Source organism: Nocardioides panacis, from assembly GCF_019039255.1.
Classification (GTDB): Bacteria; Actinomycetota; Actinomycetes; order Propionibacteriales; family Nocardioidaceae; genus Nocardioides_B; species Nocardioides_B panacis.
On sequence record NZ_CP077062.1, the window covers coordinates 2825045 to 2878920 of the forward strand.

General features: G+C 72.3%; 61 protein-coding genes, 4 tRNA genes and 3 pseudogenes (2 of these 68 running past the window's edge). 31 read left to right on the forward strand and 37 right to left on the reverse strand.

The annotated features are described in order from the left end of the window. From KRR39_RS13730 to KRR39_RS25645, 6 genes and pseudogenes are all read right to left on the reverse strand, one after another. On the reverse strand, positions 1–548 hold the 5' end (the start) of the coding sequence (locus KRR39_RS13730; RefSeq protein ID WP_216937657.1) for a dipeptide ABC transporter ATP-binding protein. The gene continues 1081 nt to the left of window position 1, outside the view; only the first 548 of its 1629 coding nucleotides appear in the window; the start codon lies at positions 546–548; its stop codon lies beyond the left edge, outside the window. After that, complete coding sequence (locus KRR39_RS13735; RefSeq protein ID WP_216937660.1) at positions 545–2206, reverse strand: ABC transporter substrate-binding protein; 1662 nt, start codon at positions 2204–2206, stop codon at positions 545–547. The genes KRR39_RS13730 and KRR39_RS13735 overlap by 4 nt, the downstream gene beginning before the upstream one ends. Before the next feature lie 39 nt (positions 2207–2245). Beyond that, the gene (locus KRR39_RS13740; protein ID WP_216937662.1) at positions 2246–3244 is read right to left on the reverse strand and encodes an ABC transporter permease; all 999 of its coding nucleotides are present in this window, start codon (positions 3242–3244) and stop codon (positions 2246–2248) included. Then, positions 3241–4158: an ABC transporter permease gene (locus tag KRR39_RS13745; protein ID WP_254185134.1), complete on the reverse strand. Its 918-nt coding sequence runs from the start codon at positions 4156–4158 to the stop codon at positions 3241–3243. The genes KRR39_RS13740 and KRR39_RS13745 overlap by 4 nt, the downstream gene beginning before the upstream one ends. Before the next feature lie 89 nt (positions 4159–4247). Then, positions 4248–4988 (reverse strand): GAF and ANTAR domain-containing protein, encoded by a 741-nt coding sequence (locus KRR39_RS13750; RefSeq protein WP_367303669.1) that lies wholly within the window; start codon positions 4986–4988, stop codon positions 4248–4250. 301 nt (positions 4989–5289) lie between these two features. Next, positions 5290–6330, reverse strand: a pseudogene (locus tag KRR39_RS25645) (glycosyltransferase 87 family protein); the annotation flags it as partial. Between the two features lie 48 nt (positions 6331–6378). Here KRR39_RS25645 and KRR39_RS13755 point away from each other — a divergent pair. Further along, positions 6379–6452, forward strand: a tRNA-Arg gene (locus KRR39_RS13755). A 2-nt stretch (positions 6453–6454) separates the two neighbouring features. Here the strand turns inward: KRR39_RS13755 and KRR39_RS13760 are convergent. The 3 genes from KRR39_RS13760 to KRR39_RS13770 form a co-directional block, all read right to left on the reverse strand. Beyond that, positions 6455–7507, reverse strand: a complete 1053-nt coding sequence (locus KRR39_RS13760; protein ID WP_216937666.1) for an adenosine deaminase — start codon at positions 7505–7507, stop codon at positions 6455–6457. Between the two features lie 453 nt (positions 7508–7960). After that, the gene (locus KRR39_RS13765) at positions 7961–8728 is read right to left on the reverse strand and encodes a DsbA family protein (protein ID WP_216937669.1); all 768 of its coding nucleotides are present in this window, start codon (positions 8726–8728) and stop codon (positions 7961–7963) included. 32 nt (positions 8729–8760) lie between these two features. Then, positions 8761–9444, reverse strand: coding sequence for a MauE/DoxX family redox-associated membrane protein (locus KRR39_RS13770; RefSeq protein WP_216937671.1), 684 nt, complete (start codon positions 9442–9444; stop codon positions 8761–8763). A gap of 50 nt (positions 9445–9494) precedes the next feature. On the opposite strand from KRR39_RS13770, the gene orn reads away from it, so the two are divergent. The 4 genes from orn to KRR39_RS13790 all read left to right on the forward strand — a co-directional run bounded on the left by orn (position 9495) and on the right by KRR39_RS13790 (position 11990). Further along, positions 9495–10127, forward strand: coding sequence for an oligoribonuclease (orn, locus tag KRR39_RS13775; RefSeq protein WP_216937672.1), 633 nt, complete (start codon positions 9495–9497; stop codon positions 10125–10127). A gap of 74 nt (positions 10128–10201) precedes the next feature. Next, positions 10202–10277 (forward strand) — tRNA-His (locus tag KRR39_RS13780). Between the two features lie 163 nt (positions 10278–10440). Further along, complete coding sequence (locus KRR39_RS13785) at positions 10441–10695, forward strand: hypothetical protein (RefSeq protein ID WP_216937674.1); 255 nt, start codon at positions 10441–10443, stop codon at positions 10693–10695. A gap of 56 nt (positions 10696–10751) precedes the next feature. After that, entirely contained in the window at positions 10752–11990 is a 1239-nt protein-coding gene (locus tag KRR39_RS13790) for an aminopeptidase (protein WP_216937677.1), read from the forward strand. Positions 11991–12011: 21 nt separating this feature from the next. On the opposite strand, the gene KRR39_RS13795 is transcribed toward KRR39_RS13790, so the two are convergent. Beyond that, positions 12012–12992, reverse strand: a complete 981-nt coding sequence (locus KRR39_RS13795) for a pirin family protein (RefSeq protein ID WP_216937678.1) — start codon at positions 12990–12992, stop codon at positions 12012–12014. A gap of 105 nt (positions 12993–13097) precedes the next feature. On the opposite strand from KRR39_RS13795, the gene KRR39_RS13800 reads away from it, so the two are divergent. Continuing rightward, entirely contained in the window at positions 13098–14678 is a 1581-nt protein-coding gene (locus KRR39_RS13800) for a phytoene desaturase family protein (RefSeq protein WP_216937680.1), read from the forward strand. 49 nt (positions 14679–14727) lie between these two features. Here the strand turns inward: KRR39_RS13800 and KRR39_RS13805 are convergent, their stop codons facing one another. Together KRR39_RS13805 and sigK are read right to left on the reverse strand one after the other, a co-directional pair. Further along, positions 14728–15429: an anti-sigma factor gene (locus KRR39_RS13805; protein WP_216942649.1), complete on the reverse strand. Its 702-nt coding sequence runs from the start codon at positions 15427–15429 to the stop codon at positions 14728–14730. Continuing rightward, on the reverse strand, positions 15426–16004 hold the full coding sequence (sigK, locus tag KRR39_RS13810) for an ECF RNA polymerase sigma factor SigK (RefSeq protein WP_216937682.1): 579 nt from the start codon (positions 16002–16004) through the stop codon (positions 15426–15428). The genes KRR39_RS13805 and sigK overlap by 4 nt, the downstream gene beginning before the upstream one ends. Positions 16005–16230: 226 nt before the next feature. On the opposite strand from sigK, the gene KRR39_RS13815 reads away from it, so the two are divergent. The 5 genes from KRR39_RS13815 to KRR39_RS13835 all read left to right on the forward strand — a co-directional run bounded on the left by KRR39_RS13815 (position 16231) and on the right by KRR39_RS13835 (position 19930). After that, positions 16231–16306, forward strand: a tRNA-Lys gene (locus KRR39_RS13815). Positions 16307–16391: 85 nt separating this feature from the next. Next, a complete protein-coding gene (locus tag KRR39_RS13820; RefSeq protein WP_216937684.1) occupies positions 16392–17279 on the forward strand; it encodes a DMT family transporter in 888 nt (295 codons plus the stop codon). A gap of 44 nt (positions 17280–17323) precedes the next feature. Beyond that, entirely contained in the window at positions 17324–18313 is a 990-nt protein-coding gene (locus KRR39_RS13825) for an aldo/keto reductase (protein ID WP_216937686.1), read from the forward strand. Positions 18314–18471: 158 nt separating this feature from the next. Beyond that, positions 18472–19296, forward strand: a complete 825-nt coding sequence (locus KRR39_RS13830; RefSeq protein ID WP_216937688.1) for a sigma-70 family RNA polymerase sigma factor — start codon at positions 18472–18474, stop codon at positions 19294–19296. A gap of 64 nt (positions 19297–19360) precedes the next feature. Continuing rightward, positions 19361–19930, forward strand: a complete 570-nt coding sequence (locus KRR39_RS13835) for a hypothetical protein (protein WP_216937690.1) — start codon at positions 19361–19363, stop codon at positions 19928–19930. 66 nt (positions 19931–19996) lie between these two features. Here the strand turns inward: KRR39_RS13835 and KRR39_RS13840 are convergent, their stop codons facing one another. From KRR39_RS13840 to KRR39_RS13865, 6 genes are all read right to left on the reverse strand, one after another. Next, positions 19997–20293, reverse strand: coding sequence for a GroES family chaperonin (locus KRR39_RS13840; RefSeq protein ID WP_216942651.1), 297 nt, complete (start codon positions 20291–20293; stop codon positions 19997–19999). Positions 20294–20319: 26 nt separating this feature from the next. Beyond that, complete coding sequence (locus KRR39_RS13845; protein WP_216937692.1) at positions 20320–20574, reverse strand: DUF3618 domain-containing protein; 255 nt, start codon at positions 20572–20574, stop codon at positions 20320–20322. 55 nt (positions 20575–20629) lie between these two features. Continuing rightward, positions 20630–21280, reverse strand: coding sequence for an energy-coupling factor ABC transporter ATP-binding protein (locus KRR39_RS13850; protein WP_367303744.1), 651 nt, complete (start codon positions 21278–21280; stop codon positions 20630–20632). A 105-nt stretch (positions 21281–21385) separates the two neighbouring features. Then, positions 21386–22084: a cobalt ECF transporter T component CbiQ gene (cbiQ, locus tag KRR39_RS13855; RefSeq protein ID WP_216937694.1), complete on the reverse strand. Its 699-nt coding sequence runs from the start codon at positions 22082–22084 to the stop codon at positions 21386–21388. A gap of 1 nt (position 22085) precedes the next feature. Beyond that, positions 22086–22430, reverse strand: coding sequence for a PDGLE domain-containing protein (locus KRR39_RS13860; protein ID WP_216937696.1), 345 nt, complete (start codon positions 22428–22430; stop codon positions 22086–22088). Then, on the reverse strand, positions 22427–23122 hold the full coding sequence (locus tag KRR39_RS13865; protein WP_216937699.1) for an energy-coupling factor ABC transporter permease: 696 nt from the start codon (positions 23120–23122) through the stop codon (positions 22427–22429). Before KRR39_RS13865 ends, KRR39_RS13860 begins: the two co-directional genes overlap by 4 nt. Positions 23123–23246: 124 nt before the next feature. On the opposite strand from KRR39_RS13865, the pseudogene bcp reads away from it, so the two are divergent. The 3 genes and pseudogenes from bcp to KRR39_RS13880 all read left to right on the forward strand — a co-directional run bounded on the left by bcp (position 23247) and on the right by KRR39_RS13880 (position 24226). Further along, positions 23247–23724: pseudogene (gene bcp / locus KRR39_RS13870) on the forward strand (thioredoxin-dependent thiol peroxidase). Positions 23725–23736: 12 nt separating this feature from the next. Continuing rightward, a tRNA-Leu gene (locus tag KRR39_RS13875) sits at positions 23737–23809 on the forward strand. A gap of 24 nt (positions 23810–23833) precedes the next feature. Further along, positions 23834–24226 (forward strand): GNAT family N-acetyltransferase, encoded by a 393-nt coding sequence (locus KRR39_RS13880; RefSeq protein WP_216937700.1) that lies wholly within the window; start codon positions 23834–23836, stop codon positions 24224–24226. Between the two features lies 1 nt (position 24227). Here the strand turns inward: KRR39_RS13880 and rdgB are convergent, their stop codons facing one another. The 12 genes from rdgB to KRR39_RS13940 all read right to left on the reverse strand — a co-directional run bounded on the left by rdgB (position 24228) and on the right by KRR39_RS13940 (position 32728). Further along, entirely contained in the window at positions 24228–24848 is a 621-nt protein-coding gene (rdgB, locus tag KRR39_RS13885; RefSeq protein WP_216937702.1) for an RdgB/HAM1 family non-canonical purine NTP pyrophosphatase, read from the reverse strand. Then, the gene (rph, locus tag KRR39_RS13890; protein ID WP_216937704.1) at positions 24845–25564 is read right to left on the reverse strand and encodes a ribonuclease PH; all 720 of its coding nucleotides are present in this window, start codon (positions 25562–25564) and stop codon (positions 24845–24847) included. The genes rdgB and rph overlap by 4 nt, the downstream gene beginning before the upstream one ends. Before the next feature lie 10 nt (positions 25565–25574). Continuing rightward, the gene (locus KRR39_RS13895) at positions 25575–26552 is read right to left on the reverse strand and encodes a hypothetical protein (RefSeq protein WP_216937707.1); all 978 of its coding nucleotides are present in this window, start codon (positions 26550–26552) and stop codon (positions 25575–25577) included. A 1-nt stretch (position 26553) separates the two neighbouring features. Beyond that, the gene (locus KRR39_RS13900) at positions 26554–27201 is read right to left on the reverse strand and encodes a cytochrome b N-terminal domain-containing protein (protein WP_216937710.1); all 648 of its coding nucleotides are present in this window, start codon (positions 27199–27201) and stop codon (positions 26554–26556) included. Then, the gene (locus tag KRR39_RS13905; RefSeq protein WP_216937712.1) at positions 27198–27359 is read right to left on the reverse strand and encodes a hypothetical protein; all 162 of its coding nucleotides are present in this window, start codon (positions 27357–27359) and stop codon (positions 27198–27200) included. Before KRR39_RS13905 ends, KRR39_RS13900 begins: the two co-directional genes overlap by 4 nt. Positions 27360–27447: 88 nt before the next feature. Further along, positions 27448–28209, reverse strand: a complete 762-nt coding sequence (locus KRR39_RS13910; RefSeq protein WP_216937714.1) for an MBL fold metallo-hydrolase — start codon at positions 28207–28209, stop codon at positions 27448–27450. Continuing rightward, entirely contained in the window at positions 28206–29024 is an 819-nt protein-coding gene (murI, locus tag KRR39_RS13915) for a glutamate racemase (RefSeq protein ID WP_216937717.1), read from the reverse strand. The genes KRR39_RS13910 and murI overlap by 4 nt, the downstream gene beginning before the upstream one ends. 90 nt (positions 29025–29114) lie before the next feature. Beyond that, positions 29115–29783 (reverse strand): lysophospholipid acyltransferase family protein, encoded by a 669-nt coding sequence (locus tag KRR39_RS13920; protein WP_254185136.1) that lies wholly within the window; start codon positions 29781–29783, stop codon positions 29115–29117. An 82-nt stretch (positions 29784–29865) separates the two neighbouring features. Beyond that, positions 29866–30849, reverse strand: coding sequence for a ribose-phosphate diphosphokinase (locus KRR39_RS13925; protein ID WP_216937719.1), 984 nt, complete (start codon positions 30847–30849; stop codon positions 29866–29868). Between the two features lie 204 nt (positions 30850–31053). Further along, entirely contained in the window at positions 31054–32001 is a 948-nt protein-coding gene (locus KRR39_RS13930; RefSeq protein WP_216937721.1) for a PLP-dependent cysteine synthase family protein, read from the reverse strand. 2 nt (positions 32002–32003) lie between these two features. Beyond that, positions 32004–32282, reverse strand: a complete 279-nt coding sequence (locus tag KRR39_RS13935) for a MoaD family protein (protein WP_216937723.1) — start codon at positions 32280–32282, stop codon at positions 32004–32006. Beyond that, entirely contained in the window at positions 32282–32728 is a 447-nt protein-coding gene (locus KRR39_RS13940; protein WP_216937726.1) for a M67 family metallopeptidase, read from the reverse strand. The genes KRR39_RS13935 and KRR39_RS13940 overlap by 1 nt, the downstream gene beginning before the upstream one ends. Before the next feature lie 124 nt (positions 32729–32852). Between KRR39_RS13940 and KRR39_RS13945 the strand changes: the two genes are divergently transcribed. Both KRR39_RS13945 and KRR39_RS13950 read left to right on the forward strand, forming a co-directional pair. Beyond that, positions 32853–33182, forward strand: coding sequence for an ArsR/SmtB family transcription factor (locus KRR39_RS13945; RefSeq protein ID WP_216937728.1), 330 nt, complete (start codon positions 32853–32855; stop codon positions 33180–33182). After that, a complete protein-coding gene (locus KRR39_RS13950) occupies positions 33179–34867 on the forward strand; it encodes a SulP family inorganic anion transporter (protein ID WP_254185137.1) in 1689 nt (562 codons plus the stop codon). Before KRR39_RS13945 ends, KRR39_RS13950 begins: the two co-directional genes overlap by 4 nt. Here KRR39_RS13950 and KRR39_RS13955 read toward each other — a convergent pair. Continuing rightward, positions 34857–35441: a DUF2017 domain-containing protein gene (locus tag KRR39_RS13955; protein WP_216937731.1), complete on the reverse strand. Its 585-nt coding sequence runs from the start codon at positions 35439–35441 to the stop codon at positions 34857–34859. The two genes, KRR39_RS13950 and KRR39_RS13955, sit on opposite strands and share 11 nt — an antisense overlap. Beyond that, the gene (gene clpS / locus KRR39_RS13960; RefSeq protein ID WP_216937734.1) at positions 35438–35743 is read right to left on the reverse strand and encodes an ATP-dependent Clp protease adapter ClpS; all 306 of its coding nucleotides are present in this window, start codon (positions 35741–35743) and stop codon (positions 35438–35440) included. Before clpS ends, KRR39_RS13955 begins: the two co-directional genes overlap by 4 nt. A gap of 14 nt (positions 35744–35757) precedes the next feature. On the opposite strand from clpS, the gene KRR39_RS13965 reads away from it, so the two are divergent. The 4 genes from KRR39_RS13965 to KRR39_RS13980 are packed head-to-tail and all read left to right on the forward strand — an operon-like array spanning position 35758 to position 39988. Continuing rightward, positions 35758–37089 (forward strand): nicotinate phosphoribosyltransferase, encoded by a 1332-nt coding sequence (locus tag KRR39_RS13965; RefSeq protein ID WP_302053501.1) that lies wholly within the window; start codon positions 35758–35760, stop codon positions 37087–37089. 1 nt (position 37090) lies between these two features. Further along, complete coding sequence (locus KRR39_RS13970) at positions 37091–37858, forward strand: alpha/beta hydrolase (RefSeq protein WP_216937736.1); 768 nt, start codon at positions 37091–37093, stop codon at positions 37856–37858. Between the two features lie 10 nt (positions 37859–37868). Continuing rightward, the gene (locus tag KRR39_RS13975; RefSeq protein ID WP_216937737.1) at positions 37869–38444 is read left to right on the forward strand and encodes an isochorismatase family protein; all 576 of its coding nucleotides are present in this window, start codon (positions 37869–37871) and stop codon (positions 38442–38444) included. Then, a complete protein-coding gene (locus tag KRR39_RS13980; protein ID WP_216937740.1) occupies positions 38441–39988 on the forward strand; it encodes a long-chain-fatty-acid--CoA ligase in 1548 nt (515 codons plus the stop codon). The genes KRR39_RS13975 and KRR39_RS13980 overlap by 4 nt, the downstream gene beginning before the upstream one ends. Before the next feature lie 51 nt (positions 39989–40039). Here the strand turns inward: KRR39_RS13980 and KRR39_RS24885 are convergent, their stop codons facing one another. Together KRR39_RS24885 and KRR39_RS24890 are read right to left on the reverse strand one after the other, a co-directional pair. Further along, positions 40040–40480, reverse strand: a complete 441-nt coding sequence (locus KRR39_RS24885) for an enoyl-CoA hydratase-related protein (protein WP_254185138.1) — start codon at positions 40478–40480, stop codon at positions 40040–40042. A gap of 64 nt (positions 40481–40544) precedes the next feature. Next, a pseudogene (locus KRR39_RS24890) lies at positions 40545–40820 on the reverse strand (enoyl-CoA hydratase-related protein); the annotation flags it as partial. 143 nt (positions 40821–40963) lie between these two features. Here KRR39_RS24890 and KRR39_RS13990 point away from each other — a divergent pair. From KRR39_RS13990 to KRR39_RS14000, 3 genes are all read left to right on the forward strand, one after another. Next, positions 40964–41446, forward strand: a complete 483-nt coding sequence (locus KRR39_RS13990; RefSeq protein WP_216937742.1) for a signal peptidase I — start codon at positions 40964–40966, stop codon at positions 41444–41446. Positions 41447–41555: 109 nt separating this feature from the next. Beyond that, positions 41556–42092 carry an ArsR/SmtB family transcription factor gene (locus KRR39_RS13995; protein ID WP_216937745.1) on the forward strand — a complete coding sequence of 179 codons (537 nt, stop codon included), beginning with the start codon at positions 41556–41558 and terminating at the stop codon, positions 42090–42092. After that, positions 42089–43348 carry an MFS transporter gene (locus tag KRR39_RS14000; RefSeq protein ID WP_216937748.1) on the forward strand — a complete coding sequence of 420 codons (1260 nt, stop codon included), beginning with the start codon at positions 42089–42091 and terminating at the stop codon, positions 43346–43348. The genes KRR39_RS13995 and KRR39_RS14000 overlap by 4 nt, the downstream gene beginning before the upstream one ends. Here the strand turns inward: KRR39_RS14000 and KRR39_RS14005 are convergent. From KRR39_RS14005 to KRR39_RS14015, 3 genes are all read right to left on the reverse strand, one after another. Beyond that, positions 43237–45168, reverse strand: a complete 1932-nt coding sequence (locus KRR39_RS14005) for a putative bifunctional diguanylate cyclase/phosphodiesterase (RefSeq protein WP_216937751.1) — start codon at positions 45166–45168, stop codon at positions 43237–43239. The genes KRR39_RS14000 and KRR39_RS14005 overlap by 112 nt on opposite strands. A 120-nt stretch (positions 45169–45288) precedes the next feature. Next, on the reverse strand, positions 45289–45834 hold the full coding sequence (locus KRR39_RS14010; RefSeq protein WP_216937754.1) for a DUF1697 domain-containing protein: 546 nt from the start codon (positions 45832–45834) through the stop codon (positions 45289–45291). Between the two features lie 77 nt (positions 45835–45911). After that, on the reverse strand, positions 45912–47129 hold the full coding sequence (locus KRR39_RS14015) for a homogentisate 1,2-dioxygenase (RefSeq protein WP_216937756.1): 1218 nt from the start codon (positions 47127–47129) through the stop codon (positions 45912–45914). A gap of 63 nt (positions 47130–47192) precedes the next feature. Between KRR39_RS14015 and KRR39_RS14020 the strand changes: the two genes are divergently transcribed. From KRR39_RS14020 to KRR39_RS14055, 8 genes are all read left to right on the forward strand, one after another. Beyond that, positions 47193–48098, forward strand: a complete 906-nt coding sequence (locus tag KRR39_RS14020; protein WP_216937759.1) for a hypothetical protein — start codon at positions 47193–47195, stop codon at positions 48096–48098. Then, positions 48095–49312 (forward strand): fumarylacetoacetase, encoded by a 1218-nt coding sequence (gene fahA, locus KRR39_RS14025; RefSeq protein WP_216937761.1) that lies wholly within the window; start codon positions 48095–48097, stop codon positions 49310–49312. Before KRR39_RS14020 ends, fahA begins: the two co-directional genes overlap by 4 nt. A 79-nt stretch (positions 49313–49391) precedes the next feature. Then, positions 49392–49571 (forward strand): hypothetical protein, encoded by a 180-nt coding sequence (locus KRR39_RS14030; protein ID WP_216937764.1) that lies wholly within the window; start codon positions 49392–49394, stop codon positions 49569–49571. A 237-nt stretch (positions 49572–49808) separates the two neighbouring features. Continuing rightward, complete coding sequence (locus KRR39_RS14035) at positions 49809–50297, forward strand: MarR family winged helix-turn-helix transcriptional regulator (RefSeq protein ID WP_216937767.1); 489 nt, start codon at positions 49809–49811, stop codon at positions 50295–50297. Next, a complete protein-coding gene (locus tag KRR39_RS14040; protein ID WP_254185139.1) occupies positions 50294–51565 on the forward strand; it encodes an MFS transporter in 1272 nt (423 codons plus the stop codon). The genes KRR39_RS14035 and KRR39_RS14040 overlap by 4 nt, the downstream gene beginning before the upstream one ends. A 45-nt stretch (positions 51566–51610) precedes the next feature. Next, positions 51611–52411 carry a basic amino acid ABC transporter substrate-binding protein gene (locus tag KRR39_RS14045; RefSeq protein WP_216937768.1) on the forward strand — a complete coding sequence of 267 codons (801 nt, stop codon included), beginning with the start codon at positions 51611–51613 and terminating at the stop codon, positions 52409–52411. A gap of 43 nt (positions 52412–52454) precedes the next feature. Continuing rightward, positions 52455–53243, forward strand: a complete 789-nt coding sequence (locus tag KRR39_RS14050) for an amino acid ABC transporter permease (protein ID WP_216937771.1) — start codon at positions 52455–52457, stop codon at positions 53241–53243. Beyond that, positions 53243–53876: the 5' portion of an amino acid ABC transporter ATP-binding protein gene (locus KRR39_RS14055; protein ID WP_216937774.1), read on the forward strand. It continues 122 nt past the right edge of the window; only the first 634 of its 756 coding nucleotides appear in the window; it begins with the start codon at positions 53243–53245; the stop codon falls past the right edge of the window. Before KRR39_RS14050 ends, KRR39_RS14055 begins: the two co-directional genes overlap by 1 nt.

Below are 53876 nucleotides of genomic sequence, written 5' to 3' on the forward strand. Positions count from 1 at the left end.
GTGGTCGGCTCGTCCGCGATCAGCAGCTCGGGCTCGCACCCGGTCGCCATCGCGATCATCGCCCGTTGCAGCTGGCCACCCGAGAGCTCGTGCGGGTACGACGCGGCGACCCGCTCGGGCGCGTCGAGGCCGACCGAGGCGAGCAGCTCCCGCACGGTGCCCGCGCTGCCGCCCCGGGCCCGGCCGTGCGCCTGCAGGGCCTCCTCGATCTGCCGCCCGATCCGGTGCACGGGGTTCCAGGCCGACATCGGCTCCTGGAACACCGTGCCGACCCGAGCCCCGCGCACCGCCCGGAGCGCGGCGTCGTCCACGGTGAGCAGGTCGTCGTCCCCCAGCAGCACCCGGCCGCCGACCCGCACGTCCGGCGGGTGCAGCCGCAGCACCGACTGGGCCGTGACCGACTTGCCGGAGCCGGACTCCCCCACGAGTGCGAGGACACGCCCGCGTCGTACGTCGAGGTCGATGCCGTGCACGACCTCCCGCGGGCCGGCCCGGTCCGGGAAGGCGACCGTCAGCCCACGGATCCGCAGGAGAGCCGGTGCGGTCACTTCGAGATCGAGACGCGCAGGTAGTTCGGGTAGTTGGGGAACCCGGACACGTCGAAGTTCTGCACGCCGGAGCCCCGCAGGAACGCGTTGCGCGCGTAGAGCAGGGGCACGACGGGCGCGTCCTGCATGATCCGCCGGTCGGCCTGCGCCCAGGTGCGCTGCGCCACCGACGGGTCCACCTCGCCGGTCGCCCTGGCGATCAGGGCGTCGACCTGCGGGACGGAGTAGCGCGAGAGGTTGAAGTTCCCGCCACCGATCTGGTTGGAGGCGAACAGCGGGGAGATGTTGCCGTTCGCACTGGGGAAGTCGGGCTGCCAGCTGCCGACGGTGAGGTCGTAGTCGCCCTTGTCGTCGGTGATCGCGTCGTAGTAGACGTTGACGTCCTTGGGCTCGATCTTCACGGTGATGCCGGCGCGCTGGAGGCCCTGCTGGATCGCCTCGGCCTTGGCGACCGACCCGGTGTCGTTGGCGGTCACCAGGGTGAGCTGCAGGTTCTCGGCCCCCGCTGCCGCGAGCAGCGACTTGGCCTTCGCGACGTCACCGGTCTCGTCGGCCGGGTAGAGGTCGTAGTCCTGACGGCCGGGGATACCGGGCGTGATCAGGGTGCTGGCGATCTCGCCGCCCTGCGAGCCGCCGGTCGCGAGCTGGAACGCCCGCTTGTCCACGGCGTACTCGATGGCCCGGCGGACCCGGACGTCCTTGAGTCCCGGGCGCCGGTTGTTGAGCGCGAGGTACTGCAGCGCGCCGGGCTTCGACAGCGCGAGCCGGGCCTTGGCGCCGGGGTTGCTGGTGATCTGCTTGAGCTGCGCGGGCGGCACGAACCCGGCCCCGAACGCGTTCTTGGCGTCCCCGGAGTCGGCGATCAGCTGCTGGGCCGCGACGGTGTCCTCCTGGCTGAGCTTGAACACGACCGTGTCGGGCCCACCGGTGCGGATCTCGTCGGTCTCCCTGCTCCACTCCGGGTTGCGGACCAGGGTGACCGCGGTGCCGGGCTTGCTGCTCTTGACCTCGTAGGGCCCCGAGGCGACCGGGTCGTTGCCGTAGGTGGCCGGCTTGGTGTCGGCCGACTTCGGGACCGGCGCGAACGCGGGCATCGACGCGATCCAGGGCCAGTCGCCGTACGCCGTGCCGAGCTTGAACACGATCGTGCGGTCGTCGGGCGTCTCGACGGAGGAGAGCTCCTTGCCGTCGTACGGGCCGGTGTACTTGTCGCCGCCGACCAGCAGCGTCTTGTGGTAGCCGAGGCCGCCGGAGAGCTCGGGCGCGAAGGACCGCTCGAGGCCGTACTTGATGTCGGCCGAGGTGATCGGCGAGCCGTCGGAGAACTTCAGGCCGGGCTTCAGGGTGTAGGTCCAGGTGCGGCCGCCGTCGCTGGCCCGGCCGGTGTCGGTCGCGAGGTCCGGGACGACCCGCGGCTCCTGGCCGGGCCGGATGTCCCAGGTGGTGAGCCGCCGGTGGACCAGGCCCTGCGAGGTGATGGCCAGGCTCTGGCTCTTCGCGGGGTCGAAGCTCTGCTCGTCGGCCGAGCTGTAGATGGTGAGAGTCCCGCCCTTGTGGAAGCCGGACGACGACGACTCCTGGGGGGAGTTGGCGTTGCAGGCCGTCGTGGTCAGGGCGAGGGCAGCCGTGGCCACGAGGGCACGGAGGGTGCGGTTCACGAGGTTCCTCTCTGGTGGTGCTTCGGATGGTGGGCGGCGTCAGCCGCTGCGGGAGACCCGCGGGTCGAGACGGGAGTAGGCGAGGTCGACGACCAGGTTGGCCAGCACGATCAGGAAGGCGGAGAAGAGAGTCACGCCGAGCACGACCGGGAGGTCGAGGTTGCCGACGGAGTCGACCAGCAGCGCACCGACGCCCTGCATGCTGAAGATCTTCTCGGTGATGACGGCGCCGCCGAGTAGGCCGCCGAGGTCGAGGCCGAACAGCGTGACCACCGGCAGCAGCGCGTTGCGCAGCGCGTGCCGGAGCACGACCTGGCGCTCGGAGAGCCCCTTGGCCCGGGCCGTCCGGACGTAGTTCTCCTCGAGCACGTCGAGCATCTGGCTGCGCGTCATCCGGGTGTAGACCGCGGCGCTGGCCACCGCGAGCACCACCCAGGGCAGCACGAGGTGCCACGCCCAGCCGACCGGGTCCTCGCGGAACGGCACGAACGTCCCGACCGGCAGCACGTTGAGCTTGAACCCGAAGACGTAGATGCCGACCAGGCCGACCAGGTACGTCGGGGTCGAGACGCCGACGACCGTCGACCCCATCGCCACCCGGTCGACCCAGGTCCCCCGACGGAGCGCGGCCAGCACCCCGGTGCCGACCCCGACGACCGACCAGATCACCGCGGCACCGAGCGCGATCGAGGCGGTGATCCCGAACCGCTCCCCGATCAGCGACGTGACCGGCTCGTTCAGCCGGAAGGAGTAGCCGAAGCACGGTGCCGAGCAGTGCACCGTGGCGGCCGCGGTGCCGTAGCTGCGACCGGCCACGATCCCGCGCAGGAACTCACCGAGCTGGACGAGCACCGGCTGGTCGTAGCCGAGGAAGTGCCGCACCACCTCGCGCCGTTCCGCGGTGCACGGCTTGCCGCAGGACGCCTGGGACACGTCGTTGGGCAGCAGGTGGAAGACGAGGAAGGTCAGGGCCGCGATCGTGAGCAGCACCAGCACCGCCGCGACCAGGCGCTTGACGACGTACGACGCGCCGGTCATCGCTTGCCCACCAGCCGCGGGTCGACCGCGTCGCGCAGCCCGTCGCCGACGAGGTTGAACGCGAAGGTCACCACGAACAGCGCGGCGGCCGGGGCGAGGAGGTACCACGGGTCGGTGGCGATCCACGCGACGGCGGTGCCGATCGTGCGACCCCAGGCCGGGGTCGGCGGCGGGACCCCGACGCCCAGGAAGGACAGCGCGGCCTCGGCCCCGATGTTGCCGGGGACGGCCATCGTTGTGAACACGATGACGGTGCCGGTGAGGTTGGGCAGCAGCTGCTCGCGCAGCACGTGCCACGGCCCCGCGCCCATCGCCCGGCTGGCCGCCACGAAGTTGCGCTGCATCAGGGTGAGCGACTGGGCCCGGACCACGCGGGCGATCGACGGCCACCCGAACAGCCCGATCACGCCGACGACCAGCAGCCACTTGGGGATCGACGACGGCGCGAACGCGCCGAGCGCGATCATGAAGATGAGGCTGGGGAAGCCCAGCAGGACGTCGGTCAGCCGGCTGACCACCCGGTCGTACCACCCGCCGAACAGCGCGGCCGTGGTGCCGAGCAGCACCCCGATCGACACCGAGATCACGGTCGCCGCCACGCCGACCAGGATCGACGTGCGCGCGCCGTACACGACGATCGCGAACAGGTCGCGCCCGGTCAGCGGCTCGACCCCGAACCAGTGGTCCGCGCTGACCCCGCCCAGCGCCCCGAGCGGCGACCCGTCGTCGCCGAGCGCCTGCGCGTCGTAGGTGAAGGGGTCGTGGCCGCCCAGCCGGGCCACCCACGGCGCCGCGAGCGCCACGAGGACCGCGAGTCCCACCACCGCCAGACCGACCATCGCAGCGCGGTCGCGGCGGAAGCCGGACCACGCCGACGGGTCGGCGTCGGGCCGGCGGTGCAGCAGGGAGGACACGAAAGGCTCCTGTCGGACGGCGGTGGGCAACGGGTCATTTAGCCCACCAAAGCAATGTACTTTCGCCCAAATCTATTTCGTGACCCGTCTCACGACCCGACGGCAAGGCCGACGCAGCCTGGCCGGGGTGTGCCGGCTACGCCTTCGGGACCGTCCGGGTCTCCACGATCTGCTCCGCAAGCTGGCGCAGCTTCCACGTTCTTGTGCTTGGACAGCCGGATGAGGACGCTGAAGGCGCGGTCGGCGGTCAGCTCGAACCGCTCCATCAAGATGCCGGTGGCCTGACCGATGACCGTCCGGCCGCCGAGCGCCTTCTCGAGGTTCTCGACCTCCTGCGCCGCGGCGAGGGCGACGCCGATGTGGGCGGCCAGCGCGACGCCGTCATGGATGTCGTCGCTGCTGAAGGCCGCTCGGCTCCTGCCGTAGAGGTTCAACGCACCGAGGTTGTCACCGGTGGAGAACAACCGGTAGCTGACGATGCTGAACAGCCCGAGCCGACGGGCGACCTCGGGACCCCACCGGGGCCACCGCTCATCGGTGGACAGGTCGTCGCTGTGCACGGTGTCGTGGTGCTGGAGCGCGTCGAGGCAGGGTCCCTCCCCCAGCTCGTGCTGCAGCGCGTCGACCTGGCGCAGCTCGTCGTTGCTCGTGGCATGGGTGTCGATGCGATCGCCACGATGGACGACGCACGCCCCTGCTGCGTCGCACCCGGGCAGGATCTCCGTCGCGACCGCCACCGCCCGCTCCATCGCCTGCCTGGCGCCGTCCTCGTCCTGCATGCCTCGGGCCGCGGCCGCCAGCTCGACGTTGAACTCGGTGCTGTTCGGCATGCCTCAGCATGACCGATGACCGACGCGGCCCCGACGGCCGCCCACGACCGCGACCGTCGAGGAGGGCCGTCGCCGCCCAGAGGGAGAAGGCGAGGGCGGCCAGGAGGTAGGCGTTGCCGACCACGTGGTCGAGAGGGGTCCACCCGTACTCGCGGTGCTGGCCGTAGGGCGGCCAGACGATGGGACGGGCCACGAACACCGCGGCCCACCCGACGCTCGCCCCCTGGCTGCGCTCCCACAGCGCCAGCGCGACCGGGACCGCCCACACCCAGTGGTGCGACCACGAGACCGGCGAGGCGAGCAGCATCGCCACCGCACCCAGGCACGTGCCGAGCACCCGGTCGCCGCGACGCCACCACCCGGCGCCGACGACCAGGACCGCCAGCGCGAGGGGACCGGCGACGGCGAGCCACGGCAGGGTCGGCGGCGGGCCGTCGAGGAGACGGGTGAGCGCGCCGTACACCGACTGGTTGTGGGCCAGTGCCGGAGGGCCCACCCGGCTCGCGTCGACGAGCCCGCGGGTCCAGTACGTCGCCGACCAGCCGGGCATCGCCACGAACCCGATCGCGACGGTGCCGGCGAACGCCAGCGCCGCCCGTCCGGCGGCCGCCCGACGTCCGACCATCACGAGCAGCACCACGAACACGAGCGGGGTCAGCTTCACACCGGCGGCGATGCCGACCAGCACGCCGGACCAGCGCCGTTCGGGGCGGACCAGGTCGACCAGCACCGCCACCACGAGGAAGAGGTTGACCTGTCCGAACGTGAGGTTCTGCCACACCGGCTCCAGGGCAGCCGCGCCGCCGGTCACGAGCGCGACCCACCACCCGGGTGCGGGCCGGCCGGACGCGCGGCGTACCACCACGACAGCGGCGGCGAGCGCACCCACCGACAGGCCGGTCCACAGCGCGGCCGCGAGCCACGCCGGCAGCAGGGCCAGGGGAACCATCGCGACCGCGGCGAACGGCGGGTAGGTGAACGGCAGCCCCGTCACCGGGTCGCCGGACCCGAGGGACGGCAGCCCGTCGAGCACCGCCCGGCCGCCGTACCGGTAGACGAGGAGATCCTTCGGGCCGCCGCGGAGCGCGGCCGCCACTGCCACGGCGACGGACAGGACCAGCACCGGCGCAGCACCGCCGACCAGCCGGCCCGGCCCCCGGGCGCGGCCGGCGGGCGACGCTTCAGTTCTCACCTGCACGAGGTCTCCCGGGACCGGTCCACTCCGCCGCACCGAGAAGTCGAGCCACACCGATTCTCCCGCCGGACGGCGCCGACCGCCACCGACGTCCCGGGGTCCCCCGGACCGCGTGCGCTGCCCGGCCGCGGCCCACGCCTCCGGCATACTGGGCCTCGGATCGGACCGCGCGATGTCCAAGAGTCCCGGTCCCCCGCCCCCGTAGCTCAGCTGGATAGAGCGTCGGACTTCTAATCCGGTGGTCGCAGGTTCGAGTCCTGCCGGGGGCGCTTCACCCAGCCAAGGGCCCGGTGCCGGCCGTGTAGGCGTCGATCTCGGCGGCCAGCGCGGCCTGCTCCTGCGCGGGCAGGAACGACGCGTGCACCGTGTTCTTCGCGAGGTCGGCGATGCCCTGCTCGTCGAGGCCGAGCAGGTCGGCGGCGATCTCGTACTCCCGGTTCAGCGTGGTGCCGAACATCGGCGGGTCGTCGCTGTTGATCGTCACGGTCACCCCGGCGTCGTACATCTGCTTGAGCGGGTGGTTCTCCAGCACGTCGACCGCACGGGTGGCGATGTTCGAGGTCGGGCAGACCTCGAGGGGGATGCCGTGCTCGACGAGGTAGGCGAGGAGCTCCGGGTCCTGCACCGAGGAGGTGCCGTGCCCGATCCGCTCGGCGCCGAGCACGTGGATCGCGTCCCACACGGTCTGCGGACCGGTGGTCTCCCCGGCGTGCGGGACGCTGTGCAGCCCGGCCGCCCGGGCCTGGTCGAACACGTCCTTGAACTGGGGCCGGTCGACGCCGACCTCGGGTCCGCCGAGACCGAAGCCGATCAGTGTCTCGGGCGCGTGGTCGAGCGCGAAGCCGAGGGTGTCGACGGCCGACGGCAGGCCGGACTCGCCCGGGATGTCGTAGACCCAGCGCAGCCGGATGCCGTGGTCCCGCTCGGCCGCCACCCGACCGTCCTCGACCGCCTCGACGTAGGCCTCGATCGGGACGCCGGCCTGCACCGAGGTCCAGGGCGTCAGGGTCATCTCGGCGTACCGGATGTTCTGCGCGGCCATCTCGGTGGCGACCTCGTAGGTGAGCAGCCGGATGTCCTCGGGCTCGCGGAGCAGGTCGACCACGGCGAGGTAGACCTCGATGAAGTGGCCGAAGTCGCGGAACGTGTAGAAGTCGCGCAGCGCGTCGAGGTCGGCGGGCACGGTGCCGGGGTGCCGCGCGGCCAGCTCGGAGACGATCCGCGGCGAGGCGGACCCGACGTGGTGGACGTGGATCTCGGCCTTGGGCAGGCCCGCGACGAACGCGGCGTGCGGAGAGGTCGGGGTGGGGGTGGCGTCGGACATGCCGCACAGTCTGCCGTGCCCGTCGGTCTAGCCCGAGGGTGGCTGCGCGGCCGCGGATTGTTTGGACCGGCGGCCGGTGGCCACAGACAGGTCAGGCGTCCGGAAGCCCCGGCGTGTCGCGGCGGGCCGTCCCGGACGGTCGCGGTACAAAAGGTGAGGCCCCGCAAAGTATGAGTTTGCGGGGCCTCTGCTTTGAGTCGTCCGTGACGCTCCGACTCTCACGGTCGGGCCGGTGATCCCTGGCCCCGTCACGGGCCGTCCGGCAGATCGCTCCGCCGGCCTGGATCTCGGTTTCCGTCCGATCCCGCCTCCGGGTCTCCCCGTCGGCGTGAGGTAGTTCTATCCCCGGAAACCCCTCTGCCGCAAGGGATTCACCGCGACTTTCTCGGGCAGTTCCCGGGCCCTCGGCGTGTCGGTCCTGACACGCCGCGATGCCGGTTCCCACCCGAGGGCTCAGCCGGCCGCGACCGCCTTCTCGACCTTGCTGACGAGCTCGTCGGTCGTGGTGAACTTCACGACCGTGCCGTCGATCTTGACCGTGGGGGTGCTGTTCACGCCGTCCTTGGAGGCCTGGTCGTTGACGTTCTTGACCCACTGCGCGAACGTCCGGTCGTCGATCCCCTTCTGCACCGCCGACGCCTCGGCCCCGGCCTGGACCGCGAGCGAGACCAGCTTGGCGTCGCTGAGACCGGCGCTGCCCTCGGCCGGCTGGTTCTCGAAGAGCAGGTCGTGGAACTTCTTGGCGACCTCGGGGCCGGAGGTGTCGAGCACCACGGCGAGCGCGTTGGCGGCCCGGCTGGAGTACTCGGTGCTGGTGCTGCCGTCCAGGAAGCTGAGCACGTGGTACTGCAGCTGCACCTTGCCGGCCTCCACCTGCTTCTCCAGCGCGTCCCGGCTGGCCGCCTCGAACTGGCCGCAGAACGGGCACAGGAAGTCCTCGTAGACCGCGACCTTCACCGGGGCCGAGTCCGGGCCGGCGGGCACGGCGTACCCCACCGCACCCGTCGGCGGGGTGCCGGCCGCCGTCGAGGTGTCGCGGCGGGACTGGACGGCGTACCCGATGCCGAGGACCAGCGCGAGCACGACGACCACGACCGCGGACACCACCGCCGTACGCCGCCGCCGCTCCTTGCGCTCCTGCTCTGCCCGGATCGCGGCGGCGCGCGACCGAGCCGCCTCCGACTCGGCGCGGCGGGTGGCGGTGGACTTCCTCTTGGCCATCGGTGTCTCGTCTCTCGGTCGATGGTGCGGTCTCAGGCGGGCAGCAGCCGGTTGTCGAGCGCCAGCGGGGTGCGCGGCCGCCAGACCAGCCAGGCGCTGAGCGCCAGCAGGCCCACGTCCCGGGCGACCTCCCAGGGGTACTTCGCGGCGGCGTTCTGGGCCGGGCCCGCTCCCCCGCCGAAGCAGCCGCACTCGATCGACAGGCCGCGGGCCCACGCCGAGCCGATGCCGACGACGAACGCCACCAGCAGCACGGCGGACAGCGCGGCCGCGCCCCGCGTCAGCAGCCCGGCCAGCAGGCAGAGCCCGACGAGGATCTCCAGCACCGGCAGCGCGTGCCCGACGACGGGAACGAGGCTCTCCGGGAGGAGCTGGTAGGCCCGGACCGCCCGAACGTTCTCGCTCGGGTCCGGCAGCTTCAGGACGCCCGCGACCACCCACACCCCACCGACGACGAGCCTGGCCAGCAGCACGGCGGACAGCGCGGCCGCGCCCCGCGTCAGCAGCCCGGCCAGCAGGCAGAGCCCGACGAGGATCTCCAGCACCGGCAGCGCGTGCCCGACGACGGGAACGAGGCTCTCCGGGAGGAGCTGGTAGGCCCGGACCGCCCGAACGTTCTCGCTCGGGTCCGGCAGCTTCAGGACGCCCGCGACCACCCACACCCCACCGACGACGAGCCTGGCCAGCAGCCCTGCCCAGGCACCCGTACGACGCATGGCCCCACTCTAGGAAGGCTCTCTGAGAGCACACTGAGTAGGGTGACGACGTGAACGACCGACTTGTGTGGATCGACTGTGAGATGACCGGGCTCGACCTCGGCGCCGACGCGCTCATCGAGGTCGCCGCCCTGGTGACCGACTTCGAGCTCAACGTGCTCGGCGACGGCGTGGACGTGATCGTCAAGCCGCCGCCGGAGGCGCTCGCGCAGATGGACGACTTCGTGCGCAACATGCACGTGTCCTCCGGGCTCCTCGACGAGCTCGACGGTGGGATGACGATGGCCGAGGCCGAGGAGAGGGTGCTCGCCTACATCAAGGAGCACTGCCCCGACGGCAGCCGGCCGCCGCTGGCCGGCAACACCGTCGCCACGGACCGGTCCTTCCTGGCCCGCGACATGCCGGCGCTCGAGTCGTTCCTGCACTACCGGATCGTGGACGTCTCCTCGATCAAGGAGCTGGCCCGCCGGTGGTACCCCCGTGCCTACTTCAACGCGCCCGCCAAGTCCGGCAACCACCGGGCGCTCGCGGACATCCAGGAGAGCATCGAGGAGCTCCGCTACTACCGCGCCGCGGTGTTCGTCCCGGCCCCCGGGCCGGACTCCGACACGGCCAAGGGGCTGGCCGCCGAGCACGGCGGCTCGCTCACCGGCGCGGGCGGCCCGGGTCCGACCACCGGCTGACATCGCGTACACTTTTCCCTGCTTCGGCTTCTCCTGATCGTCTCGCCACGGTCCCGGAGGGGCCGACAGCCATGGTGGGCGTAGCTCAGCTGGTAGAGCGCCGCGTTGTGGTCGCGGATGTCGCGGGTTCAAGTCCCGTCGTTCACCCCACGCAGAAGAGCCGCAGGCCGGACCTCGTCCGACCTGCGGCTCTCGTCGTTCTCGCCCGTTCTGGGCGTGTTTGGTAAAGGTTTCGCCAGAGGCTCAAGAAGTCCCCGGCCCCGGTCGATACACCAGTTACCAAGACGTCCAGGGAGGGCCAGTCATGAGCGTTATGCAGAGTGCACGTAGCCAGCGTGACCACCTCAGCCCGGTGTCCCCCGCGCCGTTCAAGCACGGCGAGCGCGTCCGCCTCTCCGGCCCCGACGGCGAGCAGTACGTCGTCCGCGTCGAGTCGATCACGCCCCGCGCCAGCGACCTCTTCGCCCTCGTCGCCGCGGTCGTCGAGCCCCGCAACCTGCGCAACCGGCTGATCTCCACCACCGTGGACTCCTTCGGCTCCACGCTGCGCGTCCCCGCCACCGCCTGAGCCTCCCCCGGTTCGCCCTGACCGCTCGGGCCGCTCCCGACCGGTAGGTTTCGCGCATGAGCGCCGATACCGACCGCATCGACTCCTACGCCGCCCTCGTCGTGCACGTGGGCGCCCACGTGCAGCCCGGCCAGGAGGTCCTGGTCTCGGCCGACGTGTCGCACGCCCCGATCGCCCGTGCCGTGGCCGAGCAGGCCTACGCGGCCGGCGCCGCGCGGGTCCTCGTGGAGTACCACGACCCCTACGTACGGCGGTCCGCCCTCCGGCACGCCCCCGAGGCGGCGCTGACGTCGTCGTCGCGCTGGGAGCTCGACCGCATCGACGAGTGGACCACCCAGGGACTCGCCTACATCCGGCTCACCGGCAACCCCGACCCGCACGTGTTCGACGGGATCGACCCGGCCCGCACGGTGCTGGTGAGCCGTGAGCTGGCGAACCGGAGCCGCGAGATGATGATGAGCGGCCAGGTGCAGTGGACGATCGTCGCGGCCCCCAACGAGGGCTGGGCGACCCAGGTGTTCGGCGAGCCGGACCTGGAGCGGCTGTGGGAGGCCGTGTCGGTGGCGATGCGGCTCGACGCGGGCGGTCCGGAGGACGTCGTCGAGGAGTGGCGCCGGCACCGGGACCGGCTCGGCGCCCGCGCCCGGGTGCTGACCGACCTCGGGCTGGACGCCGTGCGCTACCACGGCGAGGGCACCGACCTGACCGTCGGCCTGATCGACGACTGCGTCTGGACCGGCGGCGGCCTGGCCACGTCGGCGGGCGTGGCCTACATGCCCAACCTGCCGACCGAGGAGGTCTTCACCAGCCCGGACCGCCAGCGGGCCGACGGGGTGATCCGGACCACCCGGCCGCTCGTCCTGCCCGGGGCCGGCGTCCTGGTCGAGGACCTCGTGGTGACGTTCGCCAACGGCCGGATCGTGGACGCGACCGCGTCGACCGGGGTCGAGGCGGTCCGGGCCCAGCTCGACAGCGACGAGGGCGCCCGCAGCCTCGGCGAGGTGTCGCTGGTGGAGGGCTCCTCGCGGGTCCGGGCCGCCGGTGTCACGTTCCACGACACCCTGTTCGACGAGAACACCGGCTGCCACGTCGCCTGGGGCCAGGGCTTCCCGTTCTGCGTGCCCGACGGCCTGTCCCGCAGCGCCGACGAGCTGCGCGCCCTCGGCCTGAACTTCTCCGCGGCGCACACCGACGTGGTGATCGGTGGTCCGGGCGTCGACGTGGACGGCCTCACCGCCGACGGGACCGTCGTACCCCTGGTCCGCGAGGACGCCTGGGCGCTGCCCGAGGCCTGAGCAGCGCCGGCGGGCTGTGCGTCAGCCCTCGGTGACGTCGTTGGAGAGGCCGTGCACGACGGGCACCTGGCCCATCCGGCCCTTCTGGAAGTCCTCGAACGCCTGCAGCACCTCGGCCTTGGTGTTCATCACGAACGGGCCGCCCCAGGCGACCGGCTCCCGGATCGGGCGGCCGCCGAGCACCAGCACCTCCATCGTGGGGGTGCGGCCGTCCTGCCGGTCCGCGGCGCTCACCGAGACGAAGTCGCCGGCGCCGAGCACGGCGAGCTGGCCCGCCTGCACCGGGGTGCGCTCGAGCCCGACGGTGCCGGTGCCGGCCAGCACGTAGACCAGGGCGTTGAACTCCGGGTTCCAGGGCAGGTCGAGCCGGGCACCGGGCGCCAGCGATCCGTGCACCATCGCCATCGGGGTGTGCGTGGAGCCCGGGCCGGTGTGCCCGGCCACGTCGCCGGCGATGATCCGGGCGAGCGCGCCGGCGTCCGCGGTGGTCACGAGACCGAGCTGGCTGGAGCGGAGGTCCTGGTAGCGCGGGGTCGCCCACTTCTGGTCGCGCGGCAGGTTCACCCACAGCTGCACGCCATGGAACAGGCCGCCGGAGGCGACCAGCCACTCCGGGGGCGTCTCGATGTGCAGCATCCCCGAGCCGGCGGTCATCCACTGGGTGTCGCCGTTGGTGATCGAGCCGCCGCCACCCTGGCTGTCCTGGTGGTCCATGACGCCGTCGATCATGTAGGTGACGGTCTCGAAGCCGCGGTGCGGGTGCCACGGGGTGCCCTTGGGCTCGCCCGGGGCGTACTCCACCTCGCCCATCTGGTCCATGTGCACGAACGGGTCGAGCAGGCTGAGGTCGACGCCGGCGAAGGCCCGGCGGACCGGGAAGCCCTCCCCCTCGAAGCCGCGCGGGGCGGTCGTCACGCCCTGCACGGGCCGGACGGTGTCGCCGAGCCCGGGTGCGTGCAGGCGGGGCAGGACGGTCAGATCTTCGACGGTGACGGCGGGCATGGTGCCTCCTCGGGTGGCAACGGACCTCGGGGCAACAGTAGTTGAATCCTAAACATTCCACCAGGGTCGTCCGGACCAGGTAGGCCGACCGGTAGCGTTCCGACGATGAGCACCGACACCCTGCAGTCCTACGACGTCGTGATCGTCGGCGGCGGCCACAACGGCCTCGTCGCCGCGACGTACCTCGCCCAGGCGGACCTGTCGGTGCTCGTCCTCGAGCGGCTCGACACCACCGGCGGGGCCGCCGTCAGCGCCAGCCCGTTCGCCGGCCTGCCGGCGCGGCTCTCGCGCTACTCCTACCTCGTCAGCGTGATGCCGGACCGGATCATCTCCGACCTGGGGCTCGACCTCGACCTGCGCTCGCGGACGGTGGCCTCCTACACCCCGGTGCACCGCGACGGCACCCACTCGGGACTGTTCGTCGAGCGCACCGAGGGCACCGCCACCGCCGAGTCCTTCCGGAAGCTGACCGGCTCCGACCAGGAGTACGACGCCTGGCGGGCGTTCTACGGCGAGGTCCGCGAGTTCACCGAGGCGCTCGCGCCCACGCTGCTGGAGCCGCTGCGCACCGCGCGGGAGGCCCGGGCGCTCGTGGACGGACGGACGTGGGACCACCTGGTCGAGGAGCCGCTGGGCCGGGTCATCGAGGACCGCTTCGCCGACGACACCGTGCGCGGGGTGGTCGCCACCGACGCGCTCATCGGCACCTTCGCCGACATGAACGCCGAGTCCCTGGTGCAGAACCGCTGCTTCCTCTACCACCTGATCGGCAACGGCTCGGGCGAGTGGCGGGTGCCGGTCGGCGGCATGGGCGCGGTCACCGACTCGCTCGCGGCGGCCGCCCGCAAGGCCGGGGCGACGATCGTCACCGGCGCCGGCGTGAGCGGCATCGAGTCGGACGGCACCCGCGCGAGCGTGACCTGGCACGACGGCGAGTCGTCGCGGACCACCTCCTGCGAGTGGGTGCTGTCCAACGTGGCCCCGTGGGTGCTGCAGCTGCTGCTCGGCCAGGACGCCGGCGAGCGGCCCGAGGGCTCGCAGCTCAAGATCAACCTGCTGCTCGACCGGCTGCCCCGGCTGAAGTCCGGCGAGACGCCGTCGAACGCGTTCGCCGGGACGTTCCACGTCGCCGAGGACTACAGCGAGCTGCAGCAGGCCTACGCGGAGGCCGAGGCGGGCGGACTGCCCACCCGGCAGCCCGGCGAGCTCTACTGCCACTCCCTGACCGACCCCTCGATCCTCGGGCCGCTGGCCGCCCGGGGGATGCACACGCTGACCTACTTCGGGGTGCACACGCCCGCGCGGGCGTTCGCCGGCGACGTCGCCGGCCGCCGCGACGTGGCCGTGCAGCGGGCCCTCGACGCCATCGACGAGGTCCTCGAGGAGCCGCTGGAGTCACTGCTCGCGGTGGACCGCGACGGACGGCCGTGCCTCGAGGCGAAGGCGCCCCAGGACATCGACGAGGCGCTCGCGATGCCGGGCGGGCACATCTTCCACGGCGACCTGGCGTGGCCGTGGGCCCCGAACCGGGCCCGCCTGGACTCCCCCGCCCAGCGGTGGGGCGTGGCCACCGACCTGCCGAACGTGCTGCTCTGCGGCTCCGGCGCACGCCGGGGTGGTGCGGTCAGCGGGCTCGGCGGTCACAACGCGGCACAGGCCGTGCTGGACTCGCTCCGGGACCGCTGACCGCGCCCGCGTTCCAGCAGCACCCCCCGGGGCTGGAACGCGCGCCGGGTCAGACCTGCTCGGGGTCGACCGTGACGATGGGCTTGCTCGTGGGCTCGGTCGACCCGCCGGCCGGCTCGACCGTGATCGCGACCGTCGTACCGGCGCTCGGCATGGACATCACCTTGCCGGCCTTGAGGTTCTCGATCAGGCCGGCCGAGGTCGCCGTGCCGGCGTGGATGGTCCACATCTGGTAGGCCCGGCTCGTGGGCAGCTTCTGCAGGCCGTCGGTCTGCACCGCCATCCGGCCCAGGCTGGGTGACGTGGCGACCGTGAGCGAGCCGCGGTCGGTCTTCACCGTCTTGGTGTGGGCATCCTGCGCCGCGAAGACCGTGGCGGTCGAGGCGGTGATGCTCGGCTGGTCCGGACGGTTCTGGCTGACCGCGAAGCCCGCGGCGACGACCAGGACGACCGCGGCGGCCGCGGACAGCACCCGCGCCGTCCACCGACGGCTGGGCGCGGCGTCGAGGGAGGTCACCTTCGGCGGCAGCTGCGGGAGCTGGTCGGCGGCGGCGAGCACCCGGGCCTTGAGAGCCGGCGGGGCGGCACGCGCCTCGCTGGCGCCCATCATGGCCGCGGCCTCCTGCAGCTCGCGGACCTCGTCGCGGCAGGCCTGGCACTCCTCCAGGTGGGTGTCGAATGCCTGGGCCTCCTCGGCGCTCAGCGCGTCGACGGCGTAGGCACCCGAGAGCGTGTGCAGATCGGTGCTCATCGTTGCCCCTCCAGGCAGTCTCGGAGACGGATCAGTCCGTCCCTCATTCTCGTCTTGATGGTGGGCAGCGGCTTGTCCAGGAGACTCGCCACCTCGCTGTAGGTGTAGCCGTTGAAGTAGGCCAGCCGCACCGACTCGAGCTGCAGGTCGGTGAGGGTCTCCATGCACTCCCGCACCGCGCCGTGCTCCTCGGCCGCGATCAGCGTGTCCGCCGGCTCGTCGTGGCTGACCTCGTCGGGCATCGACCTCACGTCCTGGCGCTTCTGCGACTCGTTGCGCCGTACGGCGTCCACGGCGCGCCGGTGGGCGATGGTCATCACCCAGGTCTTCGCCTTGCCCAGCCCGCTGTCGAACCGGGCCGCCTTGCGCCAGACCTCGAGGAAGACCTCCTGCGTCACGTCCTCGGCCCGGGCGGGATCGCGCACCACGCGGCGGGCGAGCCCGAACACGGCCGAGGACAGCTCGTCGTACAGGGCCTCGAAGGCACGGGAGTCGCCCAGTGCGACGCGACCCACCAGCGCCTCCACGTCGGCGCCGCCGTGAGCAGGCACCAGTCTCAGACCCGGCTCGGACATGCGTGCGCCTCCTTCGACATCCCCAGATCGACCGTCGTTCTGAGGGTGGTTCGCGGCCCCATGCCGTGCGGATGGGTCGAGATCCGAGATCGTGCCGCGAAATCCCCGCGCTGCTCCCACTCTGCAGGATTCCCGTCCCCCGCGGGGCGCGAAACGTCACGAAGCGCCCAGGGGGGCTCCGATTTCATGCCGGGCCGGTCCGCTGCTAATGTTTGCCTCGCTTCGCGCGCCATTAGCTCAATTGGCAGAGCAGCTGACTCTTAATCAGCGGGTTCGGGGTTCAAGTCCCTGATGGCGCACCAGCAGACGATCAGCCCCGGTCCTCGGACCGGGGCTCTTCGCTTGTCGTCGCAGGAAGCGGACCAGCGAGTCTCTAGAGTGGCACCCGTGAACGCGCTCGCGGTGACCCTCGCCCTGCTGAGCGCTGCGACGTTCGCGATCTCCTCCTCGGTGCAGCACCAGGCCGCCGAGAAGGCGCCCGCCTCGGCGGCCAGCGTGTTCGCGCTGCTCGGCTACCTGGTCCGCCGTCCGCCGTGGCTGGTCGGCCAGGTGCTCGCCACCTGCGCATTCGCGCTGCACGCGAGCGCGCTGCACGCCGGCCCGATCGCCGTGGTCCAGCCGATCGTGGTCAGCGGCATCGTCTGGGCGGTGCCCGCGCGGGCGGCGATCAGCCGCCGGCTGCCCTCGCTGAGCGAGCTGCGGGCCGTGCTGGTCACCGCCCTCGGTCTCGCGGTGTTCCTGGTCGCCTCCGACCCCACGGAGGGCGAGCCCGCGGGTCTCGGTGCGGGAACCGTCGCGCTCGCCGCTGTCGGCGTGGTGGTCGCGCTCGCCGCGAACGTGGCCGCCGGGCGGGTGGGCGACGACCCGCGTCGCAAGGCCTTCTTCCTCGGCTGCGTGGGCGGCGTGCTGTTCGGGCTGGTGGCCGGCTTCATGAAGCTCGCCCTCCAGGAGCTCAACGACGGCGGCGTGGACGCGATGCTGACCGCCTGGCCGACGTACGCGCTGCTGCTGGTCGGCGCCGGAGGCGTGCTCACCAACCAGCGGGCCTACCGCACCGCCGGTCTCTCGGCGTCGATGCCGGCGCTGAACATCGTCAACGGGCTCACCTCGCTGGTCTTCGGGTTCACGGTGTTCTCCGAGGTCCCGCGCCACTCGCCGCTGTTCCTGGTCATCGAGGTCGGGGCGCTGGCCTGCATGGCCGTCGGGCTGTGGATGCTGATGCGGTTCGAGGAGGCGCACCAGCGCGTCACCCAGCCGGAGCTCGCCCACGACTGAGCCGGGCCGGAACCCGGGAACCGGCCGGGTGGTTGGGTGGGGACATGAGCGACATGACCTACCGCCCTCTCGGCCCCAGCGGCCTGATGGTCTCCACCATCGGCCTCGGCACCAACGCCTTCGGCTCCCGCATCGACGAGCAGCAGTCCCGGACCGTCGTCGACGCCGCGATCGACGCCGGCGTGACGCTGTTCGACACCTCGGACACCTACGGCACCGGCGCGAGCGAGGAGGTGCTCGGCCGCGCCCTGGGCAGCCGCCGCGACGACGTGGTGCTGGCCACCAAGTTCGGCATGGACATGGGCGGCGCGAACGGGCCGGACTGGGGAGCGCGGGCGTCGCGGCGCTACGTGCGCCGGGCGGTCGAGGCCAGCCTGCGCCGGCTCGGCACCGACCACATCGACCTCTACCAGCTGCACCAGCCCGACCTGGTCACGCCCGTCGAGGAGACCCTCGAGGCGCTGACCGAGCTCGTCACCGAGGGCAAGGTGCGGTACGTCGGCTGCTCGAACTTCGCGGCCTGGGAGGTCGTCGACGCCCACTGGACGGCGACGACGGCCGGCCTGCGCCCGTTCGTGTCCGCGCAGAACGAGTACTCGCTCTACAACCGGGCCGCCGAGGAGGAGCTGCTGCCGGCCCTGTCGCACCTGGGGATGAGCCTGATCGCCTACTTCCCGCTGGCCTACGGCCTGCTCACCGGGAAGTACCGCCGCGGCGAGGACGCCCCCGCCGGCAGCCGCCTCGGCGCGGACAACCAGGCGCACCGGCTCGCGGGCGCCGACTGGGACCGCATCGAGGCGCTGCAGGCCTACGCCGACGAACGCGGCGTGGGCCTCCTCGACGTCGCCCTGGGCGGCCTCGCCGGCCAGCCGTCGGTGGGCAGCGTGATCGCCGGTGCCACCCGGCCCGAGCAGGTCGTGGCCAACGTCCGCGCCGGGCTGTGGGAGCCCACGGCCGAGGATCTGGTCGCCCTGGCCGAGGTCAATGCGGGCCGCGGAGCGGGCATGACGCACGCCTCGTTCACCCGCGGCTGAGCCGTCCCGCGCGGCCGGCGCTCGCCTAGACCAGCGGGGCCGACGCCCGTCCTGGTGTTTTGCGGCCACCACCCCGGGTAGACGACTGCACAACTCGGGGGCTGCAACAAGGATCGGTTCCCCCGGCCGGTCCCTCGCTCAGACAAGAGGCGGAGACCATGGTGGCCAGCCCGGTAGAGCTCGTCGACGTACGACCAGCACCCCTGGACGAGCTCGACTCCTTCGACATCGAGATCCCAGGAAGCCGGACCGCGGTCAGCGCCCGGCTCCTCCAGCGCGCGGCCCGCGAGAGCGACCCGGTGGAGCGCAAGCGGCTCCAGGACGAGGTGGTGGTGCTGCACATGGGCCTCGCCCGGGCGATCGCCAGCCGCTACCGCGGGCGCGGCATCGCCGACGAGGACCTCACCCAGGCCGCCTCGATGGCGCTGCTGAAGGCGGCCCGCAACTTCGACGCGGACCGTGGCGTGGAGTTCCTCTCCTACGCCGTGGTCACCATGAAGGGCGAGGTCAAGCGGCAGTTCCGCGACTTCGGCTGGATGGTCCGCCCGCCCCGCCCGATCCAGAAGCTGCAGGCCGACGTGAGCCGCGCCGACAGCGAGCTCACCCACCAGCTGGGCCGCTCCCCCAAGGTCGGCGAGGTCGCGGCGTACCTCGACGTGCCCGAGGACGACGTGGTCGAGGCGCTCTCCGCGGACGGCTGCTTCACCCCCACCTCGCTCGACAGCCCGGTCGGTGCCGACGGCAGCGCGGTGCTCGGCGAGCTGATCCCCGGGGAGGACTCCGGGCTGAGCGACGCCGAGGCGCGGGTGATGCTGGCCCCGGCCGTGCGCGCACTCCCCGAGCGTGAGCGGGAGGTGCTCTACCTACGGTTCTTCCGGCAGCAGACCCAGGCGCAGATCGCCGAGGAGATCGGGGTGACCCAGATGCAGGTCTCCCGGATCCTGGCCCGGGTGCTGGCCGAGCTGCGCGGACAGCTCGGCTGACGGTTGTTTGCTCGCTCGGGTGGGGGGTACCCGCAGGGTCGTCCGAACGAATGGGAGTCTCATCATGCCGTCCTGGGTCATCTGGGTCATCGTCGCCATCGTGGTGATCGCCGTGATCGCGGCCGTCGTCGCCGCGGCCAGCAAGAAGAAGCAGGAGCGCAACCGCACGCGGGCCGGTGAGCTGCGCGAGCAGGCCGCCGCCCAGGCCGCCGGCGTCCAGCAGCGGGAGGCGCACGCCAAGGAGACCGAGGCCCGCGCCGCCGAGGCCCGCGCCGAGGCCGACCGCAAGCAGGCCGAGGCCGAGCGCCTCCAGGCCGAGGCACGGGACCGCCAGCAGACCGCCGCGGGCTACCGCGACCAGCACGCCGAGAACCTGCGTCAGGCCGACGAGCTGGACCCCGACGTGGACACCCGCAGCGAGGACTACACCCGCCCCGAGGGCCTGACGGGCCACGAGACCGGCCACGAGTCCGCCACGCGGGAGACCGGCAGCCACGAGTCCGCCACGCGGGAGACCGGCACGCACACCGACGAGACCACCACGGTCACGCACCCCGACGGCAGCACCGAGGCGGTCAGCGCACCCGACGCGGGCACCGAGGGCACCACCGACGGCGGCAGCCACCGCGCCTGACCCGTCACCCGTACCGCACACAGGAAGGGCCCCGCCGGATCCGGCGGGGCCCTTCCTGCATGTCCGTCAGAGGTACAGGCCGGTCTGGCTGTCGCCGAGGCGCTCGGCGGCCACCGCGTGCAGGTCGCGCTCGCGCAGCAGCACGTAGGTCTCCGCGTTCACCTCGACCTCGGCCTTGTCCTCGGGGTCGAACAGCACCCGGTCGCCGACCTCGACCATCCGCACGTGCGGCCCGATCGCGGCCACCCTCGACCAGGCGAGGCGGCGACCGCCCATCGCAGCCGTCGCCGGGATGACGATGCCGCCGCTCGAGCGGCGCTCGCCGTCCTTGTCGACCGAGACCAGCACCCGGTCGTGCAGCATCCGGATCGGCGTCTTGTCGGTCACGCCTACCGGGTCACCTTGCGCATCACGACCACGAAGACGACGAAGCCGAGCGCGCCGCCGGCGACCTTGAGGATGTTGTCGGTGCGCGGGCTGCCCTGCGCGTCGACGAAGTGCGCCTTGAAGCCGTTGACCTCGCGCTTGAGGATCGTCTTGGGGCTGGCCCGGTAGGCGAGCTGGTCGATGGTGGCGGCAAGCCGCGCGCGGGTGGCCTCGATGTCGCTCTCGAGCGTGTCGGGCTTCGCGTCGGTGGTGGCCACGGTGTTCTCCTCGGGTCGCGCTGTGCCCACGTCGTCGCAGGCGTCGACCCGAACGTTACCCGGCCGTCGCTGTCCGAATCGTGCGGGGATCGAAGCCGAACGGGAGCTCCAGCCGGTGGGCCGACATCAGCGCGTCGTCGGTGAGCACGTCGTACGTCGCCCCGTCCGCGACGATCACGCCGTCGGAGAGCACCACGGACCGCGGGCAGAGCTCGAAGGCGTAGGGCAGGTCATGGGTGACCATCAGCACCGTCACGTCGAGCGAGGTGAGGATCTCGGCGAGCTCCCGGCGCGACGCGGGGTCGAGGTTGGACGAGGGCTCGTCCAGCACCAGGATCTCCGGCTCCATCGCGAGCACCGTGGCCACCGCGACCCGGCGGCGCTGGCCGAAGCTGAGGTGGTGCGGCGGACGGTCCACGAAGTCGGCCATCCCGACCCGGTCGAGGGCGTCGAGCACCCGCCGGTCCAGCGCTGCCCCCCGCAGCCCCAGGTTGGCCGGTCCGAACGCGACGTCGTCGCGCACGGTCGCCATGAACAGCTGGTCGTCGGGGTCCTGGAAGACCACGCCGACCCGGCGGCGCACCTCGGAGAGGTTGGCCTTGGTCACCGGCAGGCCGGACACCGAGACGGTGCCCGCGCCGGCGGCCAGGATGCCGTTGAGGTGCAGCACCAGGGTGGTCTTGCCGGCGCCGTTGGGGCCGAGCAGGGCGACCCGCTCCCCCCTGGTGGACGTGCAGGTCGACGCCGTACAGCGCCTGGTGCCCGTCGGGGTAGGCGTAGGCCAGCCCGGAGACGTCGAGGACGGGGGTGCTCACGCGCGGTCGCTCCTGGTGTCGGGCCTGGTGTCGGGCATCGTGCCGGTGTAGCCGCGCGCCAGCATCGCGAGGTGGACCCGCTCGCCGCGCTCGTAGGACCGGATGAACAGGGCGCCCGACGAGCGGGCCAGGACCGGCCAGTGCCAGACGTGGGAGGCCCGGAAGCCGCGGGACTCGCGCGCGACCTTCATCCGGCCCATCTCGTCGGTGACCACGTCGAGGTAGCGGATCATGAAGCCCATGATCTGCACCAGCAGGTTCGGCACCCGCAGCCGCTCCAGGCCCGCGAGCAGGTGCCGGGGCTCGGTGGTGGCGGCCAGCGTCAGGCTGGCCAGCACGCCGAGCGTGCCCTTCGCCAGCAGCGCGCCCGCCGCGGCGAGCCCGGGCTCGCTGACGGGGACCCCGAGGACCTCGACGCGCGGCCCGCTGGCGAGGAACGGCATCAGCACCGCGAACACCACGAACGGCACCTCGACGACCATCCGCCGCAGGAGGTAGGCCGGCGGGACGTGGCTGACCGCGACCACCGCGACCAGCACCAGCAGGAACCCGGCGTAGGCGGGCCACCAGCCCGGGGGGACCGCGACCACGAGCAGCATGAAGCCGAGCAGCGCGAGGACCTTGAGGTGCGCGGGTGCGCGGTGCACCGGCGAGTGGCCGTGGAAGTGCAGCTTGTGACCGTGCCCCGCGCCCACGTCAGGCCCCGCTGTGCTCGGCGTGCTGGCGGGGCCGCTCGTCGGCGGTGCCCCGGCGTCGTACGACGTAGGTCAGGCCGCCCGCGAGGGTGAGGACCACGACGCAGCCCAGCACGCCGGCGAGGCCCCGGGAGAGCCGCTGGTCGGCGACGCCCGCGGTGCCGTAGCCGGCCAGCGGGCTGCCGTCGGAGGCGTGCCTGGTCTGGGTGCCGGAGAAGCCCTTGTCCTCGGCGACCCGGTTCAGGCCGTCGGGGCTGCGGGAGGCGTAGAAGCTGACCACCCCGGCGAGGAGCAGCGCGACGAGCAGGCCGGTGACGACCAGGGCACGCGTGGAGACCTTGCTCATGCGGCGACCCCCCGGCCGTCGCGGACCTCGAGGGTGCGCCTGTCCAGCACCCGCCGGGCACCGTGCACCAGGTCGGGCCGGACCGCGACGATGCTGCCGACCGCCAGGCCGGTGATCACGGCCTCGCCCACGCCGATCAGCACGTGCCAGCCGACCATCGCGGTGGCCAGGGCGCCGAGCGGGATCGGGGCCTGGCCGCCCACGGCGTACAGGCCGACGAAGCAGAGCGCAGCGGCCGGGACCGAGACCAGGGCGCTGACGGCGGCGGCCGGCGCGACCATCGACAGCCGCTTGGGCAGCGCCGCCTGGAGCAGCCGGAAGACGAGGTAGCCGACCACCACGGTGACCAGGCCCATCAGGTCGATGTTGGTGCCCAGCGCGGTGATGCCGCCGTCGGCGAACAGCAGCGCCTGGACCAGGAAGACCACGCTCATGCAGAGCAGCCCGGTGAACGGTCCGACCAGGATCGCGGCCAGCGCCCCGCCGAGCAGGTGCCCGCTGGTGCCGGCGCCGACCGGGAAGTTCAGCATCTGGGTGGCGAACACGAAGGTGGCGACCAGGCCGGCCAGCGGCGCGGTCCTGTCGTCGAGCTCGTGCCGCGCGCCGCGCAGCGCCACTCCGACGGCGACGACCGCCACCGCGCCAGTCGCGACCGAGGTCGGTGCGTCGAGGAACCCGTCCGGGACGTGCATGCGGCACTCCTTGTACGTTGAGCCTCAGCCGGGTGCGAGCCCGGAACCGTCTTGATGCACAGGCTACGTTATTGCACACGATGTGCAACAAGGACTCTCCGTCCGGCCAGGAAGGGACCCACCCGTGAGCGACTCCCGCCTCTCCCCCGGTGACACCGCACCGGACTTCACGCTGACCTCGGACACCGGCGAGGAGGTGACGCTGTCCCACCTGCGCGGCCGCAAGGTGATCGTGTACTTCTACCCGGCCGCGATGACCCCCGGGTGCACCACCCAGGCCTGCGACTTCACCGACTCCCTCGACGCGCTCCAGGCGTCCGGCTACGAGGTGCTCGGCGTCTCCCCCCGACCAGCCGGCCAAGCTCGCGAAGTTCCGGGAGCGCGACTCGCTGACGATCACGCTGCTCTCCGACCCCGACAAGGAGACGCTGACGGCGTACGGCGCGTACGGCGAGAAGAAGCTCTACGGGAAGGTCGTCCAGGGCGTCATCCGCTCGACGGTCGTCGTCGACGAGACCGGGGTGGTCGAGCTGGCGCAGTACAACGTCAAGGCCACCGGCCACGTCGCCAAGCTGCGGCGCGACCTCGGCCTCGCCTCCTAGACTCTGGCCTGCGCGCCCGTAGCCCAATGGCAGAGGCAGTCGGTTTAGGTCCGGCCCAGTGTGAGTTCGAATCTCATCGGGCGCACCCCCACCCGTCCCGGGACCGGTCATGAGCTCGGTGGAGATCGTGCCGTTCGAGGAATGGCACGCCGCGGGCATCGCCCGGCTGAGCACCGCGGTGCAGTGGCCGTCGCTGGCCGACCCGGCGACCGTGCGGGCGGTCTGCACGGCCCCGGGCTCCGCGGCGTACGTCGCGCTCGTCGACGACGCGGTCGTCGGCTGGGCGCAGGCCCTCGGCGACGGGGTGCTGCAGTCGCACCTCAGCTTCGTCGCCGTGCACCCCGCCCACCGGCGCCGGGGCATCGCCCGGCTGCTCACGGTCGCGACGTTCCAGGCCACCCACACCGTGCGGATGGACCTGATCACCGACGGCGCGGAGGCGTTCTACGAGGCCTTCGAGCACCGGCGGATGCACGGGTTCCGGATCTACCCCGGGGCGTGAGTCACAGCCCGGTGAGCACGTCCGCGACGACGGGGGCGATCTCGCGCAGCGCCTTGCCGCGGTGGGAGATCGCGTCCTTCTCCTCGACCGACAGCTCGGCCGACGTGCGCTCGCCGCCGTCCGCGACGAACAGCACGTCGTAGCCGAACCCGCCGCTCCCCCGCAGCTCGCGGATGATCCGGCCGGGCATCTCGCCCAGCACGACGTGCTCGGCGGTGCCGCCCGCGCCCACCGGGTAGGCGAAGGCGACCGCGGCGGTGAAGTGCGCGGTCCGCCGCTCGTCGGGCACGTCGGCGAGCTGCTCGAGCAGCAGCCGGTTGTTCGCGCCGTCGTCCTTGGCGACCCCGGCCCACCGGGCCGACAGCACGCCCGGCATCCCGTTCAGCTCGTCGACGCACAGCCCGCTGTCGTCGGCCAGCGACGGCAGACCCGTGGCCGCGACCGCCGCGCGCGCCTTGAGCAGCGCGTTGCCGGCGAACGTGTTCTCGGTCTCCGCCGGCTCGTCGTACGGCGTCACGTCGTCGAGGCCGAGCACCTCCACGTCGGGGACGTACTCCACGAGGATGCGGCGCATCTCGACCAGCTTCTTGGGGTTGCGGGACGCGAGGAAGACCTGGGTCATCCCGCGAGTGCCTCGCGCTGCATCCGGGTGAGGTCGACGCAGCCCTTCTCGGCCAGGGTCAGCAGGCTGTCCAGCATCTTCCGGTCGAACGGGGCGCCCTCGGCGGTGCCCTGGACCTCGACGTAGGCGCCGTCGCCGGTCATCACCACGTTCATGTCGGTCTCGGCGCGGACGTCCTCCTCGTAGGGCAGGTCCAGGCGCGGCTCGCCGTCGATGATCCCGACGGAGATCGCGGCCACCGAGCCGGTGAGCGGCTCGCCCTTGAGCGCGCCGATGCCCTTGAGGTGCGCACACGCGTCGGCGAGCGCGACGTACGCGCCGGTGATCGCCGCCGTCCGGGTGCCGCCGTCGGCCTGCAGCACGTCGCAGTCCAGCACGATGGTGTTCTCGCCGAGGGCCTGGTAGTCGATCACCGCGCGCAGCGAGCGGCCGACCAGCCGGGAGATCTCGTGGGTGCGACCGCCGATGCGGCCCTTGACCGACTCGCGGTCGGAACGGGTGTTGGTGGAGGCCGGGAGCATGGCGTACTCCGCGGTCACCCAGCCCAGGCCGGAGCCCTTGCGCCAGCGCGGCACGCCCTCGTTGGCGCTCGCGGCGCACAGCACCCGGGTCCGCCCGAACTCGACCAGCACCGAGCCGGCCGCGTGGTCCAGCCAGTTGCGGGTGATGGTCACGGGGCGGAGCTCGTCGTTGGTTCGTCCGTCTGCTCGGGTCATGCGGGCGACCCTACCGACCACCACCGCCCGCCCCGTGGGCGCGGTAGTAGCGCCGCCAGACCAGGCTGTGCACCGGGATCCAGCGCGGGATCGAGCGCAGACCGGGGATCAGCGGCAGGAACATCAGCCCTGCGGTCAGCAGGAGCATCAGGCCCCACACCTGCGCGTCGGCGTTGTCGGAGGTGGAGAACGGCTTGACCTGGTACCAGAACGTGTAGAGCCACATCCAGGGCTGACCGGGGTAGTTGCCGGTCTCGTTCATCATCCCCCACTGGTCGCCGCCGAGCTGCTGGGCCCGGGCGGTGTCCTCGAGGTACGCGCCGTCGGAGAGCAGCAGCAGCGGACGGGTCTGGTCCGTGCCGTAGAAGGTGCCGGCGGAGGTCAGGCTGCCCTCCAGGCCGCCGGACCGGGCCAGGGCGAGGAAGCGGGTCGCCAGGAGCGGCACCGGGCCGAACCCGGCCGCCGGCGGCACCGCGCCGTTCCCCGCCGTGGCGAGCGCGTCCGCGTAGCGGGTGGCCCAGGCCTGCCGCTGGGCCGGGCCCGCGGCGGCCCACCGGGCCAGCGCCAGGCGCAGCGGGGCGTCGCCGGAGGCCATCGCGAGCGGCTGCAGCACCAGCGACGCGGAGTCCACCGGGATCCGCACGCCGCCGAGCTTCTGGGTCGGGATGCCGAGCAGCTTCTGTCCCTCTGCGGCGGAGTTGTACGGCGGACCGTAGGTGGCGCTGGCGCTGGTGCCGGCGAGCTCGGCGGTGGCCGTCGCGAGCACGTCGGCGGGAGCGGCCTGCGCCCACGACCGCATCGTGATCGCGGGCTCGTCCGGGGACGAGAAGGCCGCGGCCAGCCCGGTGGTGAGCAGGCTGACGGCGACGAGGGCGAGCACGAACTCCTTGACCAGGTCGTAGGGCCGGGTGGGGAAGTCGTGCGTGTCGGGGGTGCCCGCGGCCGACGTGGACGAGGTGCCGCGGCGCCGCACGCTGGTGGTGGCCACGTCACTCACCCGGCTCGACGTCGAAGGGCGGCACCACGCCGTGCCGGCGCACCAGCACGACGTGCCACAGGGTGACCACGCCGACCGCCACCGGGAGCAGCACCACGTGCCACAAGAGCATCTGGCCCGGGTTGAGCACGTTGAACCACGCTCCGATGCCCACGGCGTTCAGGCCGTCCTTGGCCTGGGTGCTGATCCACTGGGCGTCGAAGTTCGACTGGGTCAGGTAGCCGGTGAACGCGGTGCCGATCGAGGTGACGAACGCCAGCACGCCGACCACCCAGGTCAGCACCCGCTTGCCGCGCCAGGCCGCCATCCAGAACTTGCCCCACAGGTGGATGACCATGAACGCGAACATCAGCTCGACGCTCCACAGGTGCAGGGAGTTGACGAAGTGCCCCACTCCGGAGACGTGCCACCAGGCGACCCCGCCGGCGGCGAGGACCGCGCCGGAGGCCAGGACCACGACGAGGGCGGCGAGCGTCAGCACGCCGAACACGTAGATCCAGGACACCACGTAGGCAGGCTGGCGGTCCGGCAGCGCCTCCCCGGGCGGGACGAGCCCGCTGATCCGGGCGCGCAGCCGGGTGGTCCAGTTCGTCGGCTCGTGGCCGGCCGCGCCGACGGTCGTCGTGCGCAGCGCGGTCATGACCGGTCACCCGAGCCCGGGAACGGCAGCAGCAGCGCGAGCACGAACACCACGACCATCGCCGCGATGATCAGTAGGTTGGTGACGCTGACGTGGAAGACGCCCACGTGGACGTAGCTGCCCGAGGAGGCAGCCGAGAGGAGTTCCAGCGATGACATGACAACCACCGGTGAGAAGGGGACGCACGGGCTGCGTCCCCTTCATCGTGGGCTCGGGCGCAACACCCCCACAGGGGCTTAGGTCCCCTCAGCCCAGGTCGTACGTCGACCCGGTGACCGCGGCCTCGAGCGGGCCGTCGAAGGCCTCCCGGGCCTCGGCCAGCAGCACGGCCGGGTCGTGCCAGGGCGGCACGTGGGTGAGCACCAGCCGGCCGGCCCCGGCCTCGGCGGCGGTGGCGCCGGCCTGCTTGCCGGTGAGGTGCAGGTCGACGGGGTTGTCGCCGCCCTCCACGAACGCCGACTCGCAGAGCAGCAGGTCGGCGCGGCTGGCGAGGTCGACGAGCTCCTGGCAGGGGCCGGTGTCCCCGGAGTAGGCGACGACCCGCCCGTCCGCCTCGACGCGCAGCCCGTAGGCGGCGATCGGGTGCACGACGCGGGTGGGCCGGATCGTGAACGGGCCGAGCCGGATCGGCTGGTCGTCGTACTCGTGGAAGTCGAACTCGGCGGACATGCCGCTCGCCGGGTCGAGGCCGTAGGCGCGGGCGCACTGGGCGGCGACCCCGCGCGGGCCCCAGACCGGGATCGGGGGGCGGGCGCCGTCGGGGTGGTACTTCCACATGACGTAGAGACCGCTGATGTCGAAGTAGTGGTCGGGGTGCAGGTGGCTGAGCAGCACCGCGTCGATGCTCAGCGGGTCGACGTAGCGGTGCAGCGTGCCGAGGGCGCCGCTGCCGAGGTCGAGCAGCACCCGCCAGGTCCGGCCGTCCTGCTCGCCCTCGAGCAGGTAGCAGGAGGCGGCCGAGTCGGGGCCGGCGAAGGAGCCCGAGCAGCCGATGACGGTGAGCCTCACACGGCCGCCCAGGTCGTGGCCTGCGCGAGCTGGTGCACGGACTCCAGCTCGGGGCCGAGGAACCGCCGGCCGATCGCGGCGAACTCGGAGGGCTGACCGGTGGTCAGGAACCGGTGCTCGGGGGCCTGCAGGGCCGGGTCGCGCTCGAGGTCGTGCTGGACGAGCAGCCGGTAGACGTCCTTGGCGGTCTCCTCGGCGCTCGAGACGAGCGTCACCTGGTCGCCCATCACGTAGGACACGATGCCGGTGAGCAGCGGGTAGTGGGTGCAGCCGAGGATCAGGGTGTCGATGCCGACCGAGGTCAGCGGGTCGAGGTACTCGTGCGCGGCGTCCATCAGCTCGGGGCCGCTGGTCACGCCGGCCTCGACGAACTCGACGAAGCGCGGGCACGCCCGGGTGTGCAGCGTGACGTGCGGGGCGGCGGTGAACGCGTCGTCGTAGGCCATCGAGTCGGCGGTCGCGCGGGTGCAGATCACCCCGATCCGGCCGGTGCGGGACGCGGCCACCGCGCGACGGGTCGCGGGGTGGATCACCTCGACCACCGGCACCGGGTAGCGCTCGCGGGCGTCGCGCAGGACCGCGGCGCTGGCGGAGTTGCAGGCGATGACCAGGGCCTTGACGCCCTGGGCCACGAGGTGGTCGAGGCACTCGAGGGCGTACTCCCGCACCTCGCCGATCGGCAGCGGGCCGTAGGGCTGGCGGGCGGTGTCGCCGAGGTAGAGCACCGGCTCGTGCGGCAGCTGGTCCAGCACGGCACGGGCCACGGTGAGTCCACCGAAGCCTGAGTCGAAGATGCCGATCGGAGCGTCTGCCACGGGCCCTACGGTAGTGCCACCCGCCCCCTGCTCCCCGCTCACGCGACGGACGTCACGGTGCGACGGTGGTCACCCGCGGCCGGCTGGCGCTCAGGCCTCGGCGGGGCGCTCGTTGTAGACGCCGGCGAACGGCTGCCCGGACAGCTTCTGGATCTCGTTCATGATCACGTCGGTGACCTCGCGCCGGGCCCGGCCGGCGGGCACCCCGTCGTAGGTGTCCCGGAACTGCAGCGGCTCGCCGAACCGGACGGTGACGTCGGCCCGGCGCGGGAACGTGGTGCCGACCGGCTGGATCTTCTCGGTGCCGGTCAGGCCCACGGGTACGACGGGCGCGCCGGAGGTCAGCGCCAGGTGCGCCACCCCGGTCCGGCCGCGGTAGAGCCGCCCGTCGCGCGAGCGGGTGCCCTCGGGGTAGATGCCGAAGGCCTCGCCGCGGCCCAGCACCTCCAGCGCGATGTCCAGGGAGGCCAGCGCGGCCTTGGTGTCGTCGCGGTCCACGGGCACCATGCCGATGCCCTCGAACCAGCCGCGGACGAGTGCGCCCTTGATGCCGGTGCCGGTGAAGTAGTCCTCCTTCGCGAGGAAGACGACCTTGCGGGGCACGAAGAACGGGATGACCATGCTGTCCGCGAACGAGAGGTGGTTGCTGGCCACGATCACCGGGCCGGAGCTCGGGATGTTCTCCAGGCCCTCGATCCGGGGTCGCCAGTAGAGCTTCGCCACGGGCGGCAGCACGGCGTGCACGACCTCATACAACATCTTTCGCACCCTCCAGCGTTCCGAGAGGCCAAGAGTGCCAGGTACGCCGCCGGTCCGCCCACGTGACCGCCGTACGGACGGGTCAGGCGTCGAACGGGAGCTTCGGCTGCGGCGGCCCGAGCGAGGGGTCCACGCCGTCGAACAGGCTGCTGACCGACTCGCCCGCGTGCACCCGGGAGATCGCCTCGGCGAACAGCTCGGCCACCGAGCGCACCTTCAGCTCGGGCCAGTCCGCGGGCGCCGGGACGGTGTCGGTGGTGACCACCTCCCGGATCATCGGGTGGTCCCGGAGCCGCTCGACGGCCTTGCCGACGAACAGCCCGTGGGTGCAGGCGACCGAGGCGCCGGTGCAGCCGAGCTCCTCGAGCTTGTCGAGGAGCTCCACGATCGAGCCGCCGGTGGCGATCTCGTCGTCGAGGACGATCGCGTGCTTGCCCTCCACGTCGCCGACGATCGCGTCGATGACCACCCGGTCGTCGGCCAGCCGCTGCTTGCTGCCGGCCGCGACGGGCAGCCCGAGGAGCCGGGAGAAGTGCGTGGCGGTCTTGGCGTTGCCGAGGTCGGGCGAGACCACGACCGCATTGGTCAGGTCCTGGTCGCGGTAGTGCTCGGCGAGCACGCCCAGCGCGGTCAGGTGGTCGACCGGGACCGAGAAGAAGCCGTGCACCTGCGGGGCGTGCAGGGTCATCGTCAGCACCCGGCTCACCCCGGCGGTGGTCAGCAGGTCGGCGACGAGGCGGCCGCCGAGCGAGATCCGGGAGGCGTCCTTCTTGTCCGAGCGGGCGTAGGCGTAGTGCGGGATCACCGCGGTGATCTGCGCCGCCGAGGCGCCCTTGGCCGCGTCCACCATCAGCAGCAGCTCCATCAGGTGCTCCTGCGTCGGCGGCACCAGCGGCTGGACGATGTAGACGTCGCGCTGGCGGCAGTTGGCCTGCAGCTGCGCCTGGAGGCAGTCGTTGCTGAACCGGCTGATGTCCACCGAGGACAGCCCCACCCCGAGGTTGTCGCAGATGGCGGTGGCCAGCGGACGGTGGGCGCTTCCGGAGAAGACGACGATCTCACGCACGCGGCGCTCCCGGGTGTGGGCGTGGAGGGGGCGCGCTCACGATAACCCGGCCGGAGGGTGCCGGTGCACGGCGCCCACGTTGGTCGAGGTGCCCGAGCCCCCGGGGGCGAGGGCCTCGAGGCCACTCAGGGCCCCTCGGGGTGGGTCTCGAGGCTCACTTCGTTCGCACCTCGACCAGCGTGAGGGGAACCAGCGCGAGGGGCGTCAGGCCCAGAGCTGGCCCTCGAGGCGGTCCTCGGCCTCGTCGATGGTGCCCTCGTAGGCGCCGGTGGAGAGGTACTTCCAGCCGCCGTCGCAGACCACGAAGACGATGTCGGCGCGCTCGCCGGCCTGGACGGACCTGGCGGCCTGGGCCAGCGCGGCGTGCAGGATCGCGCCGGTCGAGATGCCGGCGAAGATGCCCTCGGCCTCGAGCAGCTCGCGGACCCGTCGTACGGCGTCGCGGGGACCGACCGAGAAGCGTGCGTCGATCAGCGAGGCGTCGTACAGCTCGGGGACGAAGCCCTCGTCGAGGTTGCGCAGGCCGTAGACGAGCTCGCCGTAGCGCGGCTCCGCGGCGACGATCCGCACCTCCGGCTTGTGCTCCCGGAAGAACCGGCCGACGCCCATCAGCGTGCCGGTGGTGCCGAGACCGGCGACGAAGTGCGTCACCTCGGGCAGGTCCGCGACGATCTCCGGGCCGGTGCCCTCGTAGTGCGCGAGCGCGTTGGCGGGGTTGCCGTACTGGTAGAGCATCACCCAGTCGGGGTGGTCCTCGGCGACCTGCTTGGCCACCCGGACCGCCTCGTTGGAGCCGCCGGCGGCCGGTGAGGACACGATCTCGGCGCCCCACATGCGCAGCAGCTGGCGGCGCTCCTCGGAGGTGTTCTCGGGCATCACACAGACCAGCCGGTAGCCCTTGAGCTTGGCGGCCATCGCCAGCGAGATGCCGGTGTTGCCAGAGGTCGGCTCCAGGATCGTGCAGCCGGGACGCAGCGTGCCGTCCTTCTCCGCGACCTCGACCATCTTCAGCGCGGCGCGGTCCTTGATGGACCCGGTGGGGTTCTGGTCCTCCAGCTTGGCCCAGAGCCGCACGTCCGGCGACGGCGATAGCCGGGGCAGGCCGACCAGCGGCGTGCCCCCGACCGAGTCGAGCGTCGAGTCGAAGCGCACCGTCAGCGCGCTCCGCCGGCGACCGCAGGCAGCACGACGACCTGGTCGCCGTCGCTCACGCTCGTGCCGAGACCACCGGTGAACCGGACGTCCTCGTCGTTGACGTAGACGTTCACGAAACGACGCAGGTCCGCACCCTCGATGAGGCGCTCCTTGATGCCGGGGTGGTTGTCCTCGAGGTGGTCGATGACCTCCGAGAGCGTCGTGCCCTCTCCGGGGACGGCCTTCTCGCCGCCGGTGTACGTGCGCAGGATGGTGGGGATGCGGACCTCGACTGACATCAGTCCTGGCTCCTCAGCTGTTCGATGGTGGCGACGACGGAGACCTCTTCCTCGGTCACCTGGCCGTCGACGATTCTGTATGACCTGAACTCCACTGGCCCGTCACTATTCCCGTGCTCGCGTGTGCTGACCAACACGTAGTGCGCGTTCGGCTCCATGGCGAGGCCCGTGTCGGTGCGCGACGGGTAGGCCTCGGTGGCCGTGTGGGAGTGGTAGACGACCACCGGCTCCTCGTCGCGGGCGTCCATGTCCCGGTAGAGCTTGAGCAGGTCGGTCGGGTCGAACTCGTAGAACGTCGGCGAGCTCGCCGCGTTGACCATCGGGACGAACCGCTCGGGACGGTCGGAGCCCTCCGGGCCCGCGACCACGCCGCACGCCTCGTCGGGGTGGTCCCGCTTGGCGTGCGCGACGATCGCGTCGTAGGTCTTCTGCTCGATCCTCAGCACGTCCGCCAGCGTAGGAGAGCCCCGGTCGCCGGCCCGTCGTACCCCGGGCGGGTCCGGATCCTGAGACTCGCGCCGCGACGCTGATTGAAGTATTCTTCAAGTCATCAACTCGTCAAGGAGTCCCATGCCGCTCCCGCTCTACCAGGCCAAGGCCGACTTCTTCCGGACCCTCGGGCACCCCGCCCGGATCCGGGTGCTGGAGCTGCTCGCCGAGGAGGACCTGCCCGTCCACCGGCTCCGGGCCGTGATCGACATCGAGGCCAGCAACCTCTCCCAGCAGCTCTCGGTGCTGCGCCAGGCGGGGCTCGTCCTCCAGCGGCGCGAGGGCGGCGAGGTCATCTACTCCCTCGCCCTGCCCGAGGTCCGCGACCTGCTGCTCGCGGCGCGGCACATCCTCACCACCCGGCACGCCGAGTCCGGCGCGCTGGTCGACGAGATCACCCGCACGCCGTGACGCCGAACCGGGTCGCCGCCCGGGCGCGGGCGCTGTCCCCGACGCGGGACGACCTCGGGGCGATGCTGCACAGCCCGCGCCGGGACCTGGTGGCCGGGCTCACCGTCGGCGTCGTCGCGCTCCCGCTGGCGCTCGGCTTCGGCATCTCCTCCGGGCTCGGCGCGGGCGCCGGCCTGGTGACCGCGGTCGTCGCCGGCATAGCCGCCGCGCTGCTCGGCGGCAGCAGCCTCCAGGTCACCGGTCCCACCGGGGCGATGACCGTGGTGCTGATCCCGATCGTGGCGTCCTTCGGCGCGCCCGGCGTGCTCGTGGTCGGCCTGCTGGCCGGCCTCGTCCTGCTGGCCATGGCCGTCGCCGGTCTCGGGACCTACGTGCGCTTCATCCCGCTGCCCGTGGTCGAGGGCTTCACCCTCGGCATCGCGCTGATCATCGCGCTCCAGCAGGTGCCCCTGGCGCTGGGCACCACCGGCTCCGGCGACCACGTCTACGCCACCGCGACGTCCTCGGCGCTCGCCTGGTTGCGCGACCCGCACGGGCTCGCGCCGCTGATGACGCTCGCCGTGGTGGCCGTGATGCTGCTGGGCAGCCGGTTCCGCCCGGGCCTGCCCGCCTCGCTGCTCGCGGTCGTCCTGGCCACCGGTGCCGCCGAGCTCTTCCACCTCGACGTCGCACGGATCGGCGCCCTGCCCTCGGGCTTCCCGGCCCCACGGCTGCCGGCCGTGCCCTGGGCGCAGCTGCCGGACCTGCTGCTCCCGGCGCTGGCGGTCGCGGTGCTCGCCGCGCTCGAGAGCCTCCTGTCGGCCAGCGTCGCCGACGCGATGAGCGTGTCGGAGCGTCACGACCCCGACCGGGAGCTGTTCGGCCAGGGCGTGGCCAACCTGGTCAGCCCGCTGTTCGGCGGCCTGCCCGCCACCGCGGCCATCGCCCGGACCGCCGTCAACGTGCGCAGCGGCGCGACCTCCCGGCTCGCGTCGGTGGTGCACGCGGTGTTCCTGCTGCTCGTCGTGCTCCTGCTCGCACCGCTCGTCGGTCGCATCCCGCTCGCGGCGCTGGCCGGCGTGCTGGTCGCCACCGCGCTGCGGATGGTCGAGGTCGGCTCGGTGCGGACCCTCCTGCACGCGGGCCGCGGTGACGCCGTCGTGCTCCTGGGTACGGCGGCCGCGACGGTCGCCCTGGACCTCGTGACCGCCGTCGTCCTCGGGGTCGTCGCCGCCGGTGCCGTCGCGCTGCGCCGGATGGCCCGGTCCGCGGTGCTCGAGCAGGTCCCGCTCTCCGGGGAGGACGCCCCGGCCGCCCACGAGGTCGAGGAGCACGCGCTGCTCGACGAGCACATCGTGGCCTACCGGCTCGACGGTCCGCTGTTCTTCGCCGCGGCGCACCGCGCCCTGCTCGAGCTGAGCACCTTGAGCGACGTACGCGTGGTCGTGCTGCGGATGTCCCACGTCGCCGCCGTCGACGTGACCGGGGCATCCGTGCTGCGGGACACGATCACCCGGCTCGAGCAGCGCGGCGTCACCGTCGTGCTCTCCGGCGTCCGCGACCAGCACGCCGGGGTGCTCGGCGCCCTGGGGGTGTTCGCGAGCCTGGCCCACGAGGGGCACCTGTTCGCCTCGACCCCCGACGCGATCCGGCACGCGCGGCTGCACGTGGCGCGGGTGCCGCACCCGGCGGAGGTCAGCGGGTGAGCGCGTCGACCAGGGTCTCCTGGAGGTAGCCCACCCACTGGTAGATGTCGTAGACGTGCGTCCGCGGGTCCTCGTCGGGCAGCGCCATCCAGTAGTCCTCGTCGTCCTCCTCGACCCCGAGCCGGGTGGCCAGGGCGAGCCGGATGTCGGTGAACGACTTCATCCAGGTCACCGACTGCTCCCGGTCCAGCTCCACGTCGACGACCAGGCCGTCCTCACCGAGCTCGGTGGGCAGCCCGGCCTCCTCGAGGCAGTCGATGACCTGCACCGCCGCCCGCGCCTTGTGGTCGCGCAGCGCGCCCTCGGTGAAGCGCCGGAACTCGCCGGCCGCCTCCTCGTCGTCGGGGTAGGCGGTGGGGAACAGCCGGGCGAGGACCGGGTCCTCCGGCTCGGTGGTGGGGCCGGAGAAGTCCAGCAGCTGCTCGAGCGGGTCGTCGCTCGCGCTCGGGGCGGCCACCTCGTTGCGCAGCAGCTCGACCAGCTGGGAGGCCAGCGACCGGATCAGGTCGGCCTCGAAGCCGGTGAACGTCGCCACCGCGCCCCCGCCCCGGCGCCGCTCGAAGCCCTCGCTCATGAGTCCTGCTTCTCCATCGTGGCCCAGAGGCCGTACTCGTGCATGGCCTGGACGTCGCGCTCCATCTCCTCGCGGGACCCGCTCGACACGACCGACTTGCCGTCGTTGTGCACCTCGAGCATCAGCTTCTCGGCCTTCTTGCGGCTGTAGCCGAAGTAGGTCTGGAAGACGTAGGAGACGTAGTTCATCAGGTTGACCGGGTCGTTCCACACGATCGTCACCCACGGGGTCCCGAGGGAGGTGAGGTCCTCGGTCTCCGGCTGGTCGAGCTCGACGGGAGAGGGGGCGGACACGACGTTCATCCTAGGGTGTGGGGGTGACGACACAGTCGACCGCGTTGCTGACCGACCACTACGAGCTCACGATGCTGCAGGCGGCGCTGGCCTCGGGGACCGCGCACCGGCGGGCGGTGTTCGAGCTGTTCCCGCGCCGGCTCCCCGAAGGGCGGCGGTACGGCGTCGTGGCCGGCGTCGGACGTGCCCTCGACGCGATCGAGCGGTTCACCTTCGACCCCGAGGTGGTCGACGTGCTCCGGGAGCACGGCGTGGTCGACGAGCCGACCCTGGAGTGGCTGGCCGGCTACCGGTTCGACGGCGACGTCTGGGGCTACGCGGAGGGCGAGACCTACTTCCCCTACTCCCCGCTGATGGTGGTCGAGTCGACGTTCGCCGAGGCGGTGCTGCTCGAGACGCTGCTGCTCTCGATCCTCAACCACGATTCGGCGATCGCGTCCGCGGCCTCCCGGATGACCTGGGCCGCCGGGGACCGGCCGTGCATCGAGATGGGGTCGCGGCGCACGCACGAGGAGGCCGCGGTGGCGGCCGCCCGCGCGGCGTACATCGCGGGCTTCGTGACCACCTCCAACCTCGCGGCCCGGCAGCGGTACGACGTCCCGACGGCCGGCACCAGCGCGCACAGCTTCACGCTCCTGCACGACACCGAGAAGGACGCCTTCACCGCCCAGGTCACCTCCCTCGGTCACGGCACGACGCTGCTCGTCGACACCTACGACGTCGCCGAGGCGGTGCGTCTCGGGGTCGAGGTGGCCGGTCCCGGGCTGGGCGCGGTGCGGCTCGACAGCGGCGACCTCGGGGTGCTCGCCCAGCAGGTCCGCGACCAGCTCGACGCGCTCGGCGCGCACGACACCCGGATCGTGGTCACCTCCGACCTCGACGAGCACGCCATCGCCGCCCTCGCCGCGGCGCCGGTCGACGGCTACGGCGTGGGCACCTCGCTGGTCACCGGCAGCGGCCACCCGACCTGCGGCTTCGTCTACAAGCTGGTCTCCCGCGAGGGGCCGGACGGCGAGATGGTCAGCGTCGCGAAGCGGAGCAAGGACAAGATCTCCATCGGCGGCCGGAAGTACGCCCTGCGCCGACGCAACGCGCGGGGGGTCGCGGAGGCCGAGGTGGTCGGCATCGGGGAGGCGCCGGTCGACGACGGCGACGACCGGGCCCTGATGGTGCGGCTCGTCGAGAAGGGCACGGTGGTCGGCCGGGAGAGCCTGGAGACGATCCGCGCGCGGCACGCCGCCTCCCGCGCGGAGCTGCCGATGAAGGCCCGCCAGCTCTCCCGCGGCGAGCCGGTGATCCCGACCCTGCACGTCGACGGGCACGTGGACGGGCCCACCGACGGGCAGGTCTCCTGAGATGGCCCTGGTCCGCTGCGACTTCTTCTCCGAGGTGCTCGAGGTGGGCACGTCGATGACGGTGCTGCTGCCGCAGGCCGGCGAGGAGCAGATCGGGATCTCGACCGGCTCGGCCCGGGCGGACCGCGGCTTCCCGGTGCTCTACCTCCTGCACGGGCTCTCCGACGACAGCTCGGCCTGGCTGCGCTACACCAGCATCGAGCGGTACGCCGCGCCGCTCGGCGTCGCCGTCGTGATGCCCGAGGTGCAGCGGTCGTTCTACGCCGACGAGGTGCACGGCGGGCGGTACTGGACGTTCCTGTCCGAGGAGCTGCCCCAGGTGGTCGGCTCGTTCTTCCGGGTCTCCGAGCGCCGCGAGGACACCTTCGTCGCCGGCCTGTCGATGGGCGGCTACGGCGCGCTGAAGTGGGCGCTGCACCAGCCCGAGCGGTTCGCCGCCGCGGCCAGCCTGTCCGGCGCACTCGACCTCGAGGCGATCTGCCGGGACCCCGCCCGGCGGCAGCTCGTCGAGCGGGTGTTCGACGGCGAGGTCGGGCCGGACGACGACCTGTTCACGCTGCTCGGCGAGGCGGAGATCGAGTCGCTGCCGTCGCTCTACGTCGGCTGCGGCACCGAGGACCACCTGTTCGCCGGGAACGAGCGGTTCGTCGACGAGGCGACGCTCGCCGGGGTCGACGTGCACGTGGACTTCCGGCCGGGCGAGCACGAGTGGGGCCTGTGGGACGCGACCATCCGCGATGTGCTCGCGTGGCTCCCGCTGGGTGACTAGGGTCACGAACATGGCACGCGCACTGATCGTCGTCGACGTCCAGAACGACTTCTGCGAGGGCGGCAGCCTGGCCGTCGACGGGGGTGCCGAGGTCGCGTTCCGGATCGGCGAGCTGCTGCACCACTGGTCGCACAAGGACCGCAAGGCTCCGGACTACCAGGTCGTGGTGGCCACCCGCGACCACCACGTCGACCCCGGCGAGCACTTCAGCGACGAGCCGGACTTCGACCGGTCCTGGCCGGCGCACTGCGTGGTCGGCACCGACGGGGAGGCCTTCCACCCCAACCTCGACCCGCAGCCGTTCGACGCGGTGTTCCTCAAGGGCGACCACGCCGCGGCGTACTCCGGCTTCGAGGGGCGCACGACGGACGGCTCGACGCTCACCGACTGGCTGCGCCGTCACGACGTCAGCGACGTGGACGTGTGCGGCCTGGCCACCGACTACTGCGTGCGCGCCACCGCCCTGGACGCGGTCCGCGCGGGCTTCACCACCCGGCTCCTGGAGTCGCTGTGCGCCGGCGTCGCGCCGGGCTCGACGGCGTCGGCCCTGTCCGAGATGCGCGACGCGGGCGTGACCGTCGCATGAGGCAGGTCCCGCCGCTGAGCCGGATGTTCACCGAGCTCGCCGCCGGCCGCCGCGACCACCCCGCACTGGTCGGCGCGACCCGGACGGTCACCTACGGCCAGCTCGACGAGCGCGGCAACCGGGTCGCGAACGCCCTGCTGGGCCTCGGTGTCGGCGAGAACGAGCGGATCGCCTACCTCGACCTCAACCATCCCGAGTTCTTCGAGGTGATGCTCGGTGCGGCCCGGATCGGCGCGGCCATCGCGCCGCTGAACTACCGGCTGACGCCGACCGAGATGGGCCGGATCGTGCACGACGCCCGTTCCACGGTGCTGGTCGTCGGCCCGGCGTTCGAGGCCGCGCTGCCCGCGATCCGGGCCGAGGCGCCGGGGCTGACGCGCGTCGTGCGGACCGGCGCGGACTTCGAGCAGTGGGTCGCCGCCGCGAGCGACGTGGACCCCGGCCGCGAGGCGTCGTACGACGACGTGGTGCTGCAGCTCTACACCTCGGGCACCACCGGGCTGCCCAAGGGCGTGCAGCTGACCAACGGCAACTGCTCGGGGCTGATGGACGTCGCGGACGCCTGGGACGTCGACGAGACGTCGGTGTCGCTGGTCGCGATGCCGCTGTTCCACATCGGCGGGTCCGGCTGGGCGAACGTCGCGCTGGCCCGCGGCGGCACCGACGTCCTGGTGCCGGTGATCGACCCCGCGGCGCTGATCGACACCATCGAGAAGGCCGGCATCACCAACGCGTTCCTGGTCCCGGCCGTGCTGCAGATGATGTGCGCGGTATCCGGTGCCGAGGACCGCGACTACTCCAGCCTGCGGTCGATCGCGTACGGCGCGTCGCCGATCACCACCGCGGCTCTGAGGCGCTCGCTCGAGGTGTTCGGGGCCCCGCTGTTCCAGGTCTACGGGCTGACCGAGACGACCGGCGCGATCACCGAACTGTCCTCGACCGACCACGACCCGGGCGGCCCGCGTCAGCACCTGCTCCGCTCCGCTGGCCGGCCCTACCCGTGGGTGGAGATGAAGGCCGTCGACCCGGTCACCGGCCTCGACTGCGGCCCGGGCGAGGTCGGCGAGATCTGGACCCGCTCGCGGCAGAACTCCCCCGGCTACTGGGACAAGCCCGCCGAGACGGCCGCCGCGTTCGACGCCGACGGCTGGCTGCACACCGGCGACGCGGGCTACCTCGACGACGAGGGCTTCGTGTTCCTCACCGACCGGATCAAGGACATGATCGTGTCCGGCGCCGAGAACGTGTACCCGATCGAGGTCGAGTCGGCGCTCTCCGAGCACCCCGACGTGGCCGACGTGGCGGTGATCGGGGTCCCCGACCCGCGCTGGGGCGAGACCGTGAAGGCGGTCGTCGTCCGCCGTCCGGGGTCGACGCTCACCGCCGAGGAGCTGATCGCCTGGGCACGGGACCGGATCGCCGGCTTCAAGCGGCCGCGCTCGGTGGACTTCGTCGAGGAGCTGCCCCGCAACCCGTCGGGCAAGCTGCTCAAGCGGGTGCTGCGCGAGCCCTACTGGGCCGACGAGGGCCGCCGCATCGGCTGACCCGTCACTCCCGCAGCCCCTCCCGCGGCGTGTCGTCGCAGAGCTGACGGGTCACTCGCCGCGGAACACCGGCCGCCGCTTCTGCCCGAACGCCCGCATGCCTTCGGCCACGTCGGCGGTGCGCAGCAGCACCGTCTGCCCGGTCCGCTCCCGCTCGAGCGCGTCGTTCAGGTGCCCGAGCGTCGCGGCGTTGACCGCCTTCTTGGTGGCCGCGTAGGACAGCGGCGGACCCGCGGCGAGCCGGGCGACCACCTGCTCCACGGTGTCCTCGAAGGTGTCGTCCGCGGCGAGGTGGCTGACCAGCCCGGCGTCGTACGCGTCGCGGGCCGGCAGGGCCTCGCCGAGCAGCGCCATCCGCATCGCGCGGGCCCGGCCGACCGAGGCCGCGACGGTGGCGGTCGCTCCCCCGTCGGGCATCAGGCCGATCCGCGCGAACGCCAGCAGGAACGAGGCGGACTCCCGGGCCACCACGAGGTCGCAGGCGAGGGCCATCGAGCAGCCCACGCCCGGCGGCGACCCCGTTGACCGCGGCCACGCAGGGCTTGCCGAGACCCACGATCGCGCGGACGATCCGGTTCGCCCGGTCCAGGCTGGTGACGTCGAAGTTCTCGTGGGCGTCGGCCCCGGACAGGTCGGCGCCGGAGCAGAAGGCCGTGCCGGCACCGGCCAGCAGGACCACGCGTACGTCGTCCCGGGCCGCCGCGCCCTCCACCGCCTCGGCGAGGCCGTCGCTCATCGCGGCGGTCATCGCGTTGAGCCGGTCCGGCCGGTCGAGGGTGAGTCGGAGCACCCCGTCGACGTACCGGATGTCGAGGCCCTGCCCAGCGTCCATGCGGCCGACCCTAGTGGAGTGCTATCGGCATCCGCGGGTCGAACCTGAAGGGCTTTTCTCGGATTCATCAATCTTGTGGATGCCGTCGCCGAACCGGATGGCCCACAGTCCCCCAAGCCGCCGGCACCCTGCTGCTGCTGGCCGTGGTGGTGCTCGCAGGCTTCTGGCACGCCGGCTGGCGTGCCTACGTCATCCACACCGGCTCGATGACCCCGGTCCTCGTGCCCGGTGACCTGGTCCTGCACCGTCCCGCCCGGCAGGGGTACGCCGTCGGCGACGTGGTCACCTTCCGGATCGGGCCCGACGACCGCGTCACGCACCGCGTCACGCACGTCGGCGACCTGGGCATCCGCACCAAGGGCGACGCGAACCGGACCGCCGACGCCTGGGAGATCCCGGCGCGACACGTCGACGGCGTGGTCGCGAGGCACGCCCCGCACCTGGGCTACCTCGTCTTCCTCCTGCAGCAGCCCGCCGGCGTCGGCGGCGTGATGACGTGCGGCGTCTCCCTGCTGCTGCTGTGGGGGCTGTTCTTCCCCTCGGCACCTGCCGGCCCCGCGTCGGCCGGCCCCGTCGTCGGGCGGTCCGCGGGCCGCCGTACGGGGGCGGACGCGGCGCTCGCCTGACACCGGAGCGGTGCCGTGCGAGGCATCTCCCCAACAAGTGTTTGACAGTCGGCGGGGCTTGCTGGTTCCCTCTCCCCAACAAGCCTGTGACAGTACGACGGGGGAGCCCATGTCCGACGACGGCGACGCCGTCTCGTCCCTGCGCGCGGTCGCGCACCCGCTCCGGCTGCGGATCCTCTCGCTGCTCACCGGCACCGAGCTGAGCGCCGCCGAGGTGGCCCGCGAGCTCGGCGTCACGCACGCCAACGCGTCCTACCACCTGCGGGTGCTCGCCGACGCGGGCGAGGTGGTGGTGGCCGGCGAGGAGAAGATCCGTGGTGGCGTCGCGAAGCGCTACCGGCACCCGTGGGAGCAGCAGCGCACGACGGGCTCGTCGGCGAGCAGCTCGGAGCGGGAGCGGGAGACCTACGTCCGGGCGATGGCCGAGGAGCTCGTGCGCCGCTCGCGGCACCGCAGCCCGCGCAGCCGGATGCAGATGACCGACGCCGAGCTCTGGGTCACCCCCGAGGTCTGGAAGCGGGTCAGCGCGCTGGTCGAGGAGGCGTCCACGCTCGTGCACGCCGAGGCGCAGCCGCCTCGCACGCCGGGCACGGTGCACGTCAACCTGACCGCGGCCACGTTCGAGATCACCGAGCCGACCCGATGACCTGGAAGGACGCGGTCGCCCCGCTGCGGGAGCGCAACTTCGCGTGGTACTTCGCCTCCCGGTTCAGCAACACCCTGGGCTCGATGATGGCCGGCATCGCCCTGACCTTCGCGGTGCTGGACCTGACCGGCTCGGCCAGCGCGCTGGGCCAGGTACTGGCCGCCCGCACCGTGCCGATGGTGCTGTTCCTGCTGTTCGGCGGCGTGATCGCCGACCGGTTCCCCCGCGCCCTGGTGCTGCAGCTGTCGAACCTGCTCTCGGCGGCGACCCAGGGCCTGGTCGCCTACCTGGTGATCTCCGGCCAGGCCGAGCTGTGGATGATCGTCACGCTCGAGGTGGTCAACGGCACCGTGTCGGCGATGAGCTTCCCGGCGATGGCGAGCACGGTGCCGCAGCTCGTCCCTCGGCCCCAGCTCCAGTCGGCGAACGCCCTGCTCTCGCTGGTGCGCGGCGGCCTCACCGTGATCGGCCCGACGCTCGGCGCGCTGCTCGTCGTCACGATCGGGTCGGGGTGGGCGCTCGCGATCGACGCGCTGACCTGGCTGGTGGCCGCGATCCTGCTGACGCCGATGCGGCTGCCCGCCCGGCCGGCCCGGACCTCGCAGACCGGCACGGTCCGCGAGCTCCGGGAGGGCTGGTCGTTCTTCGTCTCGACCACCTGGCTGTGGGTCGTGGTGCTCGCGTTCGGGGTCCTCAACGCGATCCACTCCGGCGCCTGGTTCACCCTCGGCCCGGCAGCCGCCAAGTCCACCATCGGCGAGCAGGGCTGGGGCCTGGTGCTCTCGGCCGAGTCGGTCGGGCTGCTGGTGATGACCGTGGTGCTGCTCCGCGTGGACGTCCGGCGGCCGCTGCTGGTCGGGATGCTCGGCTGCTCGCTGATGGGCGTCCCGATGGTGGTCCTCGGCGTCGAGCCGAACCTCGCCGTGCTGCTGGTCGCCACCTTCGTCGCCGGCGCCGGCATCGAGCTGTTCAGCATCGGCTGGAACGTCGCGATGCAGGAGAACATCGACGACGCGATGCTCTCGCGCGCCTACTCCTACGACGCCCTGGGATCGTTCGTGGCCATGCCGGTCGGGCAGCTGCTCTACGGCCCGCTGGGCGAGACGTTCGGCTACCGCGACGTGCTGGTCGTCAGCGGGGTGGCCTACGTGCTGGTCGCGCTGGTCACGCTGTCGTCCCGGTCCGTGCGGACGCTCTCACGCACGCGGCCCGACAGCGTGGTCGGCGGACCGGCCGGCGCCGAGCTGCGCGCCTGACGGCGTTCCCGGGCCAGCGCCACGAACTCCTCGAGGGGCAGCGGGCGCGCCCAGAGGTACCCCTGCGCCCGCCGGCAGCCCAGGCCCCGCAGGGTGTCGGCGACCTCCTGGGTCTCGACGCCCTCGGCGACCACCGACATGTGGAGACCCTCGGCCATCGCCAGCATCGACGCGACCAGGGTGCGCAAGCGTCCGGAGCTGCTGACCTGGTCCACGAACGACTTGTCGATCTTCAGGCCGTTCAGCGGCAGCCGGTGCAGGTAGGACAGCGACGAGAACCCGGTGCCGAAGTCGTCGAGCAGCAGCGGCGTACCCAGCGCGAGCAGCTCGTCGAGCGCCAGCGCGGTGCACGAGGACTCGTCGAGCAGCACCGACTCGGTGATCTCCAGGTGCAGCACCCGCGCCGGCAGGCCGTGGCGGGCGAGCGCGTCGGCGACCAGCGCCGCGAAGCCCGGCCGGACCTGGCGGCCCGAGACGTTCACGGCCAGCGAGAAGTCGCCGTCCACGACCCCCTCGTCGCGCCAGGCGGCCAACGTGCCGCACACCTCCTCGACCACCCACGCCCCGATCGGCGCGATCAGCCCGAGGTCCTCGGCGACGGGGACGAAGTCCGAGGGCGCCACCACCCCGAGCTGCGGGGAGGTCCAGCGCAGCAGCGCCTCGGCGCCCTCGATCCGCTCGGAGACCAGGTCGACGACCGGCTGGAACGCCAGTGACAGCTCCCCGCGGCCGAGCGCCCCGCGCAGCTCGGAGTCCAGCTGCGCCCCGCGGGCCAGGTCGGCGCGCAGCGACTCGTCGAACACCACCGAGGAGCCGCGCTGCACGGCCTTGGCGCGGTAGAGCGCGACGTCGGCGTCCCGCAGCAGGGACTCCGCGGTGTCGCCGGGGCTACTGCCCCTGACCACCCCGACGCTGCCGGAGACCGTGAGGGGCCCGCGCTCGAGGGCGACCGGCTCCGCCCAGACCTGCTCCAGGCGGGCGACCAGGGCGTCGAGGTCGAGGGTGCCGTCGACGTCGAGGCCGACCACCGCGAACTCGTCGCCGCCCATCCTGGCCACCGCGTCGCACTCCCGGACGGCGCCGAGCAGCCGCGGGGCCAGCGCGACCAGCAGCTGGTCACCGACGTGGTGGCCGTAGCTGTCGTTGACCAGCTTGAAGTGGTCGAGGTCGATCAGCAGCACCACGACCGAGCCGCCCGCCCGGGCGGCCAGGGCGTCGTCCAGCGCTCCGGCGAACCCGCGCCGGCCGAGCAGCCCGGTGAGCGGGTCCCGCACCGCGGCGTCGTGCAGCAGCTGCTGGCCCGCTCGCATCCGGCCGGCGAGCACGCTCACCAGCGTCCCGACGGCCGCCACGGTGCCGAGCGTCATCAGCCACACGCCCGCCGCCACCGCCGGCGGACCGCCGAGCAGCACGAGGGAGACGGTCAGGCAGACCGCGGTGAACAGCGAGTGCGCCCAGGCGTCCCGGCGCCCGAAGAAGAACGCGGCGTACGGCGTCGCCCAGGCGTAGAACAGCCGCAGGTCGTTGCCCGGGTCGCCGGCGGCGACGTACGCCACCGAGATCACCACCTGGATCACCGCCAGGATCAGGTGCAGGGCCCAGGTCGGCAGCCCGTCGGTCGGGCCGAGCACCAGGCAGCCGCCCAGCGCAACGGCGAGCAGCGCCATCGTCAGCACGACGCCGCTCCCGGTCGCCCCGGGTCGCGGCAGCACCGTCCAGACGATCGCCAGCGACCCGCCGGCGAGGTAGAGCACGCCGAGCGCGCGCGCCATCCAGGCGGGCGACAGCTCGGTCACGCCCAGGCGCGAGATCACAGGCACGGTGGAGCTCCTTCCGGGTCTCGGGTGCGTCCGGAAAGACCCCCACCGGGGTATCGGCAGTCACCGGAGGGGACTTGTGCCCCCGCGGCGGCGAGAACTCGCCAGGTCCGCAATGCCCGGTCAGCCGCCCCACTTCTCGGCCAGCGCGCTGACCACCTTGAGGTCGCGGGCGGTGCCGGGGGCCAGCACCTTCTTGAACGCCGGGTAGAACTTCGCGTCCAGCGACGGCTTGGTCAGCCAGACGTGCACGGCCCGGCCGATCGCGACCGCCGACTCCCCCGGCTCGTCCCAGGCCGCGATCCGCTCGGCCGCCTCCGGGTCCGGGACGTGGCCGGCCTTGAAGAACGTCACGTAGCGCCGCTGCCCCTCCCCCGGCGGGAACGGCGCCGCGAGGCCCTGCGCGTCCTCGTGGATCCCGCGCAGCTCGGCCGGGGTGAGGATCACCGACGGCACGTCGAAGCCGCAGTGCTCGCCGAGCACCTCCTCGACGTGCCGTTCCACCTTGGCCGCCGACCGCATCGGTGTGCGGAACCGGACGTTGCCGGTCTGGATGTGCGTCTCGACCTCGGACAGCCCGGAGGTGGTCAGGTGCTCGCGCAGGTCGGCCATCTTGTAGAAGCGGCCCCCCACGTTCACGGCCCGCAGCAGGGCGACGTACGTCGGCATGCCCCCATCCTCGCCGACCCGTCACCCGTGCAGGGATATCCGCGGCGTGTCACCGCCCAACTGACGGGTCGCCGGGGTCAGGAGTTGCTGAACAGGGGCGGGTCGGTGGGGCCGCGGCCGGCCCAGGTCCACGCGTAGGCCGGGTCCTCGGCGGCCAGGCCGGCCTCGCCGAGCTCGAGCGGCCGGAACGTGTCGACCATGACGGCGAGCTCGTCGAAGTACTCCGCGCCGATCGAGGCCTCGACCGCGGACGGCTGCGGCCCGTGCGCGTAGCCGCCGGGGTGCACCGAGACCGAGCCGAGGTTGATGCCGGAGCCCTTGCGGGCCTCGTAGTCGCCGCCGACGTAGAACATCACCTCGTCGGAGTCCACGTTGGAGTGGTAGTAGGGCACCGGGACGGACTCGGGGTGGTAGTCCACCTTGCGCGGCACGAAGTTGCAGACCACGAAGTTCCCGCCCTCGAAGACCTGGTGCACGGGCGGCGGCTGGTGCACCTTGCCGGTGATCGGCATGAAGTCCTCGACGTTGAACGTGTAGGGGTACAGGCAGCCGTCCCAGCCGACCACGTCGAACGGGTGCGTGGCGTAGGTCATCCGGCTGCCGACCAGCGCGGACGGTCCGCCCCCGCGGTGCTTGACCAGCACCTCGACGTCGGCGCCCTCGACCAGGAACGGCTCGGTCGGCCCGTGCAGGTCGCGCTCGCAGTACGGCGCGTGCTCGAGCAGCTGGCCGTACTTCGACAGGTAGCGCCGCGGCGGCGCGACGTGGCTGTTCGCCTCGATCGCGTAGAGCCGGGACGGCTCCGCCGGGACCCACCGGTGCGTCGTGGCCCGGGGTACGACGACGTAGTCACCGGCGCGGTAGGACAGCACGCCGAAGACCGTCTCGACCGCGCCGGTGCCCGCCTCGACGTACACGCACTCGTCGCCGACCGCGTTGCGGTAGTAGGGAGAGGTGGTGTCCGCGACGACGTAGGAGATCCGGACGTCGCCGTTGCCGAGCACCAGCCGGCGGCCCTGCACCGCGTCGAGGCCGGTCGCCCCGGATCCGAACAGGCCGTGCAGCTTGAGGTGCCGGGGCTTCAGCGGGTGGTTCGCGGTGGTGGAGAGGTCGGCGAGCTCCCAGACCTGGCTGTCCACGATCGCCGAGGGCACCCCCTGGTGGTAGAGCAGCGAGGAGTCGGAGGAGAAGCCCTCCTCCCCCATCAGCTCCTCGAACCGTAGCGCGCCGTCGGCGCCCCGGAAGGCGGTGTGCCGCTTCTGCGGGACGGTGCCGACCTGGCGGTAGTACGTCATTGCAACCTCCGACTATCGGACACACCTGTCCGTTCACAGCAACGATCCGTTAGGGTCGGAGCCGTGTCAACCATTCCAGCAGCCTTCGCCGGCCTGGTCGACGACGCGGCCGTCTTCCCGCCCGGCAACGCCCCCCTCGACGAGGCCGTCCGCGCCCATCGCGAGCACCGCGCGGCGCCTTACGCCGACCTGGTCGGCCCCCTGGTCGTCGGGGACGCCCACCTGCCCGACCTCGCCCGGATAGTCCGTGACGAACGTGCTGTCCCGGGGGCCTCCGAGGGACAAGTTCGTCACGGACTATCGGTGATCGTGGTGGTCTCCGGCGGGGCGGGCGCGCTCCAGCCCGCCGTGCACCGGGCGCGTGAGCTCGAGCTGCGCGGCGTCGAGATCGCGCTGCGCGACTCGGCGACCGGCGAGCTGACCCACAACGCCCGCCGGATCACCACCGCGGTGGACCAGCTGGTGGCCACCGGGGACCTCGACGACGAGACCCCGGTGTCGGTCGAGATGCCCCGGCTGTACGACGCCGGGCCGACCCCCGACTGGCTGTCGGCGCTCGACGAGATCGCCGCGAGCGACCACCGGCTCAAGCTGCGCACCGGGGGCCTCGAGGCCGACGCCTTCCCGTCCCCGACCGAGCTCGCCACCAGCGTCGCCGCCGCCCTGGACCGCGAGCTCCCGTTCAAGTGCACGGCCGGGCTGCACCACGCGCTGCGGCACGTCGACGCGACGAGCGGCCTGACCCACCACGGCTTCCTCAACGTGCTGCTCGCGACCCGGGCCAGCCTGGACGGCGCGTCGGTGGCCGACGTGGCCGCCGTACTCGAGGAGACCGACGCCGACGCGCTGCTCGCCGGCACCGACGAAGCCGGCCTGGCCGGCGCCCGCCGGTGGTTCCGGTCCTTCGGGTCCTGCAGCGTGCTCGACCCGCTCCACGACCTCCACGCGCTAGGACTGGTGCAGCCATGACGCAGGTGACCCGACCGACCTGGGTGGAGGGCGCCGCCGGCTCGCTCTTCGACATCGACAACCTGCCGTACGGCGTGTTCACCCACGACGACGAGCCGCCCCGGGTCGGCGTCCGCATCGGCGACCAGGTCGTCGACCTGGCCCCGGTGGCGGCCAGCGAGATGCTCGAGATCGCGCACGTGTTCGAGGAGCCGTCCCTCAACCCGCTGCTCGCGCTGGGCCGCCCGGCCTGGAGCGCGATCCGGACCTGGCTGACGGCACTGCTCACCGACGAGACCGAGCGCGACCTGGTCGGGCCGTCCCTCGTGCCGCTCGCCGAGGTGGCGATGCGGATGCCGTTCGAGGTGGCCGACTACGTCGACTTCTACTGCTCCCTGGACCACGCGAGCAACGTCGGCCGGATCTTCCGCCCGGACGACGAGCCGCTGAAGCCCAACTGGCGGCACCTGCCGGCCGGCTACCACGGTCGGGCCGGGACGGTCGTCGTCTCCGGCACCGGCGTCCGCCGCCCGTCGGGGCAGAGCAAGGCGCCCGGCGCGGCCGGCCCCGGCTACGGGCCCAGCAGCCGGTTGGACATGGAGGCCGAGCTCGGCTTCGTGGTCGGTGCCCCGTCGGAGCTCGGCAGCCGGGTCGGCGTGGACGCGTTCGCCGACCACGTGTTCGGCGTGACGCTGCTCAACGACTGGTCGGCCCGCGACATCCAGGCCTGGGAGTACGTCCCCCTCGGGCCGTTCCTGGGGAAGTCCTTCGCCACCTCGGTGGCCGGCTGGGTCACCCCGCTCGACGCGCTCGCCGCCGCCCACGTGGACCTGCCCGGCCAGGACCCCGAGCCGCTCGACTACCTCCGCGTCGGGCCGGGCGCCGGCTTCGACATCGACCTCGAGGTGGTGCTCAACGGCGAGACGGTGAGCAGGCCGCCGTACGCCTCGATGTACTGGTCCCCCGCGCAGATGCTCGCGCACCTCACGGTCAACGGGGCGTCGCTGCGCACCGGCGACCTGTTCGGCTCGGGCACCATCAGCGGTCCCGCGCCGGAGCAGCGCGGCTCGCTCCTCGAGCTGTCGTGGGGCGGCACGGAGCCGTTCACCGTGGCCGGCCAGGAGCGCACTTTCCTGCAGGACGGCGACACGGTGACCCTGCGTGCCACCGCCCCCGGCACCGGCGGCGGTCGCATCGGCCTCGGTGAGGTCACCGGCACCGTCCTTCCCGGGTGAGCGACCTCACCCGCTTCCGATACGCGGCGCGTGTCACGTTTTGACCTCCTGGAAACCTGTTCCGGGCACCATGGGTGCCATGGCCTCCCACGACCGCTTCGCCCACCTGCGCGCGAACCTCGAGGTGCACCGTGCCGCGACCGTGCAGCGGACCTACACGTGGTGGTGCACCGAGTGCGAGCTGCACCAGGCCGACGACTCCGGGCTCTGCCCGCTGTGCCGCCCGGACGTGCCGGCGAGTGACGAGTCCGCCGCGTAGCCGGCTCGTACCGCCTCCCCCGTACGGCCTGCTCCACCTCCAGGACCACAGCGGCGCCCACCCCGTCGGCACCGCCCGCACCCACGACCCCGACCTCGACCCCTCCGACCTCCTCGTCGAGACCGACCTCGGGCAACAGGCCTAGCGGGACACCCACGACCCGGCCCCCGCCGGCCCGTGACCCACCAGACATCGCATCGGGGTGACATATATAGGCTTCCTATGTATGTTGTTTGGGTGCACCAAGCAATCGCGGAGTCCTCCCTGGAGGAGCTGAGCGCCGAGCTGGTGCTCTACACCGGCCGGCTCGTCCGGGCGATCACCCGCCAGGCCGTCGGTCTGAGCACCCAGGTGCCGACCGCCAGCCTCCGGCTGCTCTCCCAGGTCGACGAGCTGGGCCCGGTCACCATCGGCGCGCTCGCCGCCGCCGACCGCTGCTCCCAGCCGACGATGTCGGCCGGGGTGCAGACGCTCTGCGACCGGGGTTGGGCGCTCAAGGAGCCGAACCCCGCCGACGCCCGCTCGAGCCTGGTCACGCTGACCGAGGCCGGCCGCACGATCCTGACCGGTGCCCGCCGCGAGCGCGCCGCGGTCGTCGCCGCCCGGCTCCGGACGGACCCCCACCACGACGAGCAGGACCTCGCCACGGCCGTCGCCGTGCTCCGGGGCCTGCTCGACCAGCCCGACACCGCACCAGACGATGACGCACCAGAAGGAGACGCGTGAGCACCCGCACCGCACCGGCCGGCCACCAGCAGACAGGCGACCCGGCCCCGTCCATCCTCCAGCAGCCCCGGGCCGTGTGGGCCGTCGCCTTCGCCTGCGTGATCGCGTTCATGGGCATCGGCCTGGTGGACCCGATCCTCAAGCCGATCGCCGACCAGCTCGACGCGACGCCGAGCCAGGTGTCGCTGCTGTTCACCAGCTACATGGCCGTCACCGGCGTCGCGATGCTGGTCACCGGCGTGGTCTCCAGCCGGATCGGCGCCAAGCGCACCCTGCTGTCCGGCCTGGTGCTGATCATCATCTTCTCCGCGCTCGCGGGCTCCTCGAGCTCCATCGGCGCCATCGTCGGCTTCCGGGCGGGCTGGGGCCTGGGCAACGCGCTGTTCATCGCCACCGCCCTGGCCACGATCGTGTCGGCCGCCAGCGGATCGGTCGCCCAGGCGATCATCCTGTTCGAGGCGGCGCTCGGCCTCGGCATCGCGGCCGGCCCGCTCGTCGGCGGCCAGCTCGGCTCGATCTCCTGGCGTGGCCCGTTCTTCGGCGTCGCCGGCCTGATGGTGATCGCACTGGTCGGCACCGCGTTCTTCCTGCCGAAGACCCCGCCCAGCGAGCACAAGACGTCGATCCTGGACCCGTTCCGGGCCCTCCGCTACCCGGGCCTCGCGACCATCGCGGTGACCGCGCTGTTCTACAACATGGGCTTCTTCGCGCTGCTCGCCTACGCGCCGTTCCCGCTGGACATGACCGCCTCGCAGGTCGGCTTCATCTTCTTCGGCTGGGGCCTGCTGCTCGCCGTCGCGTCCGTCTGGCTCGCCCCGTGGCTGCAGAGGCACTTCGGCACCGTGCCGAGCGTGCTCGGCGCCCTGGTGCTCTTCTCCGCCGACCTGGCGGTGATGGCGTTGTTCACCGACTCCAAGACCGTGCTGGTCGTCGGGATCATCGTGGCCGGCGCGTTCCTCGGCATCAACAACACCCTGATCACCGAGGCCGTGATGGGCGCCGCCCCGGTCGAGCGGCCGGTCGCCTCCGCGGCGTACTCCTTCGTCCGGTTCTCCGGCGGTGCCATCGCGCCGTACGCCGCCGGCAAGCTCGGCGAGAACGTCAGCATCCACGCGCCGTTCTGGATGGGCGCCGCCGCCGTGCTCCTCGGCGTGGTCGTCCTGTACGTCGGGCGCAACACGCTGAACGCCCACCAGCACGTGGCCGGAGCCGCCGACGAGGAGGCCGAGGAAGAGGCCGAGCTGCTCGCGGTCGCCGACCTCGACTGACTACCGCCGACCTCGCGGCCGACGCCATTGTCTAGGGTGAAACGCATGAATCATCGCCTCGCACGCGCCCTGGCCACCGCCGCCGCCCTCTCGCTCACCCTCGCGGGGTGCGCCGCCGGAGGGGACAAGACGTCGGTCGCGGGGGGTGCCAAGATCGTCAAGAAGGGCACCCTGACCGTTTGCACGCACCTGCCGTACAAGCCGTTCCAGTACAACGAGGGCGGCAAGGTCGTCGGCTTCGACGTCGACATGATGGACCTGGTCGCGAAGAAGCTGGACCTGAAGCAGTCGATCTTCGACACCCCCTTCGAGGGCATCGAGTCCGGCCAGTCGCTGAACACCGGCAAGTGCGACGTGGCCGCGGCGGGCATGACGATCACCGACGACCGCAAGAAGGTCCTCGACTTCTCCTCGCCCTACTTCGACGCCACCCAGGCGATGCTGGTCGCGAAGGGCTCCCCCCTCAAGGGCCTCGACGACCTCGCCGGCAAGACCGTCGGCGTCCAGCTCGGCACCACCGGCGCCGACTACGTCCGGGCCAACGCGCCGAAGACCGCGACGGTCAAGGAGTACGAGGACCTCGCGCTGCTCACCGCCGCGGTCAAGAGCGGCCAGCTCGACGCCGGCGTCAACGACAACGGCGTGCTCTACGACTACGTCAAGAGCAACCCCGACACCCAGGTCGCCACCGAGTTCGACACCGGCGAGCAGTACGGCTTCGCGGTCGCCAAGGGCCAGAACGACGCGCTGCTCAAGGACATCGACGACGCGATCGCCGAGTCCAAGAAGGACGGCGACTACGACGCGATCTACAAGAAGTACTTCGGCGAAGCGCCCAGCAAGTGACCGGCCGGCCGGCCGGTGGCGTCGTGGCGGTGACGTCGTGGCGATGAGCCCGCGCAAGAAGGCCCGCGTGTCCCGCGGCGTGCAGTACGTCGTGCTCGCGCTCGTCGTGCTGCTCGTCGCGGTGACCGCCGACTGGGCCAAGCTCCAGTCGGTCTTCCTCGACCCGCAGGTGATGGCGACCATGTGGCCGTCGATCATCACGGTGGCCCTGAAGAACACGCTGATCTACACGGTCTGCGCGTTCACGTTCGGGCTGGTGCTGGGCCTGCTGCTCGCGCTGATGCGGCTGTCCCCGGTCGCGCCGTACCGCTGGATCGCCACCGCGGTCATCGAGTTCTTCCGGGGCGTGCCCGCGCTGGTGGTCTTCATCGCCTTCAGCATCGGCATCCCGATCGCGTTCCCGGGCCGGGAGGTGCCCGGCGGCATCGTCGGCACCGTCACGGTCGCCCTCGGCCTCGTCGGCGCGGCCTACATGGCCGAGACGATCCGGGCCGGCATCCAGGCGGTCCCGAAGGGGCAGCTGGAGGCGGCCCGCTCGTTGGGCATGTCCCACAGCCGGGCGATGATCTCGATCGTCATCCCGCAGGCGTTCCGGATCGTGCTCCCGCCGCTGACCAACGAGCTGATCCTGCTCACCAAGGACTCCTCGCTGGTCTACATCCTGGGCCTGGCGCTGACCGAGTACGAGCTGACCAAGTTCGGCCGCGACGTGCTCAACCAGGAGAAGAACCTCACGCCCCTGGTCGGCATCGCGCTCTGCTACCTGCTGATCACCATCCCGCTGTCCATCGTCGTACGTCGCATGGAAGCCCGTGCGGAGAGGGCCCGCTGATGACCGAGCCACAGGTCGACCCGGTCGCCGCGGCGATCGACGTGCAGGACCTGCACAAGTCGTTCGGCGCCAACGAGGTGCTCAAGGGCATCGACTTCCACGTCGACAACGGCCAGGTGGTCTGCGTCATCGGGCCCTCCGGCTCCGGAAAGTCGACGCTGCTGCGCTGCGTGAACCTGCTGGAGACCCCGACCTCGGGGAGGATCTTCGTCGAGGGCATCGAGATCACCGACCCCGACGTCGACGTCGACAAGGTCCGCTCCCGCATCGGGATCGTGTTCCAGTCCTTCAACCTGTTCCCGCACCTGTCGGTGCTGCGCAACCTCACGATCGCCCAGCAGCGGGTCAAGGGCCGCAGCAAGGACGAGGCCGTCGCGGTGGCCCGCAGGAACCTGGAGAAGGTCGGCCTGTCGGAGAAGGTGGACGCCTACCCGGCGCACCTGTCCGGCGGCCAGCAGCAGCGGGTCGCGATCGCCCGGGCGCTGTCGATGGACCCCGACATGATGCTGTTCGACGAGCCCACCAGCGCGCTCGACCCCGAGCTCGTCGGGGACGTGCTCGCGGTGATGAAGGACCTCGCCTCCGAGGGGATGACGATGATGGTGGTGACGCACGAGATGGGCTTCGCCCGCG

Bases quoted from the DNA above. Each gene is read 5' to 3' on its own strand.
- KRR39_RS13740 (WP_216937662.1), bottom strand. From the start codon at position 3,244: ATGACCGGCGCGTCGTACGTCGTCAAGCGCCTGGTCGCGGCGGTGCTG.
- KRR39_RS13750 (WP_367303669.1), bottom strand. From the start codon at position 4,988: ATGCCGAACAGCACCGAGTTCAACGTCGAGCTGGCGGCCGCGGCCCGA.
- KRR39_RS13760 (WP_216937666.1), bottom strand. From the start codon at position 7,507: ATGTCCGACGCCACCCCCACCCCGACCTCTCCGCACGCCGCGTTCGTC.
- KRR39_RS13765 (WP_216937669.1), bottom strand. From the start codon at position 8,728: ATGGCCAAGAGGAAGTCCACCGCCACCCGCCGCGCCGAGTCGGAGGCG.
- KRR39_RS13770 (WP_216937671.1), bottom strand. From the start codon at position 9,444: ATGCGTCGTACGGGTGCCTGGGCAGGGCTGCTGGCCAGGCTCGTCGTC.
- KRR39_RS13785 (WP_216937674.1), top strand. From the start codon at position 10,441: ATGCAGAGTGCACGTAGCCAGCGTGACCACCTCAGCCCGGTGTCCCCC.
- KRR39_RS13790 (WP_216937677.1), top strand. From the start codon at position 10,752: ATGAGCGCCGATACCGACCGCATCGACTCCTACGCCGCCCTCGTCGTG.
- KRR39_RS13795 (WP_216937678.1), bottom strand. From the start codon at position 12,992: ATGCCCGCCGTCACCGTCGAAGATCTGACCGTCCTGCCCCGCCTGCAC.
- KRR39_RS13800 (WP_216937680.1), top strand. From the start codon at position 13,098: ATGAGCACCGACACCCTGCAGTCCTACGACGTCGTGATCGTCGGCGGC.
- KRR39_RS13805 (WP_216942649.1), bottom strand. From the start codon at position 15,429: ATGAGCACCGATCTGCACACGCTCTCGGGTGCCTACGCCGTCGACGCG.
- sigK (WP_216937682.1), bottom strand. From the start codon at position 16,004: ATGTCCGAGCCGGGTCTGAGACTGGTGCCTGCTCACGGCGGCGCCGAC.
- KRR39_RS13825 (WP_216937686.1), top strand. From the start codon at position 17,324: ATGAGCGACATGACCTACCGCCCTCTCGGCCCCAGCGGCCTGATGGTC.
- KRR39_RS13830 (WP_216937688.1), top strand. From the start codon at position 18,472: ATGGTGGCCAGCCCGGTAGAGCTCGTCGACGTACGACCAGCACCCCTG.
- KRR39_RS13835 (WP_216937690.1), top strand. From the start codon at position 19,361: ATGCCGTCCTGGGTCATCTGGGTCATCGTCGCCATCGTGGTGATCGCC.
- KRR39_RS13840 (WP_216942651.1), bottom strand. From the start codon at position 20,293: ATGCTGCACGACCGGGTGCTGGTCTCGGTCGACAAGGACGGCGAGCGC.
- KRR39_RS13860 (WP_216937696.1), bottom strand. From the start codon at position 22,430: ATGAGCAAGGTCTCCACGCGTGCCCTGGTCGTCACCGGCCTGCTCGTC.
- KRR39_RS13865 (WP_216937699.1), bottom strand. From the start codon at position 23,122: ATGCACGTCCCGGACGGGTTCCTCGACGCACCGACCTCGGTCGCGACT.
- KRR39_RS13880 (WP_216937700.1), top strand. From the start codon at position 23,834: ATGAGCTCGGTGGAGATCGTGCCGTTCGAGGAATGGCACGCCGCGGGC.
- rdgB (WP_216937702.1), bottom strand. From the start codon at position 24,848: ATGACCCAGGTCTTCCTCGCGTCCCGCAACCCCAAGAAGCTGGTCGAG.
- rph (WP_216937704.1), bottom strand. From the start codon at position 25,564: ATGACCCGAGCAGACGGACGAACCAACGACGAGCTCCGCCCCGTGACC.
- KRR39_RS13900 (WP_216937710.1), bottom strand. From the start codon at position 27,201: ATGACCGCGCTGCGCACGACGACCGTCGGCGCGGCCGGCCACGAGCCG.
- KRR39_RS13905 (WP_216937712.1), bottom strand. From the start codon at position 27,359: ATGTCATCGCTGGAACTCCTCTCGGCTGCCTCCTCGGGCAGCTACGTC.
- KRR39_RS13920 (WP_254185136.1), bottom strand. From the start codon at position 29,783: ATGTTGTATGAGGTCGTGCACGCCGTGCTGCCGCCCGTGGCGAAGCTC.
- KRR39_RS13935 (WP_216937723.1), bottom strand. From the start codon at position 32,282: ATGTCAGTCGAGGTCCGCATCCCCACCATCCTGCGCACGTACACCGGC.
- KRR39_RS13945 (WP_216937728.1), top strand. From the start codon at position 32,853: ATGCCGCTCCCGCTCTACCAGGCCAAGGCCGACTTCTTCCGGACCCTC.
- KRR39_RS13955 (WP_216937731.1), bottom strand. From the start codon at position 35,441: ATGAGCGAGGGCTTCGAGCGGCGCCGGGGCGGGGGCGCGGTGGCGACG.
- clpS (WP_216937734.1), bottom strand. From the start codon at position 35,743: ATGAACGTCGTGTCCGCCCCCTCTCCCGTCGAGCTCGACCAGCCGGAG.
- KRR39_RS13970 (WP_216937736.1), top strand. From the start codon at position 37,091: ATGGCCCTGGTCCGCTGCGACTTCTTCTCCGAGGTGCTCGAGGTGGGC.
- KRR39_RS13975 (WP_216937737.1), top strand. From the start codon at position 37,869: ATGGCACGCGCACTGATCGTCGTCGACGTCCAGAACGACTTCTGCGAG.
- KRR39_RS13980 (WP_216937740.1), top strand. From the start codon at position 38,441: ATGAGGCAGGTCCCGCCGCTGAGCCGGATGTTCACCGAGCTCGCCGCC.
- KRR39_RS24885 (WP_254185138.1), bottom strand. From the start codon at position 40,480: ATGGCCCTCGCCTGCGACCTCGTGGTGGCCCGGGAGTCCGCCTCGTTC.
- KRR39_RS13995 (WP_216937745.1), top strand. From the start codon at position 41,556: ATGTCCGACGACGGCGACGCCGTCTCGTCCCTGCGCGCGGTCGCGCAC.
- KRR39_RS14000 (WP_216937748.1), top strand. From the start codon at position 42,089: ATGACCTGGAAGGACGCGGTCGCCCCGCTGCGGGAGCGCAACTTCGCG.
- KRR39_RS14010 (WP_216937754.1), bottom strand. From the start codon at position 45,834: ATGCCGACGTACGTCGCCCTGCTGCGGGCCGTGAACGTGGGGGGCCGC.
- KRR39_RS14015 (WP_216937756.1), bottom strand. From the start codon at position 47,129: ATGACGTACTACCGCCAGGTCGGCACCGTCCCGCAGAAGCGGCACACC.
- fahA (WP_216937761.1), top strand. From the start codon at position 48,095: ATGACGCAGGTGACCCGACCGACCTGGGTGGAGGGCGCCGCCGGCTCG.
- KRR39_RS14030 (WP_216937764.1), top strand. From the start codon at position 49,392: ATGGCCTCCCACGACCGCTTCGCCCACCTGCGCGCGAACCTCGAGGTG.
- KRR39_RS14045 (WP_216937768.1), top strand. From the start codon at position 51,611: ATGAATCATCGCCTCGCACGCGCCCTGGCCACCGCCGCCGCCCTCTCG.
- KRR39_RS14050 (WP_216937771.1), top strand. From the start codon at position 52,455: ATGAGCCCGCGCAAGAAGGCCCGCGTGTCCCGCGGCGTGCAGTACGTC.